The following is a 57,671-nucleotide window of genomic DNA, read 5'->3' as shown; positions in this document are numbered from 1 at the left end:
TATGGGGCCAGCGCAATGTGTTCGTGAATCTCTACTACGTCCGGACTCAGGAGCAACCCGTGGCCTCGTGGGTACTCGTAGATGCTGGTCTGCCGGGGTCCGGCTCCAAGGTTCAGCACACGGCCGAGTATCTGTTTGGGCCAGGTAATCCGCCCGCGGCCATCCTGCTCACCCACGGCCACTTCGACCACGTAGGGGCCCTGCCTCACCTGCTCAAAACCTGGCCCAACGTAACGGTGTACGCCCACCCATTGGAGCTGCCCTACCTCCGCGGCCTGTCGGCCTACCCCCCGCCCGACCCCTCAGTTGGGGGCGGAGCCATGGCAGCCATGTCGTTTCTTTATCCCAAGGCCCCACTTGATTTAGGCAGCCGGGTACAGCCCCTGCCTACCGACGGCTCGGTGCCGCATTTGCCAGGGTGGCGCTGGCTGCCCACGCCGGGTCACACCCCGGGCCACGTGTCCTTCTTCCGGGAGCAAGACCGCACGCTGCTGGCCGGCGACGCCTTCGTGACTACCAAGCAGGAATCGGCTACGGCCGTGTGGCAGCAGCGCCAGGAGGTGAATGGCCCGCCCGCCTATTTTACTCCCGACTGGCCCGAGGCGCACCAATCCGTGGTTTTGCTAGCCGAGTTGCAGCCCGCAGTGGCAGCCACCGGGCACGGCATTCCCATGCGTGGGGAGGTGCTGCACCAGGAACTACAGCGGCTGGCCCGGCAGTTTGAGGAACTGGCCGTGCCCGCCCAGGGCCGCTACGTCGGTCACCCAGCTACGGCCAATGAAACGGGGGTTACCTACGTGCCCCCAGCTCCTGAACGCCAGGTGCCCCTGTGGGCTGTAGGAGCGGGGGTAGCGGCGGCCGTGGCTGGTTTGGTCTGGCTGCGCAGCCGCAACCGTCCGTCCCCTGGGCAGACTTCTACCTATACCTCCCAGGACCGGTACCGATAAGCCAATTTGCCTAAATCCGACGCGGATCTCGCGCTGGGGTCTGCGTCCGGATTCTTCCTCTGGCACTGCCTGAGACCTGTTGCACCGCCCCTGATAAGGCTGGCGTAGTTCTCGTGCGCTTCTTTTCCTGCCTATGGTCTCCTCGTCTTCCCTGCCGGAAGTGGCTGCTGTCCGCCGGCAGTTATCCGCGCTGCGGCACCTGAGCCTGCGTCGTCACTCTATTGCGGAGCTAAGCAAGCGCATCCGGCGGCTATTGACTAGTCATCCAGTACGCTGTATTGAGCTGCCCGCGGGAGTGCTGCTGTACCGGGGAGTGCCCCGGCAGGAGCTACCCGTTTATTGGTCGGAAGTATCCTATCCACCTCCCGAGCGGGTAGCCAATAACCAACGAGCCAATCGGGCGGGGCAGCCTATGTTCTACGCCAGCGCTACCTGGCATCCGCCTTTTTTTGAGGCCGGAGTTCAGCCTGAGGACCACATCGTTATCAGCCGCTGGATTAGTCGCCAGCCCTTGCGCCTGGTTAGCTTTCATGAACCGGACCACTGTTCCGATGACCCGCACGCCGACCGTAATCAGGTGCTCGGGCAGGCCCGGGCCACTTTACCCGAGCCGGCCCGCCTAGTAGCAGCCTTCCTGACTCGGGTGCTTATCAAGCCTGTTTCGGAGCACAACTCCCACCACTACCGCCTGTCCATTGCGTTGGCTGAAGCCTGTGAACTCGGAGCCGCCTTTGATGGCTTGCTATACCCCTCTGCGGCCATGACCTCGCCGGCCCACAACCTGGCGTTGCACCCTACCTGCCTAGATGCCGGCAAGCTAACGCTGCAATATGTGGAGCACCTGCGCGTCAAGCACGTAGGGGTTGATATGCTGGACGTTTGCTCCCTGGATTTTGCCAACCGGTTCAATGAGGAAGGGCGGTTGGAGTGGCTGGGCCAACCCGGTAACTGGGTGCTCCGCGAGGCCGGTAGCAGTAGTAACTACTACCTGAAGGCAAGCTGCGGCTGGCAACCGTAGAATAGTCGGAGGCCATACTTCACCTAAGTGAAAGGCAGCAAGACAAACCGCACAAAATATATGCTAAGCTGTATATATTTTGTGCGGTTTGTTACTATAAACAAATACGTATTTCTGGCAGATAAATACGGATTTTGGCTTGCTACGGAGGTGGTTTCCAAGATAGTGGCGTACAACGGGGCGTGTTCCACCAAGTTACCTCACCCTTCTATGATGACAAATTCTGCATCCCAGTCCACTGAACCATTGGCTACTCCGTCTGCGCCAGCAGGAGTGGCGCGCCGAGATTTTTTACGCTATACCGGAGCGGGTGCCGCCCTCGCCGGCTTGTTCCTGGCGGGCTGCGACGACGACACCGATGAAGTAGGTGACGCTGCCCTGCTAGACGTAGGCACCGGCGACACCGGCATCCTGAATTACGCCTACGCCCTGGAGCAACTGGAAGCCGCTTTCTACGCCCAGATCAAAAACGGTTCCTACTACAAAGGCCTGGCCGCTAGCAGCGCCGAAAAACAGATTTTGGACGATTTGTCCCTGCACGAACAGGCCCACGCCGACTTCTTCAAAGCAGCCCTCGCTGGCAATGCCATTAAGGCCCTGGAGCCTGATTTCAGCAAAATCAATTTCGATGACCGGGGCAGCGTGCTGACCAACGCCCAAGCGTTTGAAGACTTAGGAGTAGCGGCTTACAACGGCGCGGGCCGCTTTATTCAGAGCGCCACGAACCTCACGCTAGCCGGCAAAATCGTATCCGTGGAGGCCCGTCACGCCGCGCTTATCCGCGACCTACGGCAGTACAATTCGTTCGTGGCTTCCGATGTGGTGGATGTATTCACCCCCACCTCCGCTACCTCGGCACCGGGCGTTGGTGCTGGTACGGGCAAGGAAAGGTCGAAGCGACCCCAGGAGGTTCTGGCTACTGCCAACCAGTTCCTGAAGGCAGGCTCCCGGCTCAGCGCTACCAATTTCAGCTAGGGCTTGCACTTGCCTGGCTTTCACCCATCAGTTCCCCACTCCCCAATTGACATTCCACCATGGATCTATTAAAACTGATTTCTGATATTGAAAAGGTTGACCCCGAAGTATACGAACGTCTAGACCCACGTCGGCGCGTTTTTCGTCACTTCGGCCTTGCAGGTAAGGCCGTGACAGCGGCCGTACTACCTGGTTTGGTAAGCGGTATTTTCCAGCGAGCCTACGGTCAGACAAGCGCCTTAACTCCCGAAATACAGGGTGTTCTGAACCTAGCCCTGAGCCTGGAGTACCTGGAGTTTTACTTCTATGACAGTGGTCTGAAGGCTGGTACCCTCATTCCGGCCACCGACCGTCCGGCGTTTGAAACTATCCGTAATGATGAATCGGGCCACATCAAGGTGCTGCGCGAGGCCCTAGGCTCAGCTGCTATTCCAGACCCAACCGTTGGTGCCTTTGATTATACGGGCGGCCGCGGCCTTATTGCCGGCCCGTTTGCTACGGTATTCACCGATTACAAGATTTTCCTGGGGGTAGCCCAATCCTTCGTGGACACCGGCGTACGGGCCTACAAAGGCGGCGCTCCGGTTTTGATGCCGAACAAGGATATTCTGGAGTCGGCCCTCAACATTCACTCAGTGGAGGCGCGCCACTCCTCCCACGTGCGCACCGTTCGGCGGGCCGTGGAAGGTGGTAATCCTAGCAACGGCACCAGCGTAGCGGGTAACCTGGCCAACCTTAATAAAATCCCCAAAAGCTGGATTTCGGGAATTGATAACGGTGGCGCTTCCCCCGACACTACGCCCTCTACGCGCCCCGTCTACGACAAAGGCAACCCCGAAGCCACCTACCCGGCGGAAAGCAACACCACCCAGGCGGGCGCTAACATCGTCAATGCTGCTGCCGGTATCACGGCGGCTGCCGCGTCTGAGGCCTTCGATGAGCCCTTGGACCCTACCACGGTGAAGAGCATTGCCCGCAACTTTGTAAAGAGCACTACTACGCTGTTTGTGTAAGACAAACCGTATGCTAATTCGCCTCCTCCTGACTTATTTGTCTGGCTTCCAAGAAGCATGGACACAAGCAGGGGGAGGCGTTTAGCGTATTATTAAGCAGCTGAGCGCCGAGCTACGGTATGTTCTGTTAACCTATCTAAAGTCATTTGGCTAACACAATGCAAAAAATGTTTGCTTGACTATGAGGTAGTTAATAGCTACCGCTGAATATTTTCAGCTGAATCTAAGGTGCCAAGTTGCAGGTAAGATTCTTGTCGTGTAATTTTGCACTCCCTTCCGAAAAGCATCGGCCAACGGTAGGGAAATGATTCTGTAGCTCAGCTGGTAGAGCAATACACTTTTAATGTATGGGTCCTGGGTTCGAATCCCAGCGGGATCACCAAAACCCCTCACTACGCACTGCAGTGAGGGGTTTTTCTTTGTTAGCGGTTAGGTCCGAATACTACCTCAGCAGCGGACAAGCTAGTGAAGCTACTTAGCCTTGAACTGCTGGATAGCCTGCCGGGTGAACTCCGAGAGTACCAGCCGACCGCTGATGGCGGCCCGCTCTACCAGTAGCTGGTCCCAGTGCTCGGTGCCCGCCCAGATAACGCGCTTCAGGTCCGTCAGGGCCTCGGGGTTGTAGGCGGCTAGCTTACGGGCAAAGGCCTGCACGGCGGCATCCAGGGCTTCTTCTGAGTCCAGCACTTCGGCGTAGAGGCCGCGTTCCTGGGCCCAAGTGGCCGAGCGAAACTCTGCGGCATCTAGGGCTAGCTGGGCGTAGGCCGCCACGCCAATCTTGCGCTCCACGGCTGGGCCTACCACAAACGGCCCGATGCCCACCACCAGCTCACTGAGCTTAACCGAGGCTTGGGAGGTAGCAAAGCAGTAGTCGGTAGCAGCCGCTACGCCCACGCCGCCGCCAATGGCCTTGCCCTGCACCCGGCCAATAATGATTTTGGGGGAGGTGCGGCAGGCGTTAATCACCTTCGCAAAGCCCGAGAAAAATTCCAGCCCCTGGGCTTCGTTTTCAATAGCAATCAGCTCATCGAAAGAGGCGCCGGCGCAGAAGGTCTTGGCACCTTCGCTTTTTAGAATGATGACCTTCGTATCAGTCTGCTGGCCAATCTGTGTGATAGTGTCGGCTAGCTTGGTGAGCAGTGCGCCGGGCAGGGAGTTGTGGCTGGGGTGAAAGAAGCTGATGGTGGCAATGCCTTCCGGAGTAGTGTGAGTAGTTACGTGGCCGGCAGTGAGAGTAGTAGTGCTCATGGGAATATGTAAACGGTAGTACTATAGCCCGTCATCCTGAGCCCTGCGCAGGACCTTATCATCTCAGCACGAATCTGTCCAACGACTCGTTCGTGCGTGACAAGGCCCTGCGCAAGGCTCAGGATGACGGGCAACGAAATGCTTATGCTTGCTCCTTTTTCTTTACCATCGTCAGGATGGTGGCTACGGCTACGGTTTCGCCGGTTTCGTCCGAGACGTCCACGAGCCAGCGCACGATGCCTTTGGCCACGTCCTGCTCGTCGCGCTTCTCCTGGCCGATTTTCTCCTTTACCGTCAGCTTCACCCCGATGGTCATGCCGGGGTACACGGGCTTGGTGAAGCGGCACTCATCGAGGCCGTAGTTGAGTAGTACCGGGCCCTTGCGCGGGTCCACGAACATGCCGGCGGCCTTGCTCAGGATGTAGTAGCCGTGGGCTACCCGGCCCGTAAACAGCGTACCTTCCAGGGAGGTAGCATCGACGTGGGCGTAGAAATTGTCGCCGGAAACCTGGGCGAAGCTGGTAATGTCCGACTCCGTGACGGTGTGGCGGTGGGTGGTGTAGGTCTGCCCGATTTCCAGCTCCTCGAAGTAATGCTGGAAAGGGTGTTTATCGCGCTCCGTCTGCCGGGCTTTAGGCTGATACACCTCCGTAATGGCCGTAATCATGCTGGGAGAGCCTTGGATGGCCACGCGCTGCATGAAGTGCTCTACGCCGCGCATGCCGCCCATTTCCTGCCCGCCGCCCGCGCGGCCGGGGCCGCCGTGAATGAGCAGGGGGAGGGGCGAGCCGTGGCCGGTGCTTTCTTTAGCTACCTCTTCGTTGATAACCAGAATGCGGCCGTGGTGGGTGGCTGCGCCCAGCACAAACTCCTGGGCCGTGCGCGGGTCGTTGGTGGCCACGGAGCACACCAAGGAGCCCTTGCCCATGTTGGCGAGAGTAATGGCCTCGTCGAGGTTTTTGTAGGGCATGAGGGTTGCCACGGGCCCGAAGGCCTCTACCTCGTGGGAGTCGGTGAACTTGAAGGGCTCCGGGTTCAGCAGCACAATCGGCGACATGAAGGCGCCGGTTTTGCAGTCACCGCCAATCACCTGCACGTTGTCCAGGTCGCCGTACACGATGGGTGTGTTCTTGGCTAGCTCGCGCACTTGCTGCCGCACGCGGTTGGCCTGGGTCATGTTCACCAGCGCGCCCATGCGCACGCCCTCCGCCTGCGGGTGGCCGACGGTGGTCTGGGCCAAGGCCTTGCCGAGGGCAATCTGCACGTCCTCCAGCAGGTTTTCGGGCACAATGGCCCGGCGGATAGCCGTGCATTTCTGCCCCGCTTTGGCCGTTATTTCCTTGCGAATTTCCTTGATAAACAAGTCAAACTCCACGGTGCCCGGCACGGCATCGGGTCCCAGCACGGCCGCGTTCAGCGAGTCGGCTTCCATGGTGAAGGGCACGGCCTCGGTGATAATGCGCGGGTGGGCCCGCAGCTTACGGCCAGTTTCGGCTGAGCCGGTAAAGGTCACGACATCCTGGTAGGTGACGTGGTCCAGAATGCCCTGGCCCGTGCCGCACACCAGTTGCAGTGCGCCTTCCGGCAGTATTTTGGAAGCAATGATTTCGCGTACTACGGCTTCGGTGAGGTAGGCGGTAGGCACGGCTGGCTTGATGATGGCCGGCATGCCGGCCAGCAGGTTCACGGCAATCTTCTCCAGCATGCCCCAAATGGGGAAGTTATAGGCGTTGATGTGCACCGCTACCCCTTCTTTGGGCACCATGATGTGGTGGCCCATGAAGTTGCCGGCCTTAGACAGTGCAATCGGGTCCGACTCCACGTAGAACGGCTTATCGGGGAATTTGCGGCGCAGGGAGGCATTGGCAAATAGGTTGCCGATGCCACCTTCAATGTCAATCCAGGAGTCGGCGCGGGTGGCACCGCTGCGGTAGCTGAGGGTGTAAAAGTCTTCCTTCTTGCTGTCGAGGTGCAGGGCCAGGGCCTTAATCATGCGGCCCCGCTCATGGAAGGTCATCTTGCGCAGGGCCGGGTTGCCGGTGCGGCGGGCGTAGTCGAGCATGCCGGCGTAGTCGAGGCCTTCGCCATTGGCAATGGCAATGACTTCGCCAGTGGAGGCGTCGTGCAGCTCGTGCTGCTCGCCCGAGCCAGCCGTCCAGCGGCCCATCACGTAGTTTTCGAGGGTAGGAGTCATATAACTAGGGTAGGAAGGTAGGAGGGTTGGGAGGCAGTGAGGGTTGGGAGGCAGTGAGGGGTAGGAGAGGGAAGCTATTGGTGGCTACGGTGCCGAAGCATCTTTACTGCTGCGTTGGGGTTAAGCTCAGTACCAGTACTTCCTCAGCGACGATAGATGCATCTAATCCAGCAGAGGAATCGAACGTGCATTCGATGTTGCTTCCAACTTCTTCGAATGTGAGTTCAAAAATGACGTTTTGCTGGCTGAAGTAGCCGAAGGTCATTTCTTGTATGCCAGTAAGTTGAATTTCTATATCACAATGCTTTGTGAGTTTGTAGTGGCCACTTTTATCCACTTCGTTAGTTATCTCGAAAGCAGCAATTACAAACGTTATTGAGGTCCGATAACCAGGATGAGCTTCAAAGGTCACCTTAGTGATTTCAGCGTCATGAAAGTCGGGCCAGTAGCCAAAGTGCTCACGCACGATTTCAGCATTGACTATCCGGCTGATGGCTGGACTTTCTGTTTTGCTCATAAGTATTAATAGTGCTTTAAAATACCAAATGAAGCGGTAGAGATGCTTCGCGGGGCTCAGCATGACGTTCTATTTGCAAAACTACCCGTCCGCTTTGCGTTCGGCCCAGGTCTGGTAGCTGGCTTGCTGCACCGCGCGGTCGGCGGGGACTTCGCGCAGGGGTTCGCAGGGCTGCAGGGTGGCGTGCAAGTCGGCGGGAAGCTGCATGTAGATACGGGTGCCTTCGGTTTTCCAGGCCAGCATGTCGTCGCTTACTTGCCGGATGATCTTGTGCGGGTTGCCGACTACCAGGCTGCGCGGCGGAATAACTTCATCGGCCTTGATAAAGCTCAGGGCCCCGATGATGCTTTCGTCGCCGATTTCCACCCGGTCCATGAGCACGGCGTTCATGCCCACCAGCACGTTGCGGCCCACCGTGGCGCCGTGAATAATGGCGCCGTGGCCGATGTGGGCCATTTCCTTGAGCCAGGTGGTAGTGCCGGGAAACATGTGCACGGTGCAATTTTCCTGCACGTTGCAGTTATCCTCGATGATGATTTGGCCCCAGTCGCCGCGAATGGCCGCGCCGGGCCCGATGTACACATTGCGGCCGATGATGACGTTGCCTGTCACGGCGGCCTGCGGGTGCACATACGCCGACTCGTGCACTACCGGAACAATGCCGTTGAACGAGTAGATCATACCTTTTCGATGATGGCCGCGTAGCCCTGCCCCACGCCCACGCACATGGTTACGAGGGCGTAGCGCTTGTTCTGCTTGTGCAGCTCCAGGGCGGCCGTGTTCAGGATGCGGGCCCCACTCATGCCCAGCGGGTGGCCCAGGGCAATGGCGCCACCGTTGGGGTTAATGCGCGGGTCGGAGCCTTCCAGCCCCAGGCCCCGCACGCAGGCCAGGGTTTGGGCCGCAAAGGCCTCGTTGAACTCAATCAGGTCGATTTGGTCGAGGGTGAGGCCCGCCTTTTTCAGGGCCTGCTGCGAGGCCGGTACCGGCCCAATGCCCATGGTGCGCGGCTCCACGCCCGCTACCCCCATGCTCACGATACGGGCCCGGGGCGTGAGGTTATGCTGCTTGATTCCTTCTTCCGAAGCCAGCAACAAGGCCGCCGCCCCGTCATTCAGGCCCGAGGAGTTGCCAGCCGTTACGGAGCCGTTCTTGCGAAAGGCCGGCCGGAGTTGGGCCAGCCCCTCCAGGGTAGTGTTTGACTTAATAAACTCGTCCTGAGCAAACAGCACCGGCTCGCCCTTACGCTGGGGAATGGGCACGGGCACGATTTCCTCGGCGAAGCGGCCGGAGTCGCGGGCCCGGCCGGCGCGCTGGTGCGACTCGTACGCAAACTGGTCTTGGTCCTGGCGGCTGATGTGGTACTGGTCTACCAGGTTTTCGGCCGTTTCACCCATGGCGTCGGTGCCGTAGAGTTCTTCCAGCTTGGCATTCACAAAGCGCCAGCCGAAGCTGGAATCGTACATTTGAGAGTCGGTACCGAACGCTTTACTCGGCTTCGACATGACGTAGGGCGCGCGGGTCATGCTCTCGACCCCACCCGAAACGAACAAGTTCCCGTCGCCGCTCTGGATGGCGCGGGCGGCGGCAATGCTGGCTGAGAGGCCCGAGGCGCACAGGCGGTTCACGGTTTCGCCGGGCACGGAGGTTGGTAGGCCCGCCAGCAGCAGGGCCATGCGGGCCACGTTGCGGTTGTCTTCGCCGGCTTGGTTGGCGCACCCCAGAATGACATCGGCAATAGCGGCCGGATCAACCGAGGAATTGCGTTTCAGGAGTTCTTGTATGACGAGCGCCGCCAAGTCATCGGGCCGGACGGCGGCCAGGGTGCCGCCGAAATTGCCGATGGGAGTCCGGATACCGTCAATAATATAGGCTTGGGTCATGAGATGGTGAACTAGTGAGGTGGTGAAATGGCGAGTTTAATGTTCTGGTGGCGTGTGTGAATCTGGCAGCATATGGCTGTCAAACTCACCATTTCACCACCTCACCATGTCACAATATTTCCGTGCTGGTGCGGTAGGCCGTGCCTTTGAACAGGGCCAGGACCACGCCGTGCTGGTTAGTGGCGCGGACTTGGTACACGCCTACTTTGTGCTTGAGACTTTCCTCGCGGGCATCCACGGTAATCACGTCGCCGAGTTTGCCGGCCTCCAGGTAGTCAATCGTGACGGTGAGGCCCACGCTCTGGCGGCCGTGGCTGTTGCAGGCGAAGGCCGCATCGGCGGCCGCGAAGGTGACGCCCCCGTGCAAGACCGCAAAGCCGTTGAGCATGTCGGGGCGCACCGTGAAGTGCAGGCGGCAGTAGCCGGGCCCAACTTGTTCTACCGCCAGTCCCAGCAGCTGGCTGAACGCGTCGTGCCGGAGCATCCGTTCCTGCACGGCTTCGGCGGTAGTACTAGCGGTGGTTTCCGGCTGCTTCATGCTGAAAGAAGGTTTGGCCAGCCTTTACCATGCGGCGCAGGAGCGGACTGGCCCGGTAACGGTCCTCGTGGTACTCCTCATACAGGCCATCGAGGGTAGCCAGCACGGTAGCGGGGCCGAGTTCATCGGCCCAGGCTAGCAGACCTTTGGGGTAGTTCACGCCCTTGGTCATGGCCAGTTCCAGGTCGTCCTTCGAGGCCACGTTCAGGGCCAGCGCATCCGCTGCTTCATTGATGAGCATGGCCAGAATGCGGTTAAGTACCTGGCGGCCCAGCGCTTCGTCGCGGGTGGGTTCCGGCTGCACGGCATCGGCCGCGTAGCTGTAGAAACCCCGGCCCGACTTCCGGCCGTAGTAACCGGCCTCGAACAAGCGCTTCTGGGAAAAAGAAGGTTTGTAGCGCGGATCGAAGAAAAAGGACGTGAACACCGACTCCGTGACGCGGTAGTTCACGTCGTGGCCGATAAAGTCCATGAGGGCAAACGGGCCCATGCGGAAGCCGCCCAGCTCGGTCATGGCCCAATCGATGGTCGCCATATCGGCCAGGCCTTCTTCCAGAATTCGGATGGCCTCCCCGTAGAAAGGTCGCGCCACGCGGTTCACAATAAAGCCTGGCGTATCCTTGGTTAGTACCGGCAGTTTGCCCCAGCTTCGCACCAAGTCGCGCACCTGTTCGGCCAACCCGGTGCGCGTTTGCACGGCCGGAATTACTTCCACCAGCTGCATAAGGGGGGCCGGGTTGAAGAAGTGAATGCCGATGAAACGCTCAGGCCTCTGGCAGGCGGCGGCAATGGAGGCAATGGACAGCGAAGAGGTGTTGCTGGCCAGAATGCACGTTTCCGACACGAGCAATTCCACTTCCTTGAACAGTTGCTGCTTCACGCCCAGGTCCTCTACCACGGCCTCCAGCACCAACTCACAGTCCTGAAAAGTGCCGATGTCTTCCGTTAGGTGCAGGCGCGCGAAGATGGCCGCCGCCATTTCAATGGTCAGCTTGCCCTTTTCCGCCAGCTTGTCGAGGCCACCCTGAATGGATTTGCCGGCGCGTTGCAGGGCCTGGGTGTTCTGGTCGAGGAGGCGCACGGTGTGGCCCGCGGTGGCTACTACTTGGGCAATGCCCGCGCCCATGGCCCCACTCCCGATAATGCCGATAATCATTGGCCCGTGAAGCTAGGTTGACGTTTTTCCAGGAAGGCGGCTACCCCTTCGCGGTAGTCAGAGGTGCTGCCGGCCCGGAGTTGGAAGTCGGCTTCGTAGCGCAATTGCTGGGTTAGGTCGTTGCTGAACGACACGTTCAGGAGCTGCTTGGTGTAGGCCAGGCCTTTGGTGGGCATGGCGGCCAGCTTCTGCACCAGCGCCCGCGCTTCCTGCTCAAACGACTCGTCGGGGAAGGTTTTGTAAATCATACCCATCTGCACTGCTTCCGGCGCCGAAACCTTGTCGCCGGTCATCATTAGCGCAGATGCCCGCTGCAGCCCGATGAGGCGGGGCAGGAAAAAGGTGCCGGCGCTGTCTGGAATCAAGCCAATCTTGCTGAACGCCTGAATAAACGAAGCCGATTCCTTGGCCACCACAATGTCGCAGGCCAGGGCCAGGTTGGCGCCCGCCCCGGCCGCTACGCCATTCACGGCCGCCACTACCGGCTTATCCAGGGCCCGAATCAGCTCCACAATCGGGTTATAAAGCTTCTCCACAATTTCCGCTACCTCCGGGCTATCCGGACCGGTGATTTCCGCCAGATCCTGGCCCGCGCAGAAGGCTTTGCCGGTGCCCGTGAGCAGCACGGCGCGCACCGCCGGGTTCTGCTGGCATTCGCGCAAGTGCTGCTGCAAGGCCAGCGCTACCTCTTTGTTAACGCTATTGAAAACCTGGGGCCGGTTAAAGCAGATAGTGGCAACGCCGCCATCGAGGGAAAAGAGCAGGGAGTCGTTCATGTAGAGCCTCACGGTTGCCTCACCCCCTAGCCCCCTCTCCGGGGGTGAGGGAGAACTAGCTGCTAGTTTTCTAGGCTAGTTTCTGGAATGAGCGAGGTGAGTAGGTTTAAGGTTAGAAAAACTAAAAGGCTAGTTCTCCCTCTCCCCCGGAGAGAGGGCTAGGGGGTGAGGCCAGCTTAGGCGTGGCATTTGAAGTAGTCGAAGGGCTCCAGGCAGTCGTCGCACTGGTAGTGGGCTTTGCAGGCGGTAGACCCGAATTGGCTAACCAAGTGGGTGCGCTCCGACTTGCAGAGCGGGCAGCGCACGGCCGTATCGGCCCCGAACAGGTTGAGCATGTGGCCAGTGGCGGTGCCATCTACGGGCGGAGCAATGCCGTATTCTTCTAACTTGTGGCGGCCGGCGGCGCTCATCCAATCGGTGGTCCAGGCGGGGCTGAGCTGGTTGTGGATGTGCAGCTTGGTGATGCCCTCGGCCAGCAGCCGCAGCCGGATTTCAGTGGCAATGGTGTTCATGGCCGGGCAGCCGGAGTAGGTCGGCGTAATGGTGACGTGAACTTCTTCATTTTCCATCCGCACCGCGCGCACAATACCCAAGTCCAGGATGCTGAGCACGGGCACTTCCGGGTCGGAAACGTCTTCCAGCAGCTGCCAGATGTGCTCTTCGGTGGGCATAAGTAGTGTAATGATGAAGTGAATAGGTTGCTTCGCAAAACAGCTGTAGAGACGCGACACTTCGCGTCTCAATCGTTGCTGACGTTGTTTAGTCAGTACTGTTCTAATTGAGTCATTCAACGAGGAGACGCGAAGTGTCGCGTCTCTACAGCTGTTCGGCTACCACTGCAGGCCGGGGTAAGTGCGCTGTAGGTACTGCAGCTCGGCCAGCAGGTAGCCCAGGTGCTCGGAGTGGCGGCCATCTTTGCCGCCTTTCTGCATGAACACGCCTTGGGGTACCGGCAAAGTAGCTTCCTCGAACACGCGAGTTACGTGGGTGTCTATCTGCTGCTGGATGGGGGCGTAGTCGGGTAGGAGGCCGGCGGCTTGCAGGGCTTTTTCGGTGGCTGAAGGAGTCGTCAGCTCCCCGGCGTAGCGCCAGAGGTTGCTAATAGCTTTTTCCACCCGGCGGCGGCTTTCCTCGGTGCCGTCACCCAGACGAATCACCCACTCCGAGCTCCACTTGATATGGTAGGCGGCTTCCTTCACCGACTTCTCGGCAATGGCCGCCAGTTGCGCGTCCGGCCCCGATTTCAGCTGAAGTAGCAAGTGGTAGTGGAAGCAGTCGTAGATGAACTGCCGTACGATGGTGCTGGCGAAATCCCCGTTGGGTTGCTCCACCAGCAAGGGGTTGCGGTACTCCACGGCGCTGCGCAGGTAGGCCAAATCGTCCTCGGTGCGGCCCTTGCCTTCCAGCTCGGCGGCGTATTGGTAGTAACTGCGGGCCTCGCCCAGCAAGTCCAGGGCAATGTTGGCCATGGCCAGGTCCTGCTCCAGAATGGGGCCGTGCCCGCACCACTCGGAAAGGCGGTGAGCCAGAATCAGGCTGGTATCGGCTAGCTGCAGCACGTAGGCAAACAGCTGGGTTTGGGTTTCGGGGGAAGCAGCAGTCGGGGTTGGCGCGGGCATCGGAGAGTCCGTCATCGGTTACATGTGCTTGATGGAATCCGGCACCTGGTAGAAGGTCGGATGGCGGTAGATTTTGTCGTTGGCCGGCTCGTAGAAAGCGGCCGAATCGTCGGGGTTGGAGGCGTGCACGTGCTGGCTCTCCACCACCCAGATGCTGACGCCTTCGAGCCGGCGCGTGTACACGTCGCGGGCGTTTTGGATGGCCATTTCGGCGTCGGCGGCGTGGAGACTACCCACGTGCTTATGGTCGAGGCCCTGCTTGCTGCGGATGAAAACTTCCCACAGCGGCCATTCTTTTTGGGACATAAATTGGGAGGGCGTGAGGGTAGGAGGGTAAGAGTTGAGGAGGGGAAAGGAGGTAGGGAATAGATGCCCCAGAAATTATCCGTCCTGCTGAGTTTGCCGAAGCATTTCGCGGGCTGACGCTGGGTGGGAACATCAGCATTCAAGCAAAATGCCCCGACAAGCCCAGCAGGACGGGTGATGCGAGGGTGCGTTAGGCGGCTACGGCGGTGGCGGCTTCGCGCTGCTTGCGTTTCTCGGCGTGGGCCAGGGCGGCTTCCCGCACCCAGGCGCCTTCCTCGTGGGCCTGTACGCGGGCCTGCAGGCGCTCCTGGTTGCACAGGCCGTTGCCCTTCACCACGTTCCAGAACTCTTCCCAGTCCACGTCGCCGAAGTCGTAGCCCTGCTTGGCCTCGTTCCACTTCAGGTTGGGGTCGGGCACCGTGAGGCCCAGAAACTCGGCCTGGGGCACCATCATGTCCACGAACTTCTGGCGCAGCTCGTCGTTGGTGAAGCGCTTAATGCGCCAGTTCATCGACTGGGCCGTGTTCGGCGACTCCGAATCCTTGGGGCCGAACATCATCAGCGTGGGCCACCACCAGCGGTTGAGGCCTTCCTGAGCCATGGCCTTCTGCTCCGGCGAGCCTTCGCACAGGGTCTGCATGATTTCAAAGCCCTGGCGCTGGTGGAAGCTTTCCTCCTTGCACACGCGCACCATGGCGCGGGCGTATGGACCGTAAGAGGTGCGGCAGAGCGGCACCTGGTTCAGGATGGCGGCCCCATCTACGAGCCAGCCCACGCAGCCCATGTCGGCCCAGCTGAGGGTAGGGTAGTTGAAAATGCTCGAATACTTGGCTTTGCCGGAGTGCAGGTCGGCCAGCATTTGGTCGCGGGAAGCACCCAGGGTTTCGGCGGCGGAGTAGAGGTAGAGGCCGTGGCCGGCTTCGTCCTGCACCTTGGCCAGCAGAATGGACTTGCGCTTAAGTGAAGGAGCCCGCGTAATCCAGTTGCCTTCCGGCAGCATGCCCACCAGCTCGGAGTGCGCGTGCTGGGAAATCTGCCGGATCAGGGTTTTGCGGTAGGCATCGGGCATCCAATCCTTGGGCTCAATACGCACATCCGCGTCAATGCGGGCCTGAAACTGTTCTTCCTGGGTGAGTTCTAGCGTTTCCATGCCTTCTTAACAAAGCTTAACTAACATTCGTTAGTTAAATGTAAGGAAAAAGTTGAGTTATCATTCCGACGCAGGAGGAATCTGGGTTATTTACAAGGAACTGACCCAAATTCCTCCTGCATCGGAATGACAGTTCTAGTGTGTTCTATTGGTCGAAATCCACCGTAACCTTTTCGGAGGTGGGGCGGGCCTGGCAGGAAAGGACGTAGCCTTTCGCTACTTCGGTGTCGGAAAGGGAGTAGTTCACGTCCATTTCTACGGTGCCTTCCGTGATACGGCAGCGACAGGTGCTGCACATGCCGTTTTTGCAGGAATAGGGCGCATCGGCGCCGGTTTCGAGCAGGGCATCCAGAATCGTGTCGCCGTAGTACGACATTTCCAGGATGCGCTTGGTACCTTCCAACTGCACGGTTACCTGGCTGTGCTTGTCGTCCTCGCCGGCGGGGCGCTGGGCCTGGCGGGCGGCCCGCTGGGCGCTGCCGGCGGAGGCGAACATTTCGAAGTGTACTTTTTCCAGTGCTACCCCGGCTTCGGCCAGCACGTCCTTCACATCGTTGATCATCTCCTCCGGGCCGCAGATAAAGCACTCGTCAATTGCGCGGGCGGGTACAATTTTGTCAAGGAACAGGCGGGCCTTCTCGGCGTTGATGCGGCCGAACAGCAGGTCGGTGTCGCCCTGCTCGCGGCTGAGGATGTGGTAGACGCTGAGGCGGTTCAGGAAGCGGTTTTTCAGGGCCTCAATTTCCTCCTTGAAGATGATGGAGTTGCGGCCCCGGTTGCCATAAATCAGGTACACCCGGCTGTTGGGCTCGGTCAAGAGCACCGTTTTGATAATGGACATGACCGGGGTAATGCCCGAACCCGCCGCAAATAGTACGTAGAGTTTCTGCTGCTCTGGGTGCACTTCGGTGTAGAAATGACCCATCGGCGGCATTACTTCCAGTTCTTCGCCTACCCGCAGCTGCTCCACGGCCAGGGAGGAAAACCGACCTTCCGGCACTTTCTTGATGGCCACGCGCCACTCGTTTTCCAGGGGGCTGCTACAAATGGAATAGGAGCGGCGCAACTCCTCCCCGTTGTGCTCCCGCCGGAACGTTAGGTACTGGCCTTGGGTGAATTTGAACGTCTCGCGCAGGTCGGCGGGCACGTCCAGAGACACGCTCACGCAGTCCGGGGTTTCCCGAACGATGCTCTTGATTTTGACTTTATGAAAACGGCTCATGATACTTTGCTATTCGCTGCGGGCTGTTGGCTGTTAGCTTTCGTTGGCCTGGTAGGCTAACTGCTAATGGCTCACAGCCAGTAGCTTATTTTCTTTCCAGCCCCGTTAGGAGCATGGTAACAATATTGGCCTCTAGCTCCTCGGCTGACAGCTCGCGGCCGGGGCGGTACCAGAGTTCCACCCAGCGCACGGCCGAGAGAATCGTGAACAAGGCCACCGACACGTTGACGGGCTGAAACTCGCCGGCGGCAATGCCTTGCTCAATCAGGGCCGCAAAGCCTTTTTCGTACTGCTTGCGGGCGTCTTTGAACGCCTTGAGGGCCGGCTCGGGGAGGTACTTCCAGTCGTGGTTAGCCACGGATACGGCCGCTCCGTCCTCAATCATGAGGCGGATGTGCAGGCAAATCAGCGCCTTAATCTTCTCGACATAAGGGGCCTGCGTGGCCTCAATTTCGGCCAGCTGGGAAATGTAAGTGCTCGACACCCGAAAGCAGATCAGCTCCAGAATCTCGTCCTTGGACTTGATGTGGTTGTACATGCTGGCCGCTTCAATGCCGACTTCGCCGGCCAGGTCGCGCATGGAAGTGCCGCCGAAGCCTTTCTGTTTGAACAGTTTAGCGGCTTCTTCCAGAATTAGCTGGCGCTTATTGGTTTTGCGGGTCGTAATCATGGGTGGGAAGGAAGGGAAGGTCAGTAGCCGTACGCCAACGGCCTGTTAAAGATTACGCAAATCCGTGGCGCCGCTCAACTTTTCGCCCTCGCGACGGGGAAGCTCGCGCAGACCCGACATGCAGGCCTGCCCACCGAACGTGGTTTGGCCTTTATATGCTAGACAAACGCGTCCCGCGGCGGCTTCAACGTGCCGCTACACGCTGTTAGCCGCCAACCTGTCCCAAGGTAGTAGTTAATTATCACAAACGAATGTTTGTTAGTGCGCAATGCAAGATATCTTTCAGCACTGTCCTCCCGCTCACTTATAAGTAGCCGAGCGCATCTCAGCCGTGCAAGCGTAGTAGAGTCTTCAAAACGATAACCCAGAGTAGGGCCTACTAGTCTGGGTATTTAGCCAGACAAAAATACCGTCATGCCGAGGCGCCGCCGAAGCATCTCGCGTGCAGTCGTTTGAGTTACTAGCACAACATCAGCATGCGAGATGCTTCGGCGGCGCCTCGGCATGACAGTCTATAGGCTATTCTTATTTGTAAGGCAGTGACTAGTAACACAACCTCATACCATCAGCGCGGTGGCTATGGATTGGTTTTCAGGCGTTAGACGCGCTAGCAAGGGGTAGAGCATGAGGCAGTAGTGCTTGATTCACACTTGCTTCACCAGACATTCATGTAACTAAAGCCAGGGTTTGCCAGTCTAGCAGATGAGTATTCTTCTGATCTTCTCTACTGAGCTATATGGCAAACTCCTCAAACTCGCAGCGTCTGCAAAACCAAATTGCCCTCGTGACGGGCGGCAGCTCCGGCATTGGGGCGGGTGTGGCCAAGGCTATGGCCGCGGAAGGCGCTACCGTCATCGTCAACTACGCCCACAGTGCCGAGGAAGCTGCGGCCGTGGTGGCCGACATTAAAAAGGCGGGCGGTCGGGCCGTAGCCATCCAGGCTGATGTAAGCAAGGAAGACGAGGTGCTCCATATGTTCGACCAAATTCGGGAGCAGTTTCAGACTCTGCACATTCTGGTCAATAACTCCGGCATTCAGCAGGATTCGCCCTTTCTGGAAATGAGCCTGGAGAAGTGGCAAAAAGTAATTGACGTGAACCTGACCGGGCAGTTTCTGTGCGCCCGCGAGGCCGCCCGGGAGTTCGTGCGGCGCGGTCCGCAGCCAGAAGTATCGAAGGCCACGGGTAAAATCATCTGCATGAGCTCTGTGCACGAGGTGATTCCGTGGGCGGGCCACGTAAACTACGCCACTAGCAAGGGCGGCATTATGCAGCTAATGAAAAGCATGGCCCAGGAGCTGGCGCCCCAGCGCATCCGGGTCAACAGCATCGGGCCGGGCGCCATTGCTACCCCCATCAATCTCTCAGCCCGCGACACGCCCGAGGAAGAGCGTAACCTGCTGACCCTGATTCCCTACGGCCGTATCGGTGACCCCGCCGACATTGGCATGGTGGCCGTGTGGCTGGCTTCCGACGAGGCCGATTATGTGACGGGTACTACCATCTTCGCCGACGGCGGCATGACTCTCTACCCCGGTTTCGCCGACAACGGTTGAGTTGCGGCCAGCAGCCGTGTTATGAGTGGTCTGCCGCCGGGCGTACCTACGTGCTACCCTTAAGATCCGGCGAAAAACAGGTGGTTACTCGCGGGCACAGTGTATATGACTCAGGAACAACAACGCCAGCAGCAGGCCCAAGCAGGCGAGGCCGCCTGGCACCGCTTCGGGCCCTACGTATCGGAGCGGCAGTGGGGCACGGTGCGCGAAGACTACTCCGCCGACAGCCAGCCCTGGACCTATACCACCCACGACGCGGCCCGCAGCCGGGCCTACCGCTGGGGCGAGGAGGGCATTGGGGGTGTCTCCGACGACCAGCAGCTCTTGTGCCTGGCCCCGGCCTTCTGGAACGGGCAGGATCCTATCCTAAAGGAGCGGCTGTTTGGCTTGAGCGGACCCGAGGGCAACCACGGCGAGGACGTGAAGGAGCTGTATTACTACCTCGACAATACGCCTACCCATTCCTACATGCGGATGCTGTACAAGTATCCGCAGCACGCCTACCCCTACGAGTGGTTGGTACAGGAAAACGCCCGCCGCGGCCGGCACAAGCCCGAATTTGAGCTGCTGGATACCAGTATTTTCCGCGAAAACCGCTACTTCGACATCTTTCTAGAGTACGCCAAAGCGGGCCCCGACGACCTGCTGCTGCAAATAACGGTGCATAACCGGGCCAGCGAAACGGCGGTGCTTCATGTGCTACCCCACCTCTGGTTCCGCAACACCTGGGCCTGGGGCTACGATGACTACCGACCCCAGCTCAGCGCTCCAAAGCAGGGCCACATCCGGGTGGAGCACGCCAAACTACCGGCCCTACAGCTCTACTGCGACGCACCCCAGGGGCCGGAATCCGCCCCGGAACTGCTGTTCTGCGACAACGAAACGAACCGCCAGCGCCTCTACGGCACCCCCAACGGCGGTGCCTACTGCAAGGATGGCATCAACGACTACCTGCTCCAGGGCAACCACGCTGCCGTAAACCCGGCTCGGCAGGGTACCCGCGCGGCAGCCCACTACACGCTAACCATACCGGCCGGCCAACACCAGGTAGTGCGCGTGCGCCTGGCCGCTCCCGAGCTGGCCGAGCCTTTCGCGGACTTTGCCGCCATTGTGCGGCAGCGCCAAGCCGAGGCCGACGAGTTTTACCAACATCTGCAAACCGACCTCAGCAGCCCTGATGCGCGCAACGTGCAACGCCAGGCTTTGGCTGGCATGCTCTGGAGCAAGCAATTCTATTACTACGATGTGGCCCAGTGGCTAAAAGGCGACCCGGCCTCGTCACCGCCACCCGAGGCCCGGCGCCATAACCGCAACCACACCTGGCCTCATCTAAACAACGCCGACATCATCTCGATGCCGGACAAGTGGGAATACCCGTGGTACGCGGCCTGGGACCTGGCCTTTCACTGCATTCCGCTGGCTATGGTCGATGCCGAGTTTGCCAAAAGCCAGCTCCGCTTGCTCACCAAGGACTGGTACATGCACCCCAACGGCCAGCTGCCGGCCTACGAGTGGAACTTCTCCGACGTGAACCCGCCCGTGCACGCCTGGGCCACGTGGCGGGTGTATAAGATGGACCGCAAACTGCGGGGCGGCCAGGGCGACACGCCATTCTTGGAAAGCGTATTTCACCGCCTGCTGCTCAACTTTACTTGGTGGGTAAACCGCAAGGACCGCAACAACCGCAACGTGTTCGAGGGTGGTTTTTTGGGACTAGATAATATTGGCGTGTTCGACCGCTCGGCTCCACTGCCCACCGGCGGCTACATCGAGCAGGCTGATGGCACGGCCTGGATGGCCATGTTTGCATTGAACATGATGCGCATGGCCCTGGAGCTGGCCAAAACCAACCCGGTGTATCAGGACATGGCCAGCAAGTTCTTCGAGCACTTCCTCTACATCGCCCAGGCCATGACCAACCTAGCCGATGAGAAGATTGACATGTGGGACGAGGACGACGGCTTTTACTACGATGTACTCAACACGCCCGAGCACGCCCGCCTACCCCTGCGTATCCGGTCCATGGTGGGGCTGATTCCGCTGTTTGCCGTGGAGGTGCTCGACGAGGATACCCTGCAGCAGATGCCCCGCTTCGTGTACCGCCTAAACTGGTTTCTTAACCACCGGCCCGAGCTGGCAGCCATGGTGTCGCGGTGGCAGGAGCCGGGCCGCGGCCAAAGCCACCTCCTTTCCCTGCTGCGCGGCCACCGCATGAAGCTGCTCCTGCGCCTGGCTCTGGATGAGGCCGAATTCCTGTCTGACTATGGCGTGCGCGCCCTTTCGCGCTACCACTTGGCGCGTCCTTACGTGTTTGAGCACGCCGACGGGCGGAAGGAAATGGTACAGTACGAGCCCGGCGAATCCAGCACTTCCGTATTCGGGGGTAACAGCAACTGGCGCGGCCCGGTCTGGATGCCCATGAACTTCCTGCTGGTGGAGTCCTTGCAGCGCTTCTACCACTACTACGGCCCCGATTTCAAGGTGGAGTACCCAACGGGCTCCGGCCAGTTTAGCACCCTGCTGGAAATTTCGCAGGCCCTCACGGAGCGGCTCACCCGCCTGTTCCTGCGCGATGCCAACGGCCGCCGTCCCTGCTTCGGGCCAGACCAGCAATTTCAGACCGACCCCAACTTCAAAGACTACCTGCTCTTTCACGAATATTTCCACGGCGACACCGGCCAGGGCCTGGGCGCCAGCCACCAAACCGGCTGGACTGGCCTCATTGCCAAGCTCCTGCAGCCCCGCCCGCCCGAATAAACCGCCGCTGAGCCAGTAGGGCCATTGGGCCATTCTCGTTTTTGGTGCGCTACCCGCGCTGCCTACTTCTTACCTGCCTTAGGTTATTCTCTTCCTTTCATTACCTCCCAACGCATGAGCAAAACGCAAATTGGGGTCATTGGCCTCGGCAAAATGGGCGCGGGGCTGGCCCGCCAGGCCGCTGAAAAAGGCTACCCCATCGTGGGCCTCGATATTCATCCCCGGCCCGATCTGAAAACCGAAAACCTGCGGGTAGTTGGCAGCATCGAGGAGCTAGTGAACAAGCTGAAGCGCCCACGCAAAGTATTTCTCTACATCCCGGCCGGCGCGGCCGTCGACGGCCTGATTCAGCAGTTGCTACCCCACCTGGAACCCGGCGACATCATCGTGGACGGAGGCAATTCCTACTGGGGCGACTCCATCCGGCGGGCAGCGCGCCTGCGCGAGCAGGGCCTGCATTTCCTGGACTGCGGCACCAGCGGCGGCCCCGGTGGAGCCCGCACGGGAGCCTGCTACATGGTGGGCGGCGCGCCGGAAGCCGTGGAGCAGCTGCGCGAGTTTTTCGTGGATACCTCGGTGCCGGGCGGCTTTCTGCACACGGGCGTGGCCGGCACGGGCCACTACGTAAAGCTGGTGCACAACGGCATCGAATTCGGCATGCTACAGGCCATTGGGGAAGGTATGGGCCTGCTTACTCACTTCCGCGAAAAGCTCGACATCAGCGCTATTTTGGGCTTATGGAACAACGGCTCAGTGGTGCGCTCCTGGCTGGTGGAACTCATGAAAAAGACCTACGATGAAGAGGCTGGCTTCAACGTGCCCAGCTACATTGAGGACACCGGCGAGGTGAACTGGCTGGTGGCCGACGCCCTGCACATGGAAGTGCCCATTCCCGTCATCTCCCAGTCGGTGATGCAGCTGTTCACTTCCCGCGACAAAGAACCAACCTGGGCCAAAGCCATTGCCATGATGCGCCACGGCTTCGGCGGGCACCCGTACGGCGAAGACAAGGGCCTGCAGCGGGAGCGGCAGTACGGCCGGGTAGGGGAATACGAAATGCCCGAAGAAACCGGTGAGCGAGCTGACCAGCAACCCACCGGCCAGCAGTAGCCGCTGGTTTTCCGGCGAAGGTTTTGGGTTTCTGGCCCCGCCTTTGGCTCCCTCGCTCGGATGGGGCGGCAGGCACACTCAAGTAAGTAAGGCGGGAGCAGGGGTAGCGGAATAGGGGAGGCAGTAAGGGAAGTAAAGAAAAATGCCTATACTCCCTCATTCAAACCCTGCTTTGTCATTTTTCGGAGCCTTTTTGCCGGCTTCGCTGTTCTTCTTGCGTGACTGATTCCACTACTACCGCCGCCCGCCCCGACCTACTGCGCATTCCCTACGACGACTACCGCGCCCTGCCGGCTATTGCCAACTCCGACCTTTCGCGCCTGCGTGATGCCCTCAATGGTCGCCCCCCGCGCCCCCACGATTCGGTGGGCGGGGCCCTTGGCTTAGGTACGGCCTTCCACACCGCCATTCTGGAGCCCGACCTGTACCAGCCTGGTCAGCCCGGTATCAATGACACCCTGATCTGGTGGATGGTGGATGGGGTGAAGCTTAACCCCGAGGTGAATGCCCTGCTCGAGCAAGGAATTCCGGAGCCCAGCTGCATTTTCACCGAGCCCCTGACTGACACCCTGTGCAAGCTGCGCGCCGACCTAGTTGTGGACCAGCCGGGTCAGCCCTACACCATCGTGGACTTTAAGACTACCATGGCCCGCGACCATAACCACTTCGTGGAGCAGTGCACCCAGTATGACTACGACCGCCAGGCCGCGTTTTACGCCGACGCCCTGCACGCCGACCGGTTTCTGCTGATTGGGGTGCAGAAGGTGGAGCCGTTCAAGGTGTTTGTGTACGAAGTGCCCCCACTGATGCGCAATGAAGGCCGGGCCAAGTACCTGCGCCTGCTCAAGCTATTGCAACCCGAGGCTCCGGTGCCGGTTTCCGTAGTGCAAGCCGTGCGTGATGTACGCAATGCCTTGAACGGCACAGAGTAAGGCCACTGCTCAAGCAGTAGTCAGTCTGGTAGCTGGCGTATTGCGCTATTTTATTTGATTATATATGCTATAAAAAAATAATTATTGGCTCTAATTAGGATAAATACTTACGCTCCTTTATACTTGTACAACACCTGACGAAAAAACAACCCTTTTACATGCGTCATTTCCGCAATAATCTCCAGAATAATAACTCGAATAATCTTATTCGAGACTGGAAGGCTATTGCTCCCTTGGAGAACTGAAAAATCAGTTGCTGATTTTCTTTTAAAGCCTTCCACTAACCGGAAGGCTTTTTTTTGTGCCTGCGGGTCGGCTTCACATATAAGGTAGCCGGTAGCAACCCGTTTTTTTGCGCACAGATAATTTCTGAATTCCCGAAAAAACTTCCGGCTGGGAGAGGGAAATTCGTGTGCCTTTTCGAAATGAAAAAACATTCTTAAACTCCTAAAATAAATAGGTATGAGCGCCCAGGATTTATTGAAAACCGAAGAGGCAATTTCCTTTGTAAAGGAAACCTTCGCTAAAGAACTCAGCGCCCAACTGCAGCTCAGCAAGGTATCGTCGCCGATTGCTGTGCTGGACGGTACGGGTATCAACGACGACCTGAACGGCATTGAGCGCCCCGTAGGTTTTCCCATCAAAGCCCTGGACGAGCGCCGGGCGGTAGTGGTGCATTCCTTGGCCAAGTGGAAGCGGGTGCGCCTGCAGGAGTTGGGCATTGAGGCCGGCCGGGGCCTGCTCACCGACATGCGCGCCCTACGCCCCGATGAGGACTACTCGCCCATTCACTCTATTTACGTGGATCAGTGGGACTGGGAAAAGCACATCAGCCCTGAGCAGCGCACGCCGGCCTTCCTGAAGGCCACCGTGGAGCGCATTTACGAAGCCCTGAAAACCACAGAAGCGCGCGTAGCGGCCGAATACCCGGAAATTACGCCCGTGCTACCGGGCAAAATCACCTTCCTGCACGCCGAGGACCTGCTTCGGCAATACCCTACCCTCACGCCTAAGCAGCGGGAGCATGAGGTTGTAAAACAATATGGCGCCGTGTTCCTGGTGGGCATTGGCCACGAGCTAAGCCACGGTGAGCCCCACGACGGCCGCGCCCCCGACTACGACGATTGGAGCACCGAAACCGAAGAAGGCTACCGCGGCCTCAACGGCGACATTCTGCTCTGGCACCCCGTCCTGCAAACGTCCTTCGAGGTATCATCGATGGGGATTCGGGTGGATAAGCACGCGCTGGTGCGGCAACTGGCCCTGCGCGGCTGTGAGGACCGGCAGGAATTGGCCTTTCATGCGCGGCTGCTGAAAGATGAGCTGCCCCAGAGCATAGGCGGGGGCATTGGGCAGAGCCGGGTGTGCATGTTTATGCTGCGGAAAGGCCACATTGGAGAAGTACAGGTAAGCATCTGGCCGGAGGCCGTACGCACCGAGCTGGCCGGAGCGGGTGTCGGGCTGCTGTAAGCAGCCACAAGCTAGCTGCCCCAAAGGCAGCGTAGGCGGGGGAGCAGGTTTGGCGGCCGTAGCTCTCCCGCCTTTTTGTGGGTTGCACACCAGCCGCCGGGGTAGCAGAAAGGCGGAGTGGTAACTACTGTAAAAACAGCGCCTTGCTTCCCCCAGCAAAGCCCGCCAGGAACCTGCCCACCGCAACCACTACCGGTAGCAACAGTCCTCTATCAGTCAAGCTAAATGGCCCTTCAGCGCAATTTCTGGAATCCTGGAATAAGGGACTGCTGAGCGTGGTGAGCAAAGAGGTAGCAGAAAGCTACGGCCGCTGTAACAGCTGCTCGGCGGCTTTCGCCCCGCTAACCAGTGCTGCCTCCACAGTTCCGATGTACGGACCATCGTACACGCCTTCACCCGCAATAAACAGAGTATCAGCAAGTGGCGTGGCTAGGGTAGCGCGGGCTTCCGGAGCTCCTAGCGTAGCGTAAGCATAGGCCCCCAACGCCAGTGGATCGGCTGCCCAGTTGACAATGCGGTGGGCCCGCACATGTTCTTGCAGGAAGGCGGGGGTAGTGCCCAGCAGGTAAGCCAACGAGGCCAGAGCTTCAGCCAGCAAATCATCGTCAGAAGTTAAGCGACGCTGGTGCGCCGCCGGACCGGCCAGCCAGCCGGTAAGCACCGGACTCGGGTCGGGCAACTGGCTCCACCAAGTAGGGAGGGAGGCGTCGGAAAAAAGAAAACCCAGGTCAGGAAGCGGGCGGCTTACTTGCGCCGAGGCGTGCTCCCAAAGTGGCGTAGTGAACTCCAGCAGCACCTTGATAACGGGGCCAAAGCCCAGGGCGCGGGCCGCAGCCCGGTGCGCCGGCAGTTCAGGCTCCAGACGGAGGTAGCCCGGCTGGCCCGCCTCGGCCTGCCAGATGCCCAGCGGAACGGTGAGCAGCGCCCGCGCGGCGGTAAAGTGCCGCCCCTCCGCGCTAGTAGCCCGAACCTGGCTCGGCTGCCAGTGCAACGCAGTTACGGGGCAGCTCAACTCCAGGTGCACCCCGGCCGCCTGGGCTTGCTGTACCAGCCAGGCTATCAAGCGGCTATACCCGCCCTCCGGCCGCGGAGAGTCTTCGGCCCCGTTGCCGCTCCATTCCTCGCGCAGGGCGAAGGCACTGGCACGGTGGGCATCGGCGGCGTCGTAGCCTTCTGCAAACCGGGTTACCTGCTCGCGCATCAGGTAGTACTCCTCGCCCGGAAAATACTGCTCCAGAAACTCGGCCAGCGCCATGTCGTGGGGAAGGGCGTGTAGCTTTTCCAGCAGCAGGGGCAAGTCGTCGAAGAAGCTTTCGGCGGGCTGGGTCTGGCCCTGGGCTACTTCATAGTTGATGCCGGCGGTGTCGAGGTAGGCAATACCCGCTTCCTGGAGGAGCTGTCGGGTCAGGGGAACGTCGCCGTGCAAGAACTCGGCCCCGCTTTCCACCGGCCGGGAAAACCCACCGGCGTCGGAGCTGTACACGCGGCCGCCGGGGCGGTTACGACCCTCCAGCAGCCTGACTGAACGTCCGGCCCGGGCTAGGTTCCGGGCCGCCAGCAGCCCGGCAGCTCCGGCCCCAATAATCAGTATGTCGGTTTGCATAAGGAAAACAATCCCTTTCCTAACGCCCCAAGCCCTCAAATGTTAGGGAAAGTCTGACGGCTATTTAGTGCCAACCCGACACTACTCAGTGAAGAAGTAGGAGCGTACCCAGTATACAAATCAACTTAATGCGCTACTCTTAACTAGTAGCGCTTAGCTACACCTGCCGGATCCTCAGAGCTAACGCAGGCTTACCCAGTTGGGGCGGGCGGGGAAGCCTACCGGGTGGGCCTGCACAACCGACGTAACGCCCAGGGTAGCCCCGCTCGCGTCGCGGTAGCGAATAAGGTATTCAGGAGCTGCTTCCGGCTCCAAGACACTGGTATCGAGGAAGGGGCTGCAGGCATTGCGGGCTACGCATTTCCACTCCTGGTTGGCCTGGCGGCGGTACACGTAGGCAAAGCTGCCCGCCTTGATGGTAAAATCTAGCCGGCGGCCGGCGGGTACTAGGTGCAAGTGCAGAGGGAAAGTAGAAGTACGTGCAGTCATAGCGCTGGGGTGAGCAAGGAGCGGTGATAAACTAGCTGCCTAAACGGGGCGCTGCCCCCTTTGGGTCCCGGGTTTCTACGGATTTCCCTCCCCGAAAAACCCCGATTTTTCACCTCCGTATTCTACTGATTTCTGGGTAATGCGCTAATAGACAGGGCAGAAGCCTCGGAAAGCCAGTGCTACCGTGGCAGCACCCCACACAGCCGCCGGCGCGCTACCACTCAGCCGGACGGCGCCGCCGGCTGCCGGTACTACCCTCCGGAACTCTAGGGTAAGATGAGGACTAGTAGGAGGCGCCAGTATGTGAGAGGAGGCGAGAAGGCTGGGTTCCCTTTCAAGGGCCTGTACCAGCTTCCTCGCCTCCTCTCAGAAAGCACTTGCTTGTCTTTGGCTTGCCTGCAGCTTTTCAGGCCCGGCTTAGCTGACCGGGAACGTGAGCGTGATGCTGGCTCCCTGCCCCGGCCTCGATTGCACCGCGAAAGTACCGCCCAGTAGCCCCACCCGCGTCCGGATGCCAGCCAAGCCGATGCCCGTGGCCGGGTCCAGGCCTTCCGTCTCGAAGCCGCGGCCGTCATCTTCCACGCTCACGTACACCTGGCCATCTTCGCGGGCTACCTGCACAAACACCTCCTGGGCGCCAGCGTGCTTCATCACGTTGTTGAGCAGCTCCTGCACGCTGCGGTAAATGGTGGTTTCCAGGGAGCGGGGCAGGGGGTGGTGTAGGCCCGAGAGGTTCAGGTCCACGGTCAGGGATTGGGCCGGAATCCGCTTCACCAGTTCGCGCAGGGCCAGCTCCAGCCCGAAGTCTTCCAGAATGCTGGGCGTCAGCTCAAAGGAAATGTCCCGGGTGGCCCGAATAGCCTCGCTGAGCAGGTGCTGGCTGGTGCGGGTTTGCTCGCTAGGGGGCAGGTTGTCCAGGTTCAGGCGGGTAGCGTACAGCAGCTGGCCTACCCCGTTGTGCAGGCTCTCGGAAATCCGGCGGCGCTCCTCCTCCTGGGTAGTCAGGATGGCCGACAGCACCTCTTGCTGCTGGCGCAGCTTCAGGCGGGTGGCCTCAGCTTGCAGGGCGTTGCGCTCCGTTACGTCGCGGGCCAGAATGAGCACCCCGGCCCATACTCCCTGCTGGTTCAAGGGAATAAAGTTCAGGTCCATGATCATGGGTAGGTGGTGCTCGGCCCAGTTGGCGTGGGCTGCCGGCTCACCGGCCAGCGCCTGGTACACAAGGCGTTTGGTGGTAGGGTCCTGGGCTATTCCGGGCAGGGCTTCTTCAAACGGCAGGCCCAGCATCTCGGCTTCCGGCCGGCCCAGCACGGCGGCTACCTTGTTGTTCCAGGCCGTTACCCGCAGGTCGGTATCCAGGGCTATAACGCAGTCGATGGTGTTATCGAGGAGGCTTTTGGTGAATTCCTTCTCGGCCCGGAGCTTCTCGCGGCGCTCCTCTGATTCCGTCACGTCGATGGCGAACAGCACGGCCTGCTGGCGCTGGGCGTCAAAGAAGCCGTAGTTCAGGAAGACGACCGGCTTGCCCTCGTACTCGGTGCGGTCCAGGAACGTCACGGTTTGGCCGGCCAGCAGCCGGCGGGCCGACTCGGCCAACGAGGGGAAGGCCTGGGCCAGGGTGGGGCCGCCTACCAGCTCATTGTTCTGCAGGCCAATGCGGCGCAGGCCTTCCCCTTCCACGCTCAGGAAATGCCCCTCGGTTGTTAGCTGGCTTAGAATGACGGGCAGGTTTTGCAGGATGTGGGAGAGCAGGCGGTTTTTGTAGCCCAGCTCTTCCTCAGCCTCCCGGCGCAGTGTAATGTCGCGCATGAGGCCAACAAACCGCACCGGCTGGCCCTGCTCGCGCAGGACTTTGCCAAACGCCGACACGTAGCGGGTGCTGCCATCGGGCCAGAGGAGGCGGTGCTCTAGGTCCAGCGGGGCCTCCTCGGCGGCGGCCCGGCCGAGGCACGTCGCTACCAGGGCGCGGTCATCCGGATGAATGATTTCTTGCAGGAGCTGAAGCGGGGCCGGGCTGGGCGCCTCGGGCAAGCCGCAAATGCTGCGGGCCCGCTGGTTCCAGGTTATTTCGTTGGTGGCGTATTCAATGGTCCAGACGCCGGCTTCGGAGGCGGCCAGGGCCATCTGCAACCGTTCCTCGCTTTCCCTGACGCGCCGGGTGGTTTCCTTTTCCGCCGTAATATCGCGCCAGGAGGCGTGCATCACATGCCCATCGGTTTCGGGAATGGCCGTGAGCAGAATATCTTCCCAAAACTCCTTGCCGTCGGTGCGGTGGCGGCACCACTCAAAGCGGCAGTGGCCCTGGCGCACCGCCTGCTCCCAGTACTGCTGGGCCAGGGTAAAGGAGAGCCGGCCGTCGGGTTGCCGCTCGGGCGAGAAGGCGGAGGCGTGCTGGCCCAGGAGCTGGCTTTTATCTGTGAGGCCCAGCAGGCGCAACGTGGCGGGGTTGCAGTCCACGAAGCGGTTGTCGCGCAGGAGCAGCATGCCATCCTGGCTCTGGTCGAAGAGAATGCGGAAGCGCCGCTCGCTCAGCTCCAGCTCCCGGCGGGCCCGGCGCTGCTCGGTAATATCAATGAGGGCTAGGCGGCAGAGCGGGGTACCCTCGGCAGCGGAAACGGCTACCCCTTCCAGCCGCACGTACAGCACCTGGCCATCGTGGCGGCGCATTTCCACGGCCAGCACCTGGCGCTCCTGCCGCTGCCGGATGCGCTCCACAAACTCCGCAAACTGGTGGCGGTAGGCCAGGGTCACAAACAGGGCCAGGCGCCGGCCCAGCAACTGCTGGCGTAGCAACCCCAGCAGCTGGCAGGCTTGTAGGTTTAGCTGGGCCAGGGTGCCATCGGGGGCCAGGGTGCAGTAGCCCACCGGCGCAAAGTCGTAGAGGTCCATGTACTGGGCCCGGGAGGCCTCGGCCTCGGCTTGGGCCAGCAGCAGCTCTTCGTACTGCATTTCCAGCTCCATCTGGTGGGTTTGCAGGTCCTGAACCAGCCGCTGCACTTCGGGGGGGGCATCTGGCCCGAGGCTGTGGGTTACCAGCTGGCGCCGCTCAGCCTGGGCCCGGAGGTCGCGCAGGGCAGCGTGCACATCAATGGGCTGGTGATAGGCCTCTGGCTCAAGTTCATTCATCACACTAACGGGGCATAAGGCAGGTACCCCCGGAGGAGCTACGCAAATCAAAGTAGAACGTTCTGCAGCCCCCGGCACCGAAAGCAAGGGGCTGCACGGAGCTATCAGGCTGAGGTTCAGATAATTTTCTCCATGGTTTCTACGCCTAGCAGGAGGCGGTTGGTTTGGTGGCCGCCGCGCAGGATAGCCCGCCCGTAGAGCACCAGCCGGTACCGGCCCAGCTCCGGGAAATGGCTTTCTAGCACGTAGGAGTCGAAGGCGGCCTCGGTGGCAGTTTCCGTGAGGGTAGCTGGGGCCAGCAGCTCCTGCAGGTGGCGCAGCAGGCTTGGGTTGTCCCAGGCTCCGTTGCTGAGGGAGGGTAGCAGCTGGCCCTGAGCTTCGGCGGCCGTCAGCCGGAACGACTGCAGGAAGGGCCGGCTGGCCGTAAGAATGCGCAGGTCCCCGTCGAGTACCAGCAGGGGCTCCCGCACGGTTTCTACCACGCTTTCCGCGAAGCGGGCGGCCTCCTGCAACTGGCTTTCCAGCACCTTCATGCCCGTCACGTCGGTGAAAGTGATAACGGCCCCGCTGATGTAGTTGTCTAGGGTGCGGTAGGGGAGGATGCGCATGCTGTACCACTCGCCCGCGGTGGTCTGGATGTTGGTAGAGATGCTGGTAAGGCGCTCCAGTACCTGGCGCACGTCGCGCAGCAGGTGCTCGTAGCGCAGGTTGGAGGCAAAGTGCACGAGCGGGCGCCCCACATCGGTAGCTACCAGCGGAATGATGCGCTCCACGGGCGGGGTGAAGCGCTTGATGGTCATGTTGTTATCGAGGAAGATAATGGCAATTTCGGTGGCGTCCAGCAGGTTCTTCATGTCGTTGGCCGACTCCGAAAGCTCCTCGGTTTTCACCATGTACTGCATGTTCAGGGTCATCAGCTCCTCGTTCAGGCTCTGCATTTCCTCCTTGTTGGTCATGGCCTCCTCGTTGGTGCTTTGCAGCTCCTCATTGGCCGACTGCAGCTCCTCGTTGATGCTTTTCATTTCTTCCAGGGAGCTTTCCATTTCCTCCAGGGAAGTTTGCAGGCGGTACTTGGTGTATTGCAGCTCCTTTTCCAGGTTGGCTACCACCTCGTCGCGGCTGAGGTCGGGGGCGGGGCGGCTGCCTTTACGCACGTGGCGGGGGGTAGGCTGCTCCTCGAACACCACCAGCAGCAAGCCAGCCAGGCTGTTGGGCTCCTCCAGCACTTTCACGGTGAGGCGCAGCAGCTGCTGGCCCGTGTCGGTGCGCAGGCGCACGTTGTCGACCATCACATCCTCGCGGGTTTCGGAGGCGCGGTGCACGGCCGCGCTCAGCTCGTAGGTGAGGTCTTCGCGGGCCATTTCAAACAGGTTCATGCCGCTCAGGCCGGGGGCCGGCTCCAGGTAGCGGCCCGTGCGGCCGTGCACGTACAGAATTTCGCCCTTGGGATTAATTACCACGGCCGGCGGAGCATAGGTGCGCAGCAGCACATTCTGCACCAAAGAGGAAAAGGCGCCGCCCTCGCGGCGGGTAGAAGCGGCAGTAGACATAGGAGCGGTTGGGGGCGGAGCCAGGGTGGGGTGCTGGGCCAGGGCAAACGGCAGGCCTGTTAGCCGGGGAAACGAGGTAGGCGTATCGTTGCGGAGCGAAATCTTCCACTTCAGGTCCAGGGGCCGGAACAGGTCCTGGGAGCCGGTAATGTTTTCACTGGGCCCCAGAAACAGCAGTCCGCCGGGGTTCAGGGAGTAATGGAACACGGGCAGCAGGGATTTTTGCAGCTCCGCGCTCAGGTAAATCAGCAGGTTGCGGCAGCACAGCAAATCCAGCTTGGTAAAGGGCGCATCCTTGTGAATGTTGTGCAGGGCAAACACCACCAAGTCGCGCACTTCCTTCCGGATCTGGTAGTGGCCATCTTCCTTGTAAAAGAACCGTTGCAGCCGCTCCGGGCTCACGTCGGCCGTGATGTTGTCGGGGTAGAGGCCGAGGCGGGCGAAGCTCACGCCTTCGGGCGAAATGTCGGTGGCAAACAGCTGAATCTTGAGGTAGCGGGTAGGCGCTACCTCGTCCAGGCACTCCAGCAGGGTCATGACCAAGGAGTAGGCCTCCTCGCCGGTAGAGCAGCCCGGGGCCCACACCCGAATGGTGTGGCCCGCCTCCCGTTCCTGAATCAGGGTGCGGAGGTGGTTTTTCAGGCTTTCGAAGGCCTCCGGGTCACGGAAAAACTTGGTTACGCCAATCAGCAGTTCCTTGAACAGGCTGTCTACTTCCTGGGGGTTCTCCTGGAGGTAGCGCACGTAGTGGGTAAACTCCTTGATTTGGTGGGCGTTCATGCGCCGCTCAATGCGCCGAAACACCGTGTTGCGCTTGTAAAAGCTGAAGTCGTGGCCGGTTTGGGCCCGAATCAGCAGAAAGATTTTCTGGAGGGCGTGAGCCGGCATGGTGGTGGGCTCGTCGTACACATCTCGGGTGGGGCGGGCCAGCAGGGGGCGCTCCACGTAGTCGAGCAGCTTGGCCGGCATCAGCTCCGGAGGTAGCACAAAATCCACGAACTCCGTGGCCAGCGCGGCCCGGGGCATGGAATCGTAGAGGGCCGTTTTGGGGTCTTGCACCATCACCATGCCGTAGTTTTCCATCACCAGCTTCAGGCCGGTGCTGCCATCGGAGCCCATGCCCGAAAAAATCAGGCAGATGGCTTGCTCGCGCGCGTCCTTGGCCAGGCTTTGCAGAAAAAAATCGATGGGCTGGCGCAGGGCCGGGGTTTGGGTAGGCGGCAGCAGCAGAAAGGTGCCGTGCAGCAGGCTCAGGTCCCGGTCGGGCGGAATGACGAACACCCTATTGGGCTGCACCTTCAGGCCATCGGTTACCTCCACCACCGGCATGGAAGTATAGCGCTGCAACACGCCCGCCAGGTCGCCGTGGTGGTTGGGCAGCAGGTGCATCACCACCACGAACGCCATGCCACTGGTAGCGGGCATGGCCGCGAAAAACCGCTCAAAGGCCTCCAAGGAGCCAGCCGAGCCGCCCAGGGCTACAATAGGGAGTTTTGCCGCTTTGGTTCCTAGGGTAGGGGTAGGCAGGCTGGGCTGAACGGCCGGCGCGGGCTGCGCGGCTTCGGCAGGAACCGGCACAGACGACGAGCCGGCCGCCGGGTTCAGGTGAGATTCTGACGTCATGGAAAGCAGAAAAGAAAGCGGGTGGAGCGGGTCAGCTCGCAGGCAGTGCGCGGCCGCGGAAGCTAGCAGGAGGTAAATTTAGCCAATGTAGCCCGCTCAAGCGGACTTCCTGCCCGACTATTCTTGCGCAGATTATAGCTCAACCAGAGCCAAAAAGCCAGTTGTTGCGTAAAGAAAGCGGCTACTACTGCTCCTTGGCGGGCCCTTCCTTCTCCGTTTAATCCCTCCTCCACTTTCTGGCCCGTGACTAGTTTTTCTGCTCACCTGATTGTAATTGGAACCTCGGCGGGCGGCATGCCGGCACTTACCCAACTGGTAGAACAGCTGCCCGCTACCTTGCCGGCCGCCGTGCTGGTGGTGCAGCACCTGTCCCCCGAATCGTCGGGGGAGCCCCTGATAACCCGCCTCCGCCGCCATACGGGCCTGCACTGCCAACTGGCCGTGCACAACGCCCCGCTGCAGGCCGGCGCGCTCTACTTGGCCCCGCCCGACCGGCATTTGCTGGTCAAAAACGACCGTATGCTGGTAACCAAGGGCCCGCGCGAAAACAACTACCGCCCGGCCGCCGACGCCCTGTTTCGCTCGGCAGCCGTGGCCTACGGCCCCAACGTAATTGGGGTGGTGCTGACGGGTATGCTGCACGACGGCACCGCTGGCCTCGACTTTATTAAGCGCTGCGGCGGTACGGCCGTGGTGCAAGACCCCAACGACGCCGAGTTTCCGAGCATGCCGGAAAGCGCCCTGCGCGGAACCGACATCGACTACGCCGTGCCCCTGCATTTGATGGGCCGCCTGTTGCAGGAGCTGGTAGGTATGCCCAGCAAACCCCTTAACGAGGCCTCCGTGCCGGACGATTTGAAGTTAGAGGCCTCTATAGCTGAACGGGTTGTGGGAACTACAGATGAAGTAAACCAGCTGGGCCGCCAAGTGCCGCTCACCTGCCCCGAGTGCGGCGGAGCCCTCTGGGAGCTGAAGCACGGCAAAATGCTGCGTTACCGCTGCCACACCGGCCACGCCTTCACCGCCGACGGGCTACTGGACAAAACCCAGCAGGCCATGGAGGAAACTCTGTGGGTGGCCCTGCGCATGATGGAGGAGCGCAAAAACCTGCTAACCAGCATGGCCGTGCGTGGGGAAGGCCTCTGGAGCGTGCAGCAGGAGGAAAAGCTCGAAGAAATCAAGCGCCACATCAACCGCCTGCGTGAGTTTCTGATCAACGGCCAGCGGCAGGAAGGCTACCCCAACGAAAACGGCAGTGAAGATCAGGCCATTAGCTAGCACGGTACGGGCCCCCAAAGTAACTGTTGAACTCCGGTTGCCGTTGAGACACAGGTAGCCCGGCCACTCCGGCCTGCGTATTCCTGCTTTCACCCTTCATCCCCCGCCATGACCACCAAATCCACCCCCAGTGCCGACGTATACGCGGAGTTCAAGCGCAACGTAAACATGACTGCCGCCGAAATCGAGAAGTGGCTGAAAACCGAGGAATCCCGGTCCGTAGGCCAGGACAGCGGCGACGGGACCAGCATCGGCCACCACTCCGGGGAGCGAATCGTAGAAATTCTGCGCAAGAAAAAAGCCGACCTAACGGACGCCGACGAGCAGCACATGCACAAGGTACACAGCTACGTAAGCCGGCACCTGGCCCAGGGCCCCCACGCCAAGGAAGACGTAGAAACGTCGCGGTGGCGCTACTCCCTCATGAACTGGGGCCACGATCCGCTCAAGGACAAGTAACAGAATACAAATACGCTCGCCCTACCCACTCATCAAGCTGTGAGCTTGTACAGAGGTGGTGCGAACAACTATACAAAGGAGCGTCATACCCCGGTTACACCTCGGTATGACGCTCCTTTTGTGTTAATAAACAGTCGTTTAACTATTTGCGATTCGCCCCAGGCAGTGCGCCCGGCAACGATTTTATAGGCAGCAACAGCCAACCACTTCATTGCGCTCTGCCTACCACCTGTTGCTGTACTTGTCCAGAGAACCTAGTGCTAGTTCCTGACCTGCAGCGGAGGTAGGGCAGTTTGCCGCTGCTATTCAGAGGGCAGGGCCGAGGCGGGCAAATGAATCCGGAACGTGGTGCCCTGGCCCACGGTACTACTGACTTCCACGTGGCCCCCGGCCTGCTGGGCAATGCGGTTCACGAGGTAAAGCCCCAGCCCTGAGCCCGGCACATGGTCGTGGAAGCGCCGGAACATGGTAAACAAATCGGGGCCGAACCGTGCCAGGTCCAGGCCCAGGCCGTTGTCTTGCACCACCAGCAAGGGGTTGCCCGCGCCCGTTTTGCTGGTGAATGCCCGCACCACCGGCGGGCGGCCGGGGTAGGCGTACTTGAGGGCGTTGCTGAGCAGGTTATACAGGATGCTTTGCAGGTTGAGACGGGCAAACACTACCCGCGGCACGGAGCTGAAATCTAGCTCAAACTGCGCCTGCTGGGCCTCCACCTGGTTGCGCAAACTCTGAATAACGCTCTGGGCCAGGGGGAGCAGCTCCACGGTTTCGGTTGGAAAGCGCTGGGCCAGCCGCTCGGCCTGTACCACCTGGGCCAGACCCTGAATCGTGGCCTGAATCTGTCCCAGGGCGTCCTCAAACATCTGCATGAGGCGCTCGGCGTCGGGGTCGTGGAAGGTGGCCGTGCGCTTGAGCTCCTCAAATACTCCGGCCATGTTGTGCACCGGCTGCTGCAAGTCGTGGGAGGCCGTGTACACGAAGTTGTCCAGGTCCTGATTGATGCGGGTGAGCTGCTCGTTGGTGTGGCCAAGTTGCAGGTTGGCGGCCAGGGCTTTGGCATTGGCTTCCCGCAGCTCTTTGTTGGTGGTAGCGAGTTTTTTACTGGCCAGGGCCAGGGCTTCGGTCAGCTCTTTCTGCTGGTGAATATCCGTGTTGGTCCCGAACCACCGGATGGGCTGCCCGTTTTCGTCGCGCAGGGCCAGGGCCCGCACCAGAAACCAGCGGTAAGTCCCGTCGGCCCGGCGCAGGCGCGCCTCCACCTGGTAGGGGTTGCCGGTGGCCAGGGCCGTCTGCCAGTGCTGTTGCATCAGGGGCAGGTCGTGGGGGTGGAAGAAGGTCATCCAGCCTTGGCCGTTCGTTTGGGCCGGGGTGCTGCCGGTGTAGGCGTACCACTGCTCGTTGTGGTACTCCGCATCCCCGGCGGAGGTAGTCGTCCAGACCAGGTTGGAAATGGCGTTGGTCAGGGTTCGGAAGGCCAGCTCGCTGTGCTCCACTTGGCGGCGGGTCCGCACCAGGTCTGTTACCTCGTAGGCAAACGCCAGCACCCCATCAATGCGCCCGTGCTCATCGTAGCGGGGCTGTTGAATGTAAGTAAAGTACCGATCCTCCAACTGCCCATCCTCGGCCCGAATCAGCGGGATATGAATGCCGACTTCCTGGTGGGTAACGCCTGTTTCGTACACCTGCCGGAAGGTACGGTACACCGTATGGTCTTCAATTTCGGGCAGGGCCTCCAGAATGGGCTTGCCCAGCAAGCTGCGCCCCGGAAACAGCTCCTGGTACCCAGGGTTTACCAGCTCGAACACCAGCTGAGGCCCATCTAGCACGCAAATAGCCGCCGGCGCCTGCATAAAAAACCGCTCCAGACGGGCGCGTTGGCGCTCGGCCTCGGCCTGCGCCAGGTGCGCTTCTTGGGTGCGGGCGGCCACGCGGTGCTCCAGCTCGTTGTTGGTGGTCAGAATCTCCAGGTTAGCCGCCTGCAGCTCCTCGTTGGTCGCCATTAGCTCCTCATTAATGGAGGCCAGCTCCTCATTGGCCTCGGCCAGCCGTTCCTCGCTGAGCTCCACCCGGCGGCGGGCCGTGACCTGCTCCGTTACCTCGTAAGCAAACACCAGAATGCCATCCACAGCACCGACTAAGTTGCGGGTGGCTTGGTAGATAAAGTTGTAGTAGCGCTGGCCCAGCCCGCCCGTATTGTCGTGGTCGAGCTGCACCTGCATTTCGGTGGCGTAAAACGATTCGCCGGTGTGGTACACCGCGTCCAGCAGGTCAAATATCGGCTGTCCGGCCAGCTCCGGCATGGCTTCCCGGATGGGCTTGCCCAGAAGGGGCCGCTCCCCCACCAGCGCCTGATACAGGGGGTTGACGAGCTTGAAAACGTGCTCCGGGCCTTCGAAAATGGTAATCATGGCCGGCGCCTGCATGAACAGGTGGTGCAGGCGGTTGCGCTGGGTTTCAGCCTCGGTACGGGCAGCTTGCTCCCGGGCCTGGCTAGCGCGCAGGGCCTGCTCCACGGCGGTCCGCGACTGGTCGGCCGTATCGGTAAAGCTGACGAGCAGGCCCGTTCCTACCCGCCGGGCCGAGAGGTGGAAATAGTTGTCGAGCCCGTCGCCCTGGTAGTTAACGCTGAAGCGCTCCGGCTGCCCAGAGGTATACGCCCGGCAGTGAAAGTCGAAAACGCCCGTGGGCCGGGTATGAGGGTACAGCTGCAGGTAGGTTTCCGGGGGCCGGGCCGGCAGCCCCAGAATTTGCTGGGCCTTGGGGCTGAGCAGCTCAATAGTAAAATCCACGATTTCGCCGCTGCCAGCCTGGTCGTACACGGGCTTGTAAAGCGCAATACCCGTCAGGGAAACATCAAACAGCCCCTGCACCAACTCATCAAGCGGGAACGTAGCCCCTATTTCAGGTGAGGGAAACGCAGAGTCGGAGAAGTCAGGCACAGGGAAAATTGACAGTAAAACCTATAGAACCTCGGTATGCACTACCACGGCCAGCTACAACAATACTGATAAAATACCGCTCGGTCAGAAAGTTTTTTGGCCTACACGGCGCCGCGTGAGCAAACCAAAAAGCGTGCAGTAGCGGTTATGCGGCAAGTACGTTGCCTAACCCGGTTGCTACAGGGTCAGAACTCAGCTGGCTACATAGAGCGGCCCCTACCAAAGAACCAGCTTAGCTGCCCTCAGCCGTAATATCTTGCACCGCAAACCCGCCTTTGGTTAGGGCCTGCCGGATGCCTTCCGGACCGGGGTTTTCGGCGGCGGCTACCACGGCTACTTCCGCTTCGCCATCTTCGATGCGGTCTACAATCAGGCCCAGACCCATAAGGAGCTGACGCGCCCGGCCAATGCTGTCGGCGTCGGTGAGGGTAGGAATCTGCAGGCGGTAGCGCAGCAGCTGGGTGGGGTTGGTATCGGGGGTGGGAGTGGAGGACATGGCAGAAAGGGAAAGAAGCGAGAAATGCAGCCTGAGCTTACTCTTGTGTACTGCTATGGGCTCGGGAGGTTATGTTGAGGTGGCGCGGCTGGGGTAGTCGGTCGCAAACCAGTAGCTTCGTGGGGCTGAGCGCAACCGCCCGCTCCGTTGCGCGTCAGTAGCCCACGTTCCCTTTTTAATTCTCCATTTTCTCCGCATGACATCCATTTTTCGTCCGGCTGCCGTGGCCGCCCTGCTGGCCCTGGCCGCGCCGGTGCTGGCCAAAGCCCCCCGCGAGCTAACGTACACCGTGAGCATGGACCCAGCCGCCAACAGCAACGCCTTTCAGGTAAAGTTGCTGCTGCCCAAGCTCAAGAAAGACCAGGCTACCTACCAGTTTGCTGCCACTGCGCCCGGCACCTACCAGGTCATGGACATGGGCCGCTTCGTGAGCAACTTTCAGGCCTTCGACGACAAGGGCAAGCCTCTGGAAGCCAAGCAGGTTTCTACCAACCAGTGGCAGCTCAGCCAGCCCGAGAAAACCCGCGAAATCCGCTACACCATTGCCGAAACCTGGGATACCCCGGTAAAGGAGCATCCTATCTACCGCATGTGCGGCTCTTCGCTGGAAACCGACCACGCCCTGCTCAACGGCCAAACCCTGCTGGGCTACCCCCAGGGCATGCAGAATAAGCCCCTGCGCCTGAAACTGGAGTACCCCAGCGGCTGGAAAGCCGGCTCGGTGCTGCAAGCTGACAAGGACGGTTACTACCACCTGCAGGACTACGACCACGCCGTGGACTCGCCCATTCTGCTGGGCCGCCTGACGGAAGCCTCCACCAAGCTTGGCAACGCCGACGTGGCCCTATACTGCTACTCCGCTACCGATAAGGTGCAGGCTGAACCCCTGCTGGGCTACATGCAGAAAATGCTCAACGCCGCTCAGAGCTTCTTCGGGGGGCAGCTGCCGGTGAACCGCTACGCCTTCCTCTATCACTTCGCCGACCGCTCGGCCGGGGCTTGGGAACACTCTTACAGCTCAGAATACGTGCTGCCCGAGCAGCCGCTCACGCCTGAGTCGGCGCAGGGGGTGGTGGACATTGCGGCCCACGAATTCTTCCACGTCATGACCCCGCTCAACATCCACTCCGAGGTAATTGAGCAGTTCAACTTTGTGCAGCCTACTGGCTCGGAGCACCTCTGGCTGTACGAAGGCACCACCGAGTGGGCCTCGCACATGATGCAGCTGCGTGGCGGCCTGGTTCCCCTGGATGATTACCTGAGCATGCTGCACGACAAGGTGCAGTACGACCGCACCCGCACCGATACCACGTATAGCCTTAGCCGCCTGGGCCTGAACTCGTTCAGCGACGAGGGGCAGCGCCAGTACGGCAACATCTACCAGCGCGGGGCCCTCACAGCTGGCCTGCTGGATCTGCGCTTGCTGGAGCTGAGCGGGGGCAAGCGCGGCCTGCGCGACGTGCTGCTGGAGCTGGCCAAGCAGTACGGCCCCAACAAGCCCATCAGCGAGAAAAACTTCTTCCAGGACTTCACCAAGATGACCTACCCGGAAATTGGAGACTTCTTTAAGCGCTACGTGCAGAACGCCGAGCCCTTGCCCTTGCAGGAGTACTACAGCAAAGTGGGGGTGCGCTACGAGCCCATTGTGCACACCGGCAAGCAGGTGGCAACTCTAGGGCAGGTTGGCCTGGCCCCGCGCGACAACAACGTGTATTTCACCCGGGTAGGTGGCCCACTACAGGCCGCCGGGGTGCAGGTGGGCGACCAGCTGCTGGCCGTGGATGGCGTGCGCAACGACTTCACGGCCCTGCGCCGGGTAGCCACCCGTCCCCCCGGCTCCGAGCTGCCCCTGACCATCAGCCGCAACGGCCAAGAGCAGACGATACGGGTGAAGTTGGGTAGCACCGAGGACGTGAAGCGTTACGTCTTCACCCAGGACCCCGCCGCCACGCCCGCCCAACTGGCCCTGCGCCAAGTGTGGCTAAAGAACCTGTAAGACGGGGTTCAGCTAATCAGACAAAAAGCCCCGGCAACGCAAGTTACCGGGGCTTTTTGTTGCGGTGCGGAGCCTGCTAAGCCGGCCGAGCGCCGGCGGTAGCCGCCGAGTTATGATGCAGCAGGGGGGCGGGGTAGGTCTGCACCACGGGAGTAGCTTCCGTGATGGTACCGGCCGCGTCGCAGTAGCAAACCAGGTAGTCGATGCGGCCGCTGCCGGTGGGAACGGTGCGGTCAATGTGGGGGCTACAGGCATTATGAGCAATGCACTTCCATTCCTGGTTGGCCTGGCGGCGGTACACGTAAGCAAAGCGGCCCGCTTGCCGAGGAAAATCAAGGCGGCAGCCAGCCGGCACAAGGTGCAGTTGCAGATCAATAGTAGCAGTCGGAACAGTCATGGTTGTATAGGAGGAGCGGAAGAAAAAGTTGGCTTATTTCGTTCTGAAAGATAGACACCAAATTGACCGTTCTAGCTCCCGGGTTTCTACTGATTTAGCGCGGGATAAATGCGTATTTCGGTTATCAACCATGTGCACCTCCAGCTTTTACGAGCCGAAAACTCCCGATCCTTGCTTGGCCGCCCCCAGCGCCGGCCTACGCCTGGGCGTGAAAAGTGAGAACTGGGGAAGCCGCGTGCAAGGAAACACTCTCGGAAATGCTACCCTGAAAAAAGTGGCTCAGCCCGGCCCGACCGTGGGTCAGCATCACCACCAAGTCGGCGTGGGCCTGCTCGGCAAAGCGCGGAATGCCGGCGCTGGCGTTGGGAGCGGCAAATACGTCGGGCTCATAATGAGTTAGTTGGTGGCGGTCGGCGAAGTGGTGAATGCGCAGCATGGCCTTGTCGTGCTGGCCCGGGTCCGAGACGACGTCGAGCAGGTGGAGCAGAGCCTCCGGAAACACCTCCTGCACCTGCCGCAGGCTTGAAATGGCCAGGTCCGCTTCGGCCGAAAAATCAGAGGCAAAGACAATATGCCGCACTTCGAAATTTGGGGCCGGGTGCTTTACCGTCAGAACGGGGCAGGAAGCCAACCGTACCACGTGCTCCGTGCGCGAACCGGTAAACACGTGCTGCCAGGCGTGATGGTCCTTGGTGCCCATCACCACTAAATCAATCTTCCGGTCCCGTATGGTATCGAGCACTGCGTCGTCAAAGGCCGCCGTATGCATCAGGTCCTGCACCTGCACGCCGGGAAAGGTGCGCTGAGCCTCGGCCATCAGCTCGTGCATGCGGCGCTTCACCACCTGCAGGAGCTTGAGGGTGTACACATCATTGAGGCCGCCTCCGCCCGCCAGCCCGCCCGTGGTGGCATACCGCGCCGTTTCTGGTAGGTCCACTACGTGCAGCAGGGTAACCTGGCCGCCGGTGCGCCGGGCTACCTGCAGGGCAAGCTCAAAGGCGTTGTGAGCAGTGGGTGAAAAATCTGTGGGTACCAGTAGATTCTTCATAAAGCGGGGAAATGAAGGTGGAAAAGTATAAGTCGAAGGCAGTGAGGTTAGGCGGTTTATTTCAGGAATAATATATAGAGTAATTTTCCTTAATGCAAGTGGCTGAAGGGTTTAGGTCGCGCGTGTAAGCGGCGGCGCATCGGAAGTACAAGGTATTAATAGCTAGGTGCAGCAGCTGGGGCGCAGGCACCAGCGCCGTGGTTGGCAACTGACTCATGCACAAAGCCCGACTCCCTGAATCAGGAAGCCGGGCTTTGAGGACTGACGAATACTAGGGTTAAGCGAACTACCGCTCCAGCTTGAAGTCGGGGTCTACGGTTACGCGCTCGGGCGCAGCCGAAACGGCCCAGCCGGTGGCGTACATCCAGCGGGTCATGCGAGTCAGCTTGGCTACGTCAATGCGCGAGGCTTCGTCGCGGGGCGTGTGGTAGTCGGGGTGAAGCAGGGTGGTGAAGAACAGGGCCGGAATGCCCGCCCGGGCGTAGGGTAGGTGGTCGGAGCGGAAATACCAGCCCTCGGGGTGCTTGGCGTCGTCCCAGGAGTTATCGAGGGCGAATTTGGTGTGGTTCTCGTTGGCCTTTAGCGCCATGTCTACCAGGGCTTTGGAGTTGCGGTGGGGCGGGGTGGAGCCCAGCAAGGCCGCCGAGTCGGGGGCGTTGCGGCCCATCATGTCGCCGTTCAGCACGGCCACAATGGAGGCCTTGGCCACCGTGGGGTGCTCGGCGTACCAGCGCGAGCCCAGCAGCCCCCGCTCCTCGGCCCCGTGCCAGACAAACAAGGCCGAGCGGGCGCCTGGCCGCTGCTTCCAGGCCCGGCCAATGGCCAGCAACGCCACGCTCACCGTGGCATTGTCGTCGGCCCCGTTCCAGATGGAGTCGCCAGCTACGGGCGCTCCGATGCCGTCGTGGTCGTGGTGGCCGCTGAAAAGTACGTGCTCCGTGCGGCGGGTAGGGTCGGTGCCGGGGGCGCGGGCCACCACATTCATGGAAGGGTACTCGTAGTCGTTGGCAACCAGCTCCGCCTGGAGCCGGGCCCCGCGGGCTTGCAGTTGGGCGGCCACGGCCTGGCGCACCAGCAGCACCGGCACCGGGGAGGTGGGCAGGGGCATGGAAGGCAGCAGGTAGAGGCCATCCTGGTAGCGGTGGCCCACAAACTCCAGGCTGGGCTCAGCGGTGGCATTGGCCGCCAGAATAATGCCGGCTACTCCGCGCGTGCGCAGGGCGGCGCTTTGCTGCCCGATGCCGGCCAGGGTATAGCGCATGGCCCACAAGCTCATCTTCGGGGCCGGCAGGGGGGTAGGTGGCAGCAAGGGCATGGCCACAATTTTGCCGCGCAGGTTCTGGCGCACGGTGTCAGCCAGAGAGTTAAGCCAAACCACCGGGCCATCGAGGCGGGCGTTGAGCGGGGTAGTTACCCAGGCATCTTTCCACAAGCTCAAGGGCTTGCCGCCGACGGTAAGACGGGTGGAAGCGGCCACCGTAACCCGCCGCAAGGGGTAAAACTGAAAATACGTGCCCTCGTCGCCGGCGGGCTCCAGGCCGGCTTCGCGGGCGCGCTCGGCCACCCAAATGGCGGCCCGCAGCTCGTCGGCGGTGCCGGCCCGGCGGCCCCGGAACTTGTCGTCGGCCAGGGCAAACAAGTCGCGGCGCACCTCCGCCTCCTGAATGGCACTCAGGAGCGGCTCGCCCGGCGCACGGGAAGCGGCGGGCGCACTGCTGCGGGTGCAGGCCGATAACAGAGTCGTCGTCAGGCCCAGGCCCGCTAGTAGGGTAGTAAAACGCATAGGCTTACAAAAAATGGAAAGGCAAAAAGGTAGTTCTGGGTAGGCTGGTGCGCCCCAGCTGAGCTGGAAGCGGGCCGCCGGAAAAGGTATTCGTGGAAACTAAATGTACTTCATTGCCTGAACAACAGGCAAGCTTGGTTTTGGCCCGCCCCCTAGGTAAGAGGTTAGCGGTTGAGGTAGCGGCGAGAAGGTAGGGGAGCCGTTGGGCAGGTTCTAATGCGCTGCTACGGGCGCGTGTGGGCTGAAATGGCGGAGCGGAACCTGCCTATCTGACAACGTTTACTACCGAAATAGCTGCCTGCTGCCTGCACCAGTCCTGCTTGGGCAGGAAACCACAAATGGCACCTTGCAAAGGCAGGATATACTCACGTTTTAAAATATTTATTTAAATTATTATACAAAATCAAAAAATGTATCAATATTTACCCTGGTGGAAACCTCTTGTTTTCCCTTTCACCCCTCATGGTGCTCTTTTCAGGTACTACCAAAAGGACTTGTAGCAATTGTTGCTGGGTACCGCGCGGTGAGGGCCTGTAACAGGAACGGGCACCTTCCACCGGCGTCACTCCGGTCAACTGCGCCTAGCCGGCAGCAAGGGAGCTGCCGGTTGGTAGCGGTGGCAAGTAGGGTGTCTATCAATCGTATAATCAACCGCAAGCGCAAAAGGCATGATTTCACTGGAGCAGTTGTCGCCCCTAGGCATAGGAACCAGCCGAGTCGCTTCCCTGGGCAGCCGCCTGGCCCCGGCGGCCTTCGCCGAAATGCTGCAGGTAGCCGCCGAGCGCGAGGTAAACCTGATTGACACGGCCGACTTTTACGGCTCCGGCGACGCTGAGCGGCTAATTCGGAAAGGAATCAAAGCCACAGGCAAGCCCTTCTTCGTGGTTACGAAAGCGGGTCAGCCCTACGTGCATACGCCCGGCTGGCTTTCGCCCCTGAACCAACTGGCCAAAAAGGTAAAGCAGCGCAGCGGGGCCAAAAACAACTACACCTCGGCCTACCTGATCCGTAGCGTGCAGAAAAGCAACCAGCGCCTCGGCGTGGAAGCCGCCGATGCCCTGCTGCTGCACGAGCCCACCTGGCACGACATTGCCCACGCCGACCCCTGGGAAGGGCTAGCCACCATCCGAAAGCAGGGCCTGGCGCGCTACACGGGCGTTTCCAGCAACGACTACCGGGTGGTAGAGGCCGGCCTAGCGAGCGGACAGGTGCAGCTAGTGCAAACCACCGTAAGCTGGCGCCGCCCCAACCCCATTGTGGCTTTGTGCCAGGCGCAGGGCGTGCCAGTGCTAGCCAATATGGTGTTGCAGCCCTTCAGCGCCCTGCAACCCACCTTTGCCCGGCAGGCCACCGCCGTGCAGCAACTGCCGGGCCTCACGGGCCTGAGCTTGGCCCAACTGCTGATTGGGGCGGTGCTGGCCGAAAAACAAGCCGACATCGTGCTATTCGGTACCAGTAGCCTCGGGCACTTACAGCACAATATGGAGGCCTTGCGCTACCTGCCCAGTTTGCCCGCCGCCTTACCCCACTTACACCAGCTACTCGCATGATTATCTCGAAGAACACGTTTGAGGAGGGGCAGACGCTGACGGCGGACTTATGCCTGATTGGGAGCGGTCCGGCCGCCATTTCCATTGCGTTGAGCCTGGAAAACACGCCGTTGCGGGTGCTGGTGCTCACGGGCGGGGGCTGGACGGAAACCCTAGCCAACCAGGATTTATACCGGGGCGTGGTGCCCCAGGCCGGCACCCACGAGCCCCTGGAGGAGAACCGGCGTCGGCAGTTTGGGGGTAGCTCCGCCGCCTGGGGGGGGCGCTGCATTCCCTTTGAGCCCCTCGACTTTAAGCCCCGGGCCTGGGTGCCCGACAGTGGCTGGCCGATTACGTACGAGGAGCTGCTGCCCTACTACCACAAAGCCGCCGACGTGTGCCAGATCGGGCGGTTTGAGTTTGATGGGCACCAGGCCTTCCCCAGCGGACAGCGCGAAATTCTGGCCGGCATGGATTCCGAGGAGCTGACTTCCGGGCCGTTGGAGCGCTGGAGCCCGCCGGTGCATTTCGCCAAAACCTACCAGGGTATTCTGGAAAACAGCCGCAACATTCAGGTGCTGCTCGATGCCCACGTCCTGTCCCTGGAAACCGAAGACGACCACAGCACCACCGTCGGCCACGTGAGGGTGCGCATGGAAGGCCGCGAATTGCGGGTGAAGGCCCGGCAGTTTGTGCTGGCTACCGGCGGCATAGAAAACGCCCGGTTACTGCTGGCCTCTACTAGCGCGCGGTTTCCTACCGGCCTGGGCAACCAGCACGACAACGTGGGCCGCTACTACATGGCCCATATCTGCGGGGTGTACACCGACATCCGGCTACACGACAACAAAAAGCTGCAGGCCGATTTTGAGCGGGACGCGGGCGGCGTGTACTGCCGCCGTCGCTGGTGGATTCCGGAGCCCGCCCAGGAAAATCACCAGTTACTTAACACCATCTTCTTCCTCTACCACGCCAAAAACGAGAACGGCCACCGCGACGTGCTATTCTCGTCTAGGTTCGTAGCTAAGTCCCTGCTCTTTATCCTGAGCCAGGGGCGCAAGTCCATGAGCCGGGGCGTGCAGCAGGCCCGGCAGCAACTGCCCGCCCTGCGGGAGCACCTAGCCAACATCCTCAGCAACGGCCTCACCGAAATTCCGGACTTGGTGAGGCTGGGGCTCAAGCGCATGGCCAAGCGCCGGGTGCCCTACCTGTTACCCTCGCGCCGCAACCCATACTGGGGGCTCTACATTCAGGCCGAGCAAGCCCCCAACCGGGAAAGCCGCATCTGCCTCTCGGAAACGGAAAAGGATGCCTTTGGCATGCCCCGGGCCGAGGTGAAGCTGGCGTTTTTGGAGTCGGATGTGGAATCGGTGGTGCAGGCCCACAAGCTGTTCGTGGAGCGGTTCAAGGCCCTGGACCTGGGCGAAATCAACTGCGAGGAAGCCGATTTGCGCGACCATATCCGCAAGCATATTGCCTCGTTTAACTCCTCGGCTCACCACATCGGCACCACCCGCATGTCGGAGGATCCGCGTACGGGCGTAGTCGATAAGCACGCCAAGGTGCACGGGCTGGACAATCTGTACGTGGCGGGCTCCTCCGTATTTCCCACGGGCGGGCACGCCAATCCTACCCTTACCATCGTGGCCCACGCCCTGCTCCTGGCCGATCATCTGAAGGCCGAAGCCTTAACTCCGGTGCGGGAAGCGCAGCTCGTTGGCTAGGCCCTAGCTCACCCCACGAGCTGCTTCCGACTAGCTGGCGTTACTCGCCGCCGTACTTGCTTTTGCCCCCGCCGCCGGCATCCATGCGCACAATGCGCGGGCGGAAGGAGCCCAGCACATCCACTAGGTCCTGCTGGTGGGCCATTACCTGGTGAATGTCCTTGTAGGCTTGGGGCGCTTCGTCGAGGCCGCCCCCAATCAGCTCAATGCCCTGGTCGCGCAGCAGGCGGCGCAGCTCACCTTCCGTGACCTGCTGCTTGGCCTGGGTACGCGAAAGGCGCCGCCCCGCCCCGTGCGAGGCCGACTGAATGGAGTCCCGCTCGCCGCGGCCGCGCACGATAAAGCCGGGGGCCGTCATCGAGCCCGGAATCACCCCGAGTACGCCCTGGCCGGCGGGGGTAGCCCCCTTGCGGTGCACAATGGCCTCGCGCCCGTCGGGCAGGGTTTCCTTCCAGGCGAAGTTGTGGTGGTTTTCCACTTTGGCCAGGGGCTTCTCGCCCAAAGCTAGGCTGAGGCGGCGGTGAATGTCGTGGTGGCAGGCCGAGGCATAGTCGCCGGCCAGGTTCATGGCCCGCCAGTACTCCTGGCCCTCCTGCGAGTCTAGGTCGAGCCAGGCTAGGTAGCGCGCTTCCGGGGGGAGGGGACACTTCTGCATGGCTACCTTGGTGTAGTGCTGGGCAATGGCCGCACCCAGCCCCCGGGAGCCGCTGTGTGAGAGTAGCCCCAAATACTGCCCGATGGGTACGCCCAACTCGTTGTCTTCCGAGGTAATATCCACCACGCCCCACTCCACGAAGTGGTTGCCCGAGCCCGAGGAACCGAGCTGGTTGATGGCCGCCTCGCGCTTGCCCTTGACCACCGGAATTTCCCGGAACTCCGGCCGGTCCAGAATGGGGTCGTGGGTGGGGTTCTTGAACACTTCCTTGGCCCCGAAACGGGTGTGGTTGTGCAGCAGCTTTTTCAACTCCTGGGTGCGCTGGTCCAGGTAGCGCGGCGGGAGGGGAAACACCGACAGGGCCATGCGGCAGCCAATGTCCATGCCCACGCCGTAGGGAATCACGGCGTTATCCACGGCCAGCACCCCGCCAATGGGCAGGCCGTAGCCCTGGTGGGCATCGGGCATGAGGGCCCCGTCCAGGGTTACGGGCAGCTTCATGGCGGTGTCCATCTGCTTGCGGGCGCCGTCTTCAATAAAGGCCTCGCCGTAGCGGCGGTAGTCTTTCACGTCGGGGCTGAGGCTGACGTCGCGGCTGGGGTCAGGCACAAACTCCTTGGCCAGCTCCCGCCACAGCGAGTCGCGGAGGTAGGCGTAGGGGTCGGCCTTTATTTTTTGGAGCAGAGCCAGGGCGCTGCCTTTGTCGAGATTCTTGAGCTGGCGGTCTTCCAGAATATCCAGGGCCAGAGTGGTGGCCCGGCCTTCGGGGTAGCCAATTTTGCGCAGGTCGTTGCCGCGCAGCTTTTGCGTTGCCATGGGGAGAGGAGGGTAGGTGGTAGCAGGTGTAGCGCTGATTGAGGCCCAGAGGTTATGGTCGAGGTTGGCCTCACCCCCCGGCCCCGCAACTGCTTCATGCGCAGTATCCCGTGGAGAGGGGGAGCCTGACGATTCCGGCAGCGCAGCACTTTCGGCTCCCGACTCAAGCACTGCTACCTCGTTTAAACGATATAGCGCGAAGTAGAACTTCGCGTTACTATAGCATAAGCTTCTCCCATATAGAAACCGTAGCTGTTCCGGAGGCGGGCGCCGACGGGGCCGTGCAGAACGTCAGTCGTTTGGCTCCCCCTCTCCACGGGAGAGGGGGCCGGGGGGTGAGGCCCGCCATACCGTTCAGCTACCGGTTTTACCTGCCGGTGCTGCGGAAACTTACGGGCCCGATTCGCGTTTTCGAGGGGCAGGTGCCGCCTACGCAAGGCGCCCTTAGCTCGCATTTCTATGTCTACTACCACCCATTCCATAGATCAAGCCCCGTTTCAAAATTCCTTTGTGGATGAGTTGCGTGGCGAGACTTCCCTAGACAGACGGCCCCGGCAGGTGCCCGGCTACCACTACTCCCGCGTGGAGCCTACCGCCGTACCCGATCCGCACCTGCTGGCCTGGTCCGAGGAGCTAGCCGCCTTCCTGGGGCTGGTGCGCCCCCCGGAGCGCGGCCCGGCCGTGGACGTGCTGGCCGGCAACCGGCTGGCTCCCAGTATGAAACCCTTTGCCGCCCGCTACGGCGGCCACCAGTTCGGCAACTGGGCCGGGCAGCTCGGCGACGGTCGGGCCATGTCCTTGGGTGAGCTGACGGCTACCGATGGCACCACCTGGGAAGTGCAGCTGAAAGGCGCCGGCCCCACGCCCTACTCCCGCCGCGCCGACGGGCGGGCTGTGCTGCGCTCCTCCGTGCGGGAGTTTCTGTGCTCCGAGGCCATGCACTACCTGGGCGTGCCTACCACCCGGGCCCTGAGCCTAGTAGCCACCGGCGACACAGTGGTGCGCGACATGTTCTACAATGGCAATCCGCGGCCCGAGCCCGGCGCCATTGTGGCCCGGGTGGCGCCTACCTTCGTGCGCTTCGGCAGCTTCCAGATTTTCCTGGCCACCGGCGAAATGGACAACCTGCGCGCCCTGGCCGACTACGTCATTCGGCGCTACTACCCCGAGCTGGGCGAGCCTTCCCCGGAAGTGTACGTGAGTTGGTTTAAGGAAATCTGCCGCCGCACGGCTGTCATGATTGCGCACTGGCAGTCGGTGGGCTTTGTGCACGGGGTGATGAACACCGACAACATGAGCATTCTGGGCCTAACCATCGACTACGGCCCCTACGGCTGGCTGGAGCCCTACGACCCCGACTGGACGCCCAACACCACCGATTTTGGCGGGCGGCGCTACGCCTTCGGGCAGCAGCCCCGGGTAGCCCTCTGGAATCTGATGCAGCTCGGCCAAGCACTGCTGCCGCTGGTGCATGACGTGGAGCAACTCAACCCCGCCCTCGACGTGTACATCAACACCCTGGAAACCACCCGCCACGAGATGATGCTGCGCAAGCTTGGCCTCACTTCCTTGAATCGGGAAGAAGATCAGGCCCTGTTTGAAGCCCTGGAGCAAACTCTGGCGGAATCGGAGGTTGATATGACCCTGTTTTTCCGTCGCCTCTCGCACGCGGCGCCCGCCATGCTAAAGGCCCCCGAAAACGGGGAGGCCCAGTGGCGGGAACTGCTGGCCGCCACTGCGTACTCCATGGCCCCCAACGAGGAGCAAAGCCTGCTGCAATGGCTCCATCGGTACTTCCTGCGCCTGCAGCAGGAGCAGGCCAGTCCGGAGGCTATCCGGGAAAAGATGCTGGCCGCCAACCCCAAATACGTGCTGCGTAACTACCTGGCCCAGCAGGCCATTGAAGCCGCCGAAGCCGGCGACCTGTCGGTGCTGAACCGCTTGATGGAGGTATTGAAAAAGCCCTTCGATGAGCAGCCCGAGCACGAAGAGCTGGCCGCCAAGCGCCCCGACTGGGCCCGCGAAAAGCCCGGCTGCGCTACCCTCTCGTGCAGTTCGTAAGGCTGGACTAGGGTAGGGCCGAGCTGTGTACGCAAAAGTAAAAAGGCCGTCATGCCGAGGCGCAGCCGAAGCATCTGGCGTGCAGTAAGCTGGTTTACTACTCCAACCTCAGCACGCGAGATGCTTCGGCTGCGCCTCGGCATGACGCCTTCGCTAGGTCAGAAATCTTCACCTCTCCACATGCCCCAAGCGGCTTCACAAACCGGTTGTCCTTCCGACGCAGGAGAAATCTAGGTATAGTATCCCATGATCAACCCCGATTCCTCTTACGTCGGAAGGACAGATGGCGCGTGCGTTTATTCACTTATCTGAGAGCTGAAAGTGGGCATGATGCCCGTCCGGGCTTCCTTGCCGACCTTTGCCGCATGCACACGCTTGAACAACTGCGCGCCGGAAAGCTGGCGGGTACTACCCGCCTCGATTTGTCGGAAGACTTAACGGAGTTTCCTCGGGAGATTTTTGACCTCGCCGACACGCTGGAAATTCTGAACCTAACCAGCAACCGCCTCTCGGAGCTGCCGGCGGATTTTGCCCGGTTAACTCAGCTGCGCATTCTGTTTTGCTCCGAAAACCAGTTTACCGTCGTGCCCGAGGTGCTGGGCCAGTGCCCGGAGCTGAGCATGGTCGGTTTCAAGGCCAACCAGATTCAGGTGCTGCCAGCCGCGGCCCTGCCGCCCAAGCTGCGCTGGCTGATTCTAACCGACAATCGGCTCGGCGAGCTGCCCCCGGAAATTGGCCGCTGCCACTACCTGCAGAAGCTGATGCTGGCCGGCAATCAGCTCACGCACCTGCCCAAAACCCTGGCCAACTGCACCAATCTAGAGTTACTACGCTTAGCAGCCAACCGCTTTACCAGCCTACCGCAGTGGCTGCTGACCATGCCCCGCCTGACCTGGCTGGCCTTTGCCGGCAACCCGTTCAGCGAGCCGGCTGAGGCTGCCGCCGAAGCCCGGAATCCTATGCAGGGCATCGATTGGGAAAACCTGCAGATTGAGCAGCAATTGGGCGAAGGCGCTTCCGGCTGGATTTACCGGGCCCAGTGGCAGCCGGCGGCCGCTCCCGCCGAGGCAGTAGCGGTAAAGCTGTTCAAAGGCGCCCTCACCAGCGACGGACTGCCCGGCAGCGAGATGGTAGCCTGCATGAGTGCGGGCGTGCATCCCAACCTGGTGGCGGTAAAAGGCAAAGTGGCCCATCATGTCGACAGGGAAGGGCTGGTGCTGGAGCTGATTGACCCGGCGTTCCGGAACCTGGCCGGCCCGCCCAGTTTTGCCACCTGCACCCGCGACGTGTACGCCCCCAACCTGCACTTTAGCCTGGAGGCTACCCTTCGCCTGGTCCGCGGTATTGCCGGGGCCACGGCCCACCTGCACGCCCGCGGCATCCTGCACGGCGACCTGTACGCCCACAACATCCTATACACTCCGGCCGGCGACTCCTTGCTGAGCGACTTTGGAGCGGCCTGCTTCTTCGACCCCGCCGAAACCAGCACCGCCCCAGCATTACAGCGCCTGGAAACCCGGGCGTTTGGGTGCTTGCTGGAAGAGCTGTTGGCCCGAACCGAGGTGCCCGCGGCGGCGGCCGGCACTTTCCAGCACTTGCTGGCTTTGCAGCAGCAGTGCTTGCAGCCCGAGGTAGCAGCCCGGCCTTTGCTCACCGAAATTCAGGAGCGGTTGGCGCACCTGTAGGAAGTTGCGGAGGGGAAATCCGCAGAAAATGGACCCGGTAGTCAGGCCCATCTAGTGTGGGCGCAATGGGTGCTCAGGCCTGCCGCACCAGCCAGGCGTAGGCGGTGGCCACGTCATCGAAGAGCACCACTACGGGCTGGGTAACGAACTGCATGGCCGTATCCATGGATTTGCGCGCCGACCAGTGGGGCGGGCACACCCAGGCCACGAACTGCATGCCTTCTTCGGCCAGCATGCGGTAGTACTGGCCGCCTACCCACCGGGCGCCCTGTTCCCAGCCGCTGGTTACCTGGCTGTTGTCGTTGAGCATTTTGTGGCACGGGCGCTGTTTCAGGTACTGCAGCACCAACTCGCCGCCCGTCTGCGCCGAGGTAGCGTCGTGCGTGCCTTTCCACTCCACGTACAGCCACTGGTGGTCGGGGTCGTAGCCAATAGAAAGTGAAGAGGTGTCGTATAGATACTCCATGCCACATACGGCTAGCCACCGCGTTCAACTTCGTCCAAGTCCTACAAAACTCAACACTTCCCTTTCTACACCTGACCTCAAAGGTAGTATGCTCCGCTGGATAGACGTGCTTAAATTTGCCAAATACAGCAACCCCGAGCCCCCGCGCCGCTTGGAGCTGTCGGAGGACCAGTGGCAGGCCCGACTTAGTTTCGCCCAATTCCGGGTAATGCGCCAGAAAGCTACCGAGCCGCCCTACCGCAACGCCTACTGCCGCTCCTACGAGCCCGGCGTGTACGCCTGCCGGGGCTGCGGCACCCTACTCTTCGACTCCAGCACCAAGTACCACGCTATGTCGGGCTGGCCCAGCTTCACCCAGCCTGTGGCCCGCAACCTTATCCGCTACGCCTTCGACGAAAGCCACCACATGCAGCGCATCGAGGCCCTGTGCAACATCTGCCAGGCTCACCTGGGCCACGTCTTTCCGGATGGGCCCGAGCCAAGCGGGCTGCGCTACTGCCTGAACTCGGAGAGTCTGGAGCGGCTGCCAGCTGCTGAGCCGCCCCTGGAATAACCCTGCCGGCCGGGAAGTAGTATTGTCACTCCGGGGGTAGGGGAGAAGTAGGCGTTGCCTAGTCAGGAACGCTCAGCTTCTTTCTTACTCTTCAGAACGACCCCTCTGCTGCCTTCTCTATGCCCAAACAGGATTCTTTGCCTACCCCTCCAACCTTTACTGGCTACGTGCAGGTGCGCGGGGCGCGGGAACACAACCTCAAAAACGTCGACGTCCAGATTCCGCGCGATGCGCTGGTGGTGTTTACTGGCGTGTCGGGCTCGGGTAAGTCTTCCCTGGCCTTCGGGACGCTCTACGCCGAGGCCCAGCGCCGCTACCTGGAGTCGGTGTCGCCGTACGCGCGCCGGCTGTTTCACCAGATGGCGGTGCCCGAGGTAGATGCCATTGAAGGCCTGCCCCCGGCCGTGGCCCTGCAGCAGCAGCGCGGCACGCCTACCACCCGCTCCTCGGTGGGTAGCGTCACCACGCTTTCTAACCTAGTGCGCATGCTCTACTCCCGGGCCGGCGACTACCCCGCCGGGCAGCCCATTGTGTACGCCGAAGGCTTTTCGCCCAATACTCCCGAGGGCGCCTGCCCTACCTGCCACGGCCTGGGTCGCATCTATGAGGTAACGGAACAAAGCATGGTGCCCGACCCTTCCCTCACCATCCGGGAGCGGGCCATTGCGGCCTGGCCCCAGGCCTGGGGCGGCCAAAACCAGCGCGACATCCTCGTGACTTTGGGCTACGACGTGGACCGGCCTTGGCAGGAGCTGCCCCAGGAGCAGCGCGACTGGATTCTGTTCACCGAGGAGCAGCCCGTGGTGCCGGTTTACCCCGGCTATTCGCCCCAGGAAACCCAACGGGCCCTCAAGCGCCGGGAGCCCCCGAACTACATGGGCACTTTTAGCAGTGCCAAACGCCACGTGCTGCACACCTTCGCCACCACCCAGAGCCCCCTCATGAAAAAGCGGGCCCTGCAGTACATGCTCAGCACCGAATGCCCCACCTGCCAGGGCAAGCGCCTGCGGCCCGAGTCTCTGGCCGTAAAATTCGCGGGTCTGGATATTGCCGACATGTCAGGGTTGCCGCTGAAGCGGGTGGCCGAGCTGCTGCGGCCCTTCGCTGAGGGCAAGGCCGCGCGCCAGCCCCACGATGCGGCCCATCCGGAGCAGGTTATCGTGGCCCAACGCATTGCCGCCGACCTGTGCGCCCGCCTGACGGTGCTGCTGGACCTGGGCCTGGGCTACCTGGCCCTGGAGCGGAGCACGCCCACCCTGTCGCCGGGGGAGCTGCAGCGCCTGCGGCTAGCTACCCAGCTGTATTCCAACTTGTTTGGGGTAGTGTACGTGCTCGATGAGCCCTCGGCGGGCCTGCACCCCTCTGACACGGAAGCCCTGCTCAAAGCCCTGAAAAGCTTAAAGCAGGCCGGCAATTCCCTGTTCGTGGTAGAGCACAACCTAGACGTTATCCGCCAGGCCGACTGGCTGGTAGACGTGGGCCCCGCCGCCGGGGAGCAGGGCGGGGAAATCCTATACAGCGGTGCGCCGGCTGGTTTGGCTGATGTTGCTGCCTCCCAGACCCGGCGCTTTCTGTTTGAAGCTGGTGCCAAGGCGGTGACGCGGGAACCCCGCAGTCCGGCCGGGTGGCTGCGGCTGCAAGGCGTCACGCGCAACAACCTGCAGCAGCTTGAGGTAGCGTTTCCACTGGGCGTATTTACCACCGTTACGGGCGTGTCGGGCTCGGGCAAGTCCAGCTTGGTAAGCCAGGTGCTGGTAGAGCTGGTAGCGGAGGAATTAGGAATGAAGAATCCTGAATCAGGCGTTGAAAATGAAGATTCCGATGAATATTCTTCATTCCTCACTTCCCTCTCTTCAGTAACCGAAGGTAAGATTGTAGGCGGCATGGAGCAGATTAAGCGGCTGGTGCGCGTGGACCAGAAGCCCATTGGCCGCACTCCGCGCTCCAACATGGCTACCTACACCGGCCTCTTCGACCACGTGCGCAAGCTGTTTGCCGCTACACCCGCCGCCCGTAAGCGCCGCTACGACGCCGGCCGTTTCTCCTTCAACGTGGCAAAAGGCCGCTGCGAAAACTGCCAGGGTGAAGGCTTCGTGATGGTGGAGCTGCTGTTCCTGCCCAGCGTGTACGCGCCCTGCCCCGTCTGCCACGGGGCGCGCTACAACGCCAAAACCCTGGAAATAACGTACCGCGACAAGAACATTGCCGAGGTGCTGGGCCTAACCGTGGACGACGCCTGGGCATTTTTCGAGGAAGAGCCCACCGTGCAGCGCGCCCTCACGGTGTTGCGCGAGGTAGGGCTGGGCTACTTGCGCCTGGGCCAGCCCGCCACGGAGCTGTCGGGCGGCGAGGCCCAGCGCATCAAGCTGGCCACCGAACTGCAACGAGCCCAGCGCGGCAACTCCCTCTACATCCTCGACGAGCCCACTACCGGCCTGCACCCCTCCGACGTGGAAAAGCTGCTCACCCAACTGGATGGCTTGGTGGAAGCCGGCAATACCGTCATCGTGGTGGAGCACGACATGCGCGTGGTTGCCGCCTCCGACTGGGTCCTGGACATCGGCCCCGGCGCCGGTGACGAGGGCGGTCAGGTAGTAGCCGCCGGTACGCCCACTGATGTTATTACGTCCAAGCAAAACCGTACTGCGCCGCATCTGGCTCGTTTTATCCAGGGTCGGACTTAGGTGACCTCGGATTCTCTGTTAACGGCGTACTTGCATTTTACTTGAGTAGAAGCTGCATATATCTGTTTTTCCTTCAATCGATGTTAATTCGTTCGACGGTCTACTCATGTTCCCAACTACCCTTATTTCAATTCCACGCAGTCCGATTGAAAGCTGCGGGGTATGTTTGTGGTAGGGCAAGACCCGAATATTTCAATTCCACACAGTCCGATTGAAAGCAGAGCAGAAGTACACTTCCACATCCGCCGTACCCGATTTCAATTCCACACAGTCCGATTGAAAGTCCGGGCGGCAGGATGTGCCAGGCGGGTACCGTGCCATTTCAATTCCACACAGTCCGATTGAAAGTATGGGTATGGGAGTGGGTGATGTAAGACTACATATATTTCAATTCCACACAGTCCGATTGAAAGGTGTCAGCACGGTTGGCAAGAAAGCCACCGCCGCCAATTTCAATTCCACACAGTCCGATTGAAAGAGCCCCGATTGTTCTAGTCGGGGCTTTCGTCGTATCATTTCAATTCCACACAGTCCGATTGAAAGGCGGGTCGCTACGTTCGGGCAGTCGTTCCACGGTGATTTCAATTCCACACAGTCCGATTGAAAGAACAAACAGCGGCAGTCAAGAAGATGCTGGCTTACATTTCAATTCCACACAGTCCGATTGAAAGAAACGAGCTGAATTCTACCTACAGCTTCCCTGATGGATTTCAATTCCACACAGTCCGATTGAAAGTCGTAGGACGCCCCTAGTTCCTTGTCGTTGACCTTATTTCAATTCCACACAGTCCGATTGAAAGGGTCTGGAATTGACTTTCCCCGTCGAAAATGCTGCTATTTCAATTCCACACAGTCCGATTGAAAGTGCTGACGGCCGACACCTGCGCGCCGGAGTTCAACTAATTTCAATTCCACACAGTCCGATTGAAAGACGGCAAGCTCTGGCGCTCCAAGCAAGAAGTTCCGAATTTCAATTCCACACAGTCCGATTGAAAGATGGGCGCGGCGCTAATCCTACTGGCTGTGCTAGCATTTCAATTCCACACAGTCCGATTGAAAGTGGTGTTCGACTAGGGTGGTGAGGTTGATAGAGTCGTATTTCAATTCCACACAGTCCGATTGAAAGCCCAGAGCTTGCGCCAGCGGGTGCAACGTACCCGCAATTTCAATTCCACACAGTCCGATTGAAAGCGTATATTTTCAAGGGGTGGGCTGTTGTCAGAATTCAATTTCAATTCCACACAGTCCGATTGAAAGGCGGCTCATCGCGCCCATGAGTTTATTGGCGACAATATTTCAATTCCACACAGTCCGATTGAAAGGTTCTCTGTTCGCCGTGCTGGCCTTCCTGTTTATGGATTTCAATTCCACACAGTCCGATTGAAAGCCTCCTTCTCCGTGCGGTACTTGAACTCCAAGACCAATTTCAATTCCACACAGTCCGATTGAAAGTCGAGCGTGCTGGTCGGCACGGCCCCCGTCAAGGGATTTCAATTCCACACAGTCCGATTGAAAGCCAAAGCCGGCGCCGAAAGCCTGAAGCTGGGGCTTAATTTCAATTCCACACAGTCCGATTGAAAGACGGCAGGGATGATTGAAGACGCGCTAGAGGCAGAGATTTCAATTCCACACAGTCCGATTGAAAGTCTACAAGC

General features: G+C 60.7%; 43 protein-coding genes, 1 tRNA gene and 1 CRISPR repeat array (2 of these 45 cut by a window edge). Of the genes, 19 read left to right on the top strand and 25 right to left on the bottom strand.

Going from position 1 to position 57,671, the window contains the following annotated elements; all coding sequences use genetic code 11:
• The 5 genes from MWH26_RS10870 to MWH26_RS10850 form a co-directional block, all read left to right on the top strand.
• On the top strand, window positions 1–947 hold the 3' portion of the coding sequence (locus MWH26_RS10870; protein ID WP_247974302.1) for an MBL fold metallo-hydrolase. Its footprint begins 73 nt before the window's first position; only the last 947 of its 1,020 coding nucleotides appear in the window; the start codon falls outside the window, past its left edge; it ends in the stop codon at window positions 945–947.
• Between the two features lie 133 nt (window positions 948–1,080).
• Window positions 1,081–1,965 carry an RES domain-containing protein gene (locus MWH26_RS10865; RefSeq protein WP_247974301.1) on the top strand — a complete coding sequence of 295 codons (885 nt, stop codon included), beginning with the start codon at window positions 1,081–1,083 and terminating at the stop codon, window positions 1,963–1,965.
• A 210-nt stretch (window positions 1,966–2,175) separates the two neighbouring features.
• Window positions 2,176–2,940: a ferritin-like domain-containing protein gene (locus tag MWH26_RS10860; RefSeq protein ID WP_247974300.1), complete on the top strand. Its 765-nt coding sequence runs from the start codon at window positions 2,176–2,178 to the stop codon at window positions 2,938–2,940.
• A 59-nt stretch (window positions 2,941–2,999) separates the two neighbouring features.
• A complete protein-coding gene (locus MWH26_RS10855; RefSeq protein WP_247974299.1) occupies window positions 3,000–3,953 on the top strand; it encodes a ferritin-like domain-containing protein in 954 nt (317 codons plus the stop codon).
• Window positions 3,954–4,259: 306 nt separating this feature from the next.
• Window positions 4,260–4,335: transfer RNA gene (locus MWH26_RS10850), tRNA-Lys, on the top strand.
• An 89-nt stretch (window positions 4,336–4,424) separates the two neighbouring features.
• On the opposite strand, the gene MWH26_RS10845 is transcribed toward MWH26_RS10850, so the two are convergent.
• The 14 genes from MWH26_RS10845 to MWH26_RS10780 all read right to left on the bottom strand — a co-directional run bounded on the left by MWH26_RS10845 (window position 4,425) and on the right by MWH26_RS10780 (window position 17,232).
• Complete coding sequence (locus tag MWH26_RS10845; protein WP_247974298.1) at window positions 4,425–5,201, bottom strand: enoyl-CoA hydratase/isomerase family protein; 777 nt, start codon at window positions 5,199–5,201, stop codon at window positions 4,425–4,427.
• A 142-nt stretch (window positions 5,202–5,343) separates the two neighbouring features.
• Entirely contained in the window at window positions 5,344–7,395 is a 2,052-nt protein-coding gene (gene paaZ / locus MWH26_RS10840) for a phenylacetic acid degradation bifunctional protein PaaZ (RefSeq protein ID WP_247974297.1), read from the bottom strand.
• A gap of 103 nt (window positions 7,396–7,498) precedes the next feature.
• Window positions 7,499–7,912, bottom strand: a complete 414-nt coding sequence (locus tag MWH26_RS10835) for an Imm50 family immunity protein (protein WP_247974296.1) — start codon at window positions 7,910–7,912, stop codon at window positions 7,499–7,501.
• An 81-nt stretch (window positions 7,913–7,993) separates the two neighbouring features.
• Window positions 7,994–8,593: an acyltransferase gene (locus MWH26_RS10830; RefSeq protein WP_247974295.1), complete on the bottom strand. Its 600-nt coding sequence runs from the start codon at window positions 8,591–8,593 to the stop codon at window positions 7,994–7,996.
• Entirely contained in the window at window positions 8,590–9,795 is a 1,206-nt protein-coding gene (gene pcaF, locus MWH26_RS10825) for a 3-oxoadipyl-CoA thiolase (RefSeq protein WP_247974294.1), read from the bottom strand. The genes MWH26_RS10830 and pcaF overlap by 4 nt, the downstream gene beginning before the upstream one ends.
• Before the next feature lie 109 nt (window positions 9,796–9,904).
• Window positions 9,905–10,333, bottom strand: a complete 429-nt coding sequence (locus MWH26_RS10820) for a hotdog fold thioesterase (RefSeq protein ID WP_247974293.1) — start codon at window positions 10,331–10,333, stop codon at window positions 9,905–9,907.
• Window positions 10,308–11,489 (bottom strand): 3-hydroxyacyl-CoA dehydrogenase NAD-binding domain-containing protein, encoded by a 1,182-nt coding sequence (locus tag MWH26_RS10815; RefSeq protein ID WP_247974292.1) that lies wholly within the window; start codon window positions 11,487–11,489, stop codon window positions 10,308–10,310. The genes MWH26_RS10820 and MWH26_RS10815 overlap by 26 nt, the downstream gene beginning before the upstream one ends.
• On the bottom strand, window positions 11,486–12,265 hold the full coding sequence (locus tag MWH26_RS10810) for an enoyl-CoA hydratase-related protein (protein ID WP_247974291.1): 780 nt from the start codon (window positions 12,263–12,265) through the stop codon (window positions 11,486–11,488). The genes MWH26_RS10815 and MWH26_RS10810 overlap by 4 nt, the downstream gene beginning before the upstream one ends.
• A 176-nt stretch (window positions 12,266–12,441) precedes the next feature.
• Window positions 12,442–12,936 carry a 1,2-phenylacetyl-CoA epoxidase subunit PaaD gene (paaD, locus tag MWH26_RS10805; RefSeq protein WP_247974290.1) on the bottom strand — a complete coding sequence of 165 codons (495 nt, stop codon included), beginning with the start codon at window positions 12,934–12,936 and terminating at the stop codon, window positions 12,442–12,444.
• Between the two features lie 159 nt (window positions 12,937–13,095).
• Window positions 13,096–13,899: a 1,2-phenylacetyl-CoA epoxidase subunit PaaC gene (gene paaC / locus MWH26_RS10800; protein ID WP_247974289.1), complete on the bottom strand. Its 804-nt coding sequence runs from the start codon at window positions 13,897–13,899 to the stop codon at window positions 13,096–13,098.
• 3 nt (window positions 13,900–13,902) lie between these two features.
• Window positions 13,903–14,190, bottom strand: coding sequence for a 1,2-phenylacetyl-CoA epoxidase subunit PaaB (gene paaB / locus MWH26_RS10795; RefSeq protein ID WP_244696628.1), 288 nt, complete (start codon window positions 14,188–14,190; stop codon window positions 13,903–13,905).
• Between the two features lie 190 nt (window positions 14,191–14,380).
• The gene (gene paaA / locus MWH26_RS10790) at window positions 14,381–15,340 is read right to left on the bottom strand and encodes a 1,2-phenylacetyl-CoA epoxidase subunit PaaA (protein WP_244696627.1); all 960 of its coding nucleotides are present in this window, start codon (window positions 15,338–15,340) and stop codon (window positions 14,381–14,383) included.
• Between the two features lie 145 nt (window positions 15,341–15,485).
• Window positions 15,486–16,562: a 1,2-phenylacetyl-CoA epoxidase subunit PaaE gene (paaE, locus tag MWH26_RS10785; RefSeq protein ID WP_247974288.1), complete on the bottom strand. Its 1,077-nt coding sequence runs from the start codon at window positions 16,560–16,562 to the stop codon at window positions 15,486–15,488.
• Between the two features lie 85 nt (window positions 16,563–16,647).
• Window positions 16,648–17,232, bottom strand: a complete 585-nt coding sequence (locus MWH26_RS10780; RefSeq protein ID WP_247974287.1) for a TetR/AcrR family transcriptional regulator — start codon at window positions 17,230–17,232, stop codon at window positions 16,648–16,650.
• A 736-nt stretch (window positions 17,233–17,968) separates the two neighbouring features.
• Between MWH26_RS10780 and MWH26_RS10775 the strand changes: the two genes are divergently transcribed.
• From MWH26_RS10775 to asnA, 5 genes are all read left to right on the top strand, one after another.
• A complete protein-coding gene (locus tag MWH26_RS10775) occupies window positions 17,969–18,787 on the top strand; it encodes an SDR family oxidoreductase (RefSeq protein ID WP_247974286.1) in 819 nt (272 codons plus the stop codon).
• Between the two features lie 105 nt (window positions 18,788–18,892).
• Window positions 18,893–21,544, top strand: coding sequence for an MGH1-like glycoside hydrolase domain-containing protein (locus tag MWH26_RS10770; protein WP_247974285.1), 2,652 nt, complete (start codon window positions 18,893–18,895; stop codon window positions 21,542–21,544).
• Window positions 21,545–21,658: 114 nt separating this feature from the next.
• Window positions 21,659–22,654 (top strand): NADP(+)-dependent, decarboxylating phosphogluconate dehydrogenase, encoded by a 996-nt coding sequence (locus MWH26_RS10765; RefSeq protein ID WP_247974284.1) that lies wholly within the window; start codon window positions 21,659–21,661, stop codon window positions 22,652–22,654.
• A gap of 218 nt (window positions 22,655–22,872) precedes the next feature.
• On the top strand, window positions 22,873–23,586 hold the full coding sequence (locus tag MWH26_RS10760; RefSeq protein WP_247974283.1) for a PD-(D/E)XK nuclease-like domain-containing protein: 714 nt from the start codon (window positions 22,873–22,875) through the stop codon (window positions 23,584–23,586).
• 462 nt (window positions 23,587–24,048) lie between these two features.
• Window positions 24,049–25,056: an aspartate--ammonia ligase gene (gene asnA / locus MWH26_RS10755; protein WP_247974282.1), complete on the top strand. Its 1,008-nt coding sequence runs from the start codon at window positions 24,049–24,051 to the stop codon at window positions 25,054–25,056.
• Window positions 25,057–25,357: 301 nt separating this feature from the next.
• Here the strand turns inward: asnA and MWH26_RS10750 are convergent, their stop codons facing one another.
• The 4 genes from MWH26_RS10750 to MWH26_RS10735 all read right to left on the bottom strand — a co-directional run bounded on the left by MWH26_RS10750 (window position 25,358) and on the right by MWH26_RS10735 (window position 33,447).
• Window positions 25,358–26,659 carry a flavin monoamine oxidase family protein gene (locus MWH26_RS10750; RefSeq protein WP_247974281.1) on the bottom strand — a complete coding sequence of 434 codons (1,302 nt, stop codon included), beginning with the start codon at window positions 26,657–26,659 and terminating at the stop codon, window positions 25,358–25,360.
• 180 nt (window positions 26,660–26,839) lie between these two features.
• Window positions 26,840–27,148: a hypothetical protein gene (locus tag MWH26_RS10745; RefSeq protein WP_247974280.1), complete on the bottom strand. Its 309-nt coding sequence runs from the start codon at window positions 27,146–27,148 to the stop codon at window positions 26,840–26,842.
• Window positions 27,149–27,565: 417 nt separating this feature from the next.
• Window positions 27,566–30,274, bottom strand: coding sequence for a PAS domain S-box protein (locus MWH26_RS10740; RefSeq protein ID WP_247974279.1), 2,709 nt, complete (start codon window positions 30,272–30,274; stop codon window positions 27,566–27,568).
• 116 nt (window positions 30,275–30,390) lie between these two features.
• Window positions 30,391–33,447 (bottom strand): CheR family methyltransferase, encoded by a 3,057-nt coding sequence (locus MWH26_RS10735; protein ID WP_247974278.1) that lies wholly within the window; start codon window positions 33,445–33,447, stop codon window positions 30,391–30,393.
• A gap of 243 nt (window positions 33,448–33,690) precedes the next feature.
• Between MWH26_RS10735 and MWH26_RS10730 the strand changes: the two genes are divergently transcribed.
• Both MWH26_RS10730 and MWH26_RS10725 read left to right on the top strand, forming a co-directional pair.
• Window positions 33,691–34,725 carry a chemotaxis protein CheB gene (locus MWH26_RS10730; protein ID WP_247974277.1) on the top strand — a complete coding sequence of 345 codons (1,035 nt, stop codon included), beginning with the start codon at window positions 33,691–33,693 and terminating at the stop codon, window positions 34,723–34,725.
• Between the two features lie 108 nt (window positions 34,726–34,833).
• Complete coding sequence (locus tag MWH26_RS10725) at window positions 34,834–35,184, top strand: DUF3140 domain-containing protein (protein ID WP_244696612.1); 351 nt, start codon at window positions 34,834–34,836, stop codon at window positions 35,182–35,184.
• A 302-nt stretch (window positions 35,185–35,486) separates the two neighbouring features.
• Here the strand turns inward: MWH26_RS10725 and MWH26_RS10720 are convergent, their stop codons facing one another.
• Together MWH26_RS10720 and MWH26_RS10715 are read right to left on the bottom strand one after the other, a co-directional pair.
• On the bottom strand, window positions 35,487–38,123 hold the full coding sequence (locus MWH26_RS10720) for a PAS domain-containing protein (protein ID WP_247974276.1): 2,637 nt from the start codon (window positions 38,121–38,123) through the stop codon (window positions 35,487–35,489).
• Between the two features lie 232 nt (window positions 38,124–38,355).
• Window positions 38,356–38,619 (bottom strand): hypothetical protein, encoded by a 264-nt coding sequence (locus MWH26_RS10715; RefSeq protein ID WP_247974275.1) that lies wholly within the window; start codon window positions 38,617–38,619, stop codon window positions 38,356–38,358.
• A 196-nt stretch (window positions 38,620–38,815) separates the two neighbouring features.
• Here MWH26_RS10715 and MWH26_RS10710 point away from each other — a divergent pair, with 196 nt between their 5' ends.
• The gene (locus tag MWH26_RS10710; protein ID WP_247974274.1) at window positions 38,816–40,615 is read left to right on the top strand and encodes a M61 family metallopeptidase; all 1,800 of its coding nucleotides are present in this window, start codon (window positions 38,816–38,818) and stop codon (window positions 40,613–40,615) included.
• Between the two features lie 76 nt (window positions 40,616–40,691).
• Here the strand turns inward: MWH26_RS10710 and MWH26_RS10705 are convergent, their stop codons facing one another.
• The 3 genes from MWH26_RS10705 to MWH26_RS10695 form a co-directional block, all read right to left on the bottom strand.
• Window positions 40,692–41,012 carry a hypothetical protein gene (locus MWH26_RS10705; protein ID WP_247974273.1) on the bottom strand — a complete coding sequence of 107 codons (321 nt, stop codon included), beginning with the start codon at window positions 41,010–41,012 and terminating at the stop codon, window positions 40,692–40,694.
• A gap of 196 nt (window positions 41,013–41,208) precedes the next feature.
• Window positions 41,209–42,060, bottom strand: a complete 852-nt coding sequence (locus MWH26_RS10700) for a universal stress protein (RefSeq protein WP_247974272.1) — start codon at window positions 42,058–42,060, stop codon at window positions 41,209–41,211.
• A gap of 286 nt (window positions 42,061–42,346) precedes the next feature.
• Window positions 42,347–43,843, bottom strand: coding sequence for a M28 family metallopeptidase (locus MWH26_RS10695; protein WP_247974271.1), 1,497 nt, complete (start codon window positions 43,841–43,843; stop codon window positions 42,347–42,349).
• Window positions 43,844–44,511: 668 nt separating this feature from the next.
• On the opposite strand from MWH26_RS10695, the gene MWH26_RS10690 reads away from it, so the two are divergent.
• Together MWH26_RS10690 and MWH26_RS10685 are read left to right on the top strand one after the other, a co-directional pair.
• On the top strand, window positions 44,512–45,393 hold the full coding sequence (locus MWH26_RS10690) for an aldo/keto reductase (protein WP_247974270.1): 882 nt from the start codon (window positions 44,512–44,514) through the stop codon (window positions 45,391–45,393).
• Complete coding sequence (locus MWH26_RS10685) at window positions 45,390–47,096, top strand: GMC oxidoreductase (protein WP_247974269.1); 1,707 nt, start codon at window positions 45,390–45,392, stop codon at window positions 47,094–47,096. The genes MWH26_RS10690 and MWH26_RS10685 overlap by 4 nt, the downstream gene beginning before the upstream one ends.
• Before the next feature lie 40 nt (window positions 47,097–47,136).
• Here the strand turns inward: MWH26_RS10685 and MWH26_RS10680 are convergent, their stop codons facing one another.
• A complete protein-coding gene (locus MWH26_RS10680) occupies window positions 47,137–48,567 on the bottom strand; it encodes an RtcB family protein (protein WP_247974268.1) in 1,431 nt (476 codons plus the stop codon).
• Between the two features lie 459 nt (window positions 48,568–49,026).
• Between MWH26_RS10680 and MWH26_RS10675 the strand changes: the two genes are divergently transcribed.
• Window positions 49,027–50,628 carry a protein adenylyltransferase SelO gene (locus tag MWH26_RS10675; protein WP_247974267.1) on the top strand — a complete coding sequence of 534 codons (1,602 nt, stop codon included), beginning with the start codon at window positions 49,027–49,029 and terminating at the stop codon, window positions 50,626–50,628.
• Window positions 50,629–50,993: 365 nt separating this feature from the next.
• Entirely contained in the window at window positions 50,994–52,313 is a 1,320-nt protein-coding gene (locus MWH26_RS10670; protein WP_247974266.1) for a leucine-rich repeat-containing protein kinase family protein, read from the top strand.
• A gap of 73 nt (window positions 52,314–52,386) precedes the next feature.
• Here MWH26_RS10670 and MWH26_RS10665 read toward each other — a convergent pair whose 3' ends face one another.
• On the bottom strand, window positions 52,387–52,779 hold the full coding sequence (locus tag MWH26_RS10665) for a SpoIIAA family protein (protein ID WP_244696596.1): 393 nt from the start codon (window positions 52,777–52,779) through the stop codon (window positions 52,387–52,389).
• A gap of 88 nt (window positions 52,780–52,867) precedes the next feature.
• Between MWH26_RS10665 and msrB the strand changes: the two genes are divergently transcribed.
• The gene (gene msrB, locus MWH26_RS10660; RefSeq protein ID WP_247974265.1) at window positions 52,868–53,332 is read left to right on the top strand and encodes a peptide-methionine (R)-S-oxide reductase MsrB; all 465 of its coding nucleotides are present in this window, start codon (window positions 52,868–52,870) and stop codon (window positions 53,330–53,332) included.
• A 119-nt stretch (window positions 53,333–53,451) separates the two neighbouring features.
• Complete coding sequence (uvrA, locus tag MWH26_RS10655) at window positions 53,452–56,016, top strand: excinuclease ABC subunit UvrA (RefSeq protein WP_247974264.1); 2,565 nt, start codon at window positions 53,452–53,454, stop codon at window positions 56,014–56,016.
• Between the two features lie 124 nt (window positions 56,017–56,140).
• Window positions 56,141–57,671: direct repeats of the CRISPR family, unit length 29 nt; unit sequence ATTTCAATTCCACACAGTCCGATTGAAAG; it runs 4,938 nt beyond the window's last position.

It is taken from the genome of Hymenobacter sublimis, from assembly GCF_023101345.1.
GTDB lineage: Bacteria > Bacteroidota > Bacteroidia > Cytophagales > Hymenobacteraceae > Hymenobacter > Hymenobacter sublimis.
This window is presented reverse-complemented; position numbering and strand designations above follow the sequence as displayed.

Coding starts and splice junctions, on each gene's coding strand:
- MWH26_RS10715 (WP_247974275.1), bottom strand. CDS start 38,619: ATGTCCTCCACTCCCACCCCCGATACCAACCCCACCCAGCTGCTGCGC.
- MWH26_RS10700 (WP_247974272.1), bottom strand. CDS start 42,060: ATGAAGAATCTACTGGTACCCACAGATTTTTCACCCACTGCTCACAAC.
- paaC (WP_247974289.1), bottom strand. CDS start 13,899: ATGACGGACTCTCCGATGCCCGCGCCAACCCCGACTGCTGCTTCCCCC.
- MWH26_RS10675 (WP_247974267.1), top strand. CDS start 49,027: ATGTCTACTACCACCCATTCCATAGATCAAGCCCCGTTTCAAAATTCC.
- paaE (WP_247974288.1), bottom strand. CDS start 16,562: ATGAGCCGTTTTCATAAAGTCAAAATCAAGAGCATCGTTCGGGAAACC.
- paaD (WP_247974290.1), bottom strand. CDS start 12,936: ATGCCCACCGAAGAGCACATCTGGCAGCTGCTGGAAGACGTTTCCGAC.
- paaZ (WP_247974297.1), bottom strand. CDS start 7,395: ATGACTCCTACCCTCGAAAACTACGTGATGGGCCGCTGGACGGCTGGC.
- MWH26_RS10685 (WP_247974269.1), top strand. CDS start 45,390: ATGATTATCTCGAAGAACACGTTTGAGGAGGGGCAGACGCTGACGGCG.
- MWH26_RS10865 (WP_247974301.1), top strand. CDS start 1,081: ATGGTCTCCTCGTCTTCCCTGCCGGAAGTGGCTGCTGTCCGCCGGCAG.
- MWH26_RS10830 (WP_247974295.1), bottom strand. CDS start 8,593: ATGATCTACTCGTTCAACGGCATTGTTCCGGTAGTGCACGAGTCGGCG.
- MWH26_RS10710 (WP_247974274.1), top strand. CDS start 38,816: ATGACATCCATTTTTCGTCCGGCTGCCGTGGCCGCCCTGCTGGCCCTG.
- MWH26_RS10810 (WP_247974291.1), bottom strand. CDS start 12,265: ATGAACGACTCCCTGCTCTTTTCCCTCGATGGCGGCGTTGCCACTATC.
- MWH26_RS10735 (WP_247974278.1), bottom strand. CDS start 33,447: ATGACGTCAGAATCTCACCTGAACCCGGCGGCCGGCTCGTCGTCTGTG.
- MWH26_RS10705 (WP_247974273.1), bottom strand. CDS start 41,012: ATGACTGTTCCGACTGCTACTATTGATCTGCAACTGCACCTTGTGCCG.
- paaA (WP_244696627.1), bottom strand. CDS start 15,340: ATGGAAACGCTAGAACTCACCCAGGAAGAACAGTTTCAGGCCCGCATT.
- MWH26_RS10745 (WP_247974280.1), bottom strand. CDS start 27,148: ATGACTGCACGTACTTCTACTTTCCCTCTGCACTTGCACCTAGTACCC.
- MWH26_RS10845 (WP_247974298.1), bottom strand. CDS start 5,201: ATGAGCACTACTACTCTCACTGCCGGCCACGTAACTACTCACACTACT.
- MWH26_RS10820 (WP_247974293.1), bottom strand. CDS start 10,333: ATGAAGCAGCCGGAAACCACCGCTAGTACTACCGCCGAAGCCGTGCAG.
- MWH26_RS10750 (WP_247974281.1), bottom strand. CDS start 26,659: ATGCAAACCGACATACTGATTATTGGGGCCGGAGCTGCCGGGCTGCTG.
- msrB (WP_247974265.1), top strand. CDS start 52,868: ATGCTCCGCTGGATAGACGTGCTTAAATTTGCCAAATACAGCAACCCC.
- MWH26_RS10765 (WP_247974284.1), top strand. CDS start 21,659: ATGAGCAAAACGCAAATTGGGGTCATTGGCCTCGGCAAAATGGGCGCG.
- paaB (WP_244696628.1), bottom strand. CDS start 14,190: ATGTCCCAAAAAGAATGGCCGCTGTGGGAAGTTTTCATCCGCAGCAAG.
- MWH26_RS10690 (WP_247974270.1), top strand. CDS start 44,512: ATGATTTCACTGGAGCAGTTGTCGCCCCTAGGCATAGGAACCAGCCGA.
- MWH26_RS10670 (WP_247974266.1), top strand. CDS start 50,994: ATGCACACGCTTGAACAACTGCGCGCCGGAAAGCTGGCGGGTACTACC.
- MWH26_RS10815 (WP_247974292.1), bottom strand. CDS start 11,489: ATGATTATCGGCATTATCGGGAGTGGGGCCATGGGCGCGGGCATTGCC.
- pcaF (WP_247974294.1), bottom strand. CDS start 9,795: ATGACCCAAGCCTATATTATTGACGGTATCCGGACTCCCATCGGCAAT.
- MWH26_RS10860 (WP_247974300.1), top strand. CDS start 2,176: ATGATGACAAATTCTGCATCCCAGTCCACTGAACCATTGGCTACTCCG.
- MWH26_RS10740 (WP_247974279.1), bottom strand. CDS start 30,274: ATGAATGAACTTGAGCCAGAGGCCTATCACCAGCCCATTGATGTGCAC.
- asnA (WP_247974282.1), top strand. CDS start 24,049: ATGAGCGCCCAGGATTTATTGAAAACCGAAGAGGCAATTTCCTTTGTA.
- MWH26_RS10775 (WP_247974286.1), top strand. CDS start 17,969: ATGGCAAACTCCTCAAACTCGCAGCGTCTGCAAAACCAAATTGCCCTC.
- MWH26_RS10665 (WP_244696596.1), bottom strand. CDS start 52,779: ATGGAGTATCTATACGACACCTCTTCACTTTCTATTGGCTACGACCCC.
- MWH26_RS10770 (WP_247974285.1), top strand. CDS start 18,893: ATGACTCAGGAACAACAACGCCAGCAGCAGGCCCAAGCAGGCGAGGCC.
- uvrA (WP_247974264.1), top strand. CDS start 53,452: ATGCCCAAACAGGATTCTTTGCCTACCCCTCCAACCTTTACTGGCTAC.
- MWH26_RS10680 (WP_247974268.1), bottom strand. CDS start 48,567: ATGGCAACGCAAAAGCTGCGCGGCAACGACCTGCGCAAAATTGGCTAC.
- MWH26_RS10695 (WP_247974271.1), bottom strand. CDS start 43,843: ATGCGTTTTACTACCCTACTAGCGGGCCTGGGCCTGACGACGACTCTG.
- MWH26_RS10835 (WP_247974296.1), bottom strand. CDS start 7,912: ATGAGCAAAACAGAAAGTCCAGCCATCAGCCGGATAGTCAATGCTGAA.
- MWH26_RS10780 (WP_247974287.1), bottom strand. CDS start 17,232: ATGATTACGACCCGCAAAACCAATAAGCGCCAGCTAATTCTGGAAGAA.
- MWH26_RS10725 (WP_244696612.1), top strand. CDS start 34,834: ATGACCACCAAATCCACCCCCAGTGCCGACGTATACGCGGAGTTCAAG.
- MWH26_RS10855 (WP_247974299.1), top strand. CDS start 3,000: ATGGATCTATTAAAACTGATTTCTGATATTGAAAAGGTTGACCCCGAA.